Raw genomic sequence first — 57,671 nt, forward strand, 5'->3', positions numbered from 1 at the left:
TGTAGGAGGGCTAGAGTAAATACGGCGTACAGTCGCTTTTAATTGACCGAATGTGCACTGAGCAGCTTCTGCATCGTCACATACGAAAGTTAAGCCGCCAACGCGCTCGCCATATAAAGAGAAGATTTTAGAGAACGAGTTGCTCACGATGAAGTTTAGACCTGCTTGGTCTAAAGCACGGATTGCATACGCATCTTCTTCCATACCGTCACCAAAACCTTGGTAAGCAATGTCTAGGAATGGAATAAGGTTACGGTCTTTTAATACTGCAATTACTTGGTCCCACTGCGCTGGGTTTAAGTCAGCACCAGTTGGGTTGTGGCAGCATGGGTGCAACAACACAATGCTTTGCTCAGGCAAAGTTTTAAGTGTAGAAAGCATACCGTCAAAATCTACACCACGAGTTTCGTTGTCGAAATATGGGTAGAAATGAGTTTTGATACCAGCGCCATTGAAAATCGCAACGTGGTTATCCCAAGTTGGTTGGCTTACCCAAACGTCTGAATTTGGGAAATAAGTTTTTAAGAAATCCGCACCAACTTTCAATGCACCTGAGCCACCAAGCGTTTGGATGGTCACAGCGCGGCCAGCTTTAACTGCTGGGCTGTTTGCACCAAATAAAAGTGCTTGAATTGCTTCGCGGTAAGGTTTGAAGCCTTCCATTGGCAAATAAAGTTTGGTTTTACCGTTTTTAGGCTCAATACGCTTTTGCGCCTCGATAATAGTCTCTAACTGAGGAACAATACTGTCTTCGTTATAATAAAGACCAATACTCAAGTTTACTTTTTCAGAACGAGTGTCAGCATTGAACTGTTCCATTAAAGATAAAATTGGGTCGCCTGCGTATGGGGGGATATGTTGAAACATTAAAAAAGTCCTTTCATTCAACAATATGCATAGTGTTCGGTTTTTTCTGTTTCGAAAAATACGTCACAACTATGTCGATGCTCAATAATGTACCAATAAAGCTACCGTGAAGCACCTGATAATTTCACTAATATCGATATTTTCTGGCTGAAAATGATAAAAAGATTTAAAAGAAATTACGGTAAATAGATACTAATTTCTAACTCATGATTTCATTCAAGCAGATTGTCTACAATCTTGCTGTAATACATTGGTTGTAGACTAAAGTTTGAAACAAAAGTTTATTGACTAAAAAGCAAGCCATAAATAGTCATACAACTATAGGCAAACTAAGTATAAATAATTGTTTTATAAATATTAAATAGTAAGTGGTGTCATGCTTTAAACATAAGGTGAAATGTCAGGCCTAACGATAAAAATTGACCTGATGCGTTCTGTAAAGTGTCAACAATCACCTTGATTTTTTTCATTCATACCGCTATAAAACTCATAATTGATTAAAAATTGTCGACAATATGCAAGATTTGACCTTCGCACCAGAGCCATTACAGAGTCAGGGAAGAACACTGACCGAGAATGTATTTAAACAAATACAGACGGCGATTGTTTTGGGTCAAATTCCGGCAGGTAGCAAAATTTCTGAGCCTGAACTGGCGCGCACGTATGGTATTAGTCGTGGGCCTTTGCGTGAAGCAATTCATCGCCTTGAAGGGCAGCGTTTAGTTGAGCGTACTGCACATGTGGGTGCGCGCGTGGTTTCGCTATCCTTGCAACAGTTTAAAGAGCTTTACCAAATTCGTGCGTCTTTAGAAGGTTTAGCCTGCAAACTTGCTGCACAGCATATTGATAAAAAGCAAATCTTGGCACTGCGTGATGTTTTGCGTATGCATGCCGAAGATGAAAACTTTAAAGCAGGTAAAGGATATTACTTGCAAGAAGGGCAGGACGATTTTCACTACTGCATTATCAAAAGTAGTGGTAATAAAACCCTAGAAAAAATGCTATGTGATGAGCTTTATCACCTCATCCGCATGTACCGAATTCAATTTTCAAACACACCCGATCGACCGAGCAAAGCTTGGGACGAACATATCCGTATTTTAGATGCAATTGCAGAAGGTGATGGTGAACTTGCCGAGCTGCTGATGCATCGACATATCAATGCTTCTTACAAAATTATTGAGCAAACACTGCTACAAGCACAAGGAGAACATAACAATGGCTAAACAATCCGCAGGTCAGCTATTTCGCGATGCAGTAGCCCAAGAAAAGCCATTACAAGTGGTTGGAACCATCAACGCCAATCATGCACTTTTGGCAAAACGTGCAGGTTATAAAGCGATTTACTTATCAGGTGGTGGTGTAGCCGCTGGTTCTTTAGGCTTACCTGATTTGGGAATTAGTAACCTTGATGATGTGTTGACAGACGTACGCCGTATTACCGATGTATGTGATCTTCCATTATTGGTCGATGCGGACACAGGTTTTGGTGCTTCTGCATTTAACATTGCACGTACGACTAAAGCACTGATTAAGTTTGGTGCTGCGGCAATGCACATTGAAGACCAAGTGGGCGCAAAACGTTGTGGTCACCGTCCGAACAAAGCCATTGTGACTCAAGAAGAAATGGTTGACCGTATTAAAGCAGCGGTTGATGCGCGTGGTGATGACAGCTTCGTGATTATGGCTCGTACCGACGCATTGGCAGTAGATGGCTTACAAGCTGCAATTGACCGTGCTGGTGCTTACATTGAAGCGGGTGCAGACATGTTATTCCCTGAAGCAATTACCGAGCTTGATATGTACAAGCAATTTGCTCAGAAGACTGGCGCACCAATTTTGGCAAACATTACCGAGTTTGGTTCCACACCACTGTTTACCACTGAAGAGTTAGCATCTGCCGATGTAAGCCTTGCGCTTTATCCGCTTTCTGCTTTCCGTGCCATGAATAAAGCAGCCGAAACTGTGTATGAAACCTTGCGTAAAGAAGGCACACAAAAGAACGTGGTTGATATTATGCAAACGCGTAAAGAGTTATATGAACGCATTAATTACTATGCATTTGAAGACTACTTAGACAACGCATTTGCTAAAAAGAAATAAGAAGTAAAACACGGTACATATGCCGTGTTCCCCAAATAATTTAAATAGATAGGAAAGGAAAATCTTATGAGCTCAAATGAAACAACAACAGGCTTCAAACCAAAAAAATCAGTTGCACTTAGTGGACAAGTTGCAGGCAACACAGCACTGTGTACCGTAGGACGTAGCGGTAACGACTTGCACTATCGTGGCTATGACATTCTTGACCTTGCAGCGGGTAGCCAGTTTGAAGAAGTTGCGCACTTGCTCGTACATGGCAAATTACCAAACAAAGCTGAACTCAAAGCCTATAAAGCAAAATTAAAAGCACTTCGTGGCTTACCAGCAGCACTGAAAACTGCACTTGAACAATTACCACCGTCTGCGCACCCAATGGATGTCATGCGTACAGGTGTATCAGTTCTTGGGTGCTTAACGCCAGAACACGAAGACCACAATGAAGCGGGTGCAAAAGACATTGCTGATAAATTAATGGCAAGCCTAGGCTCAATGCTGCTCTATTGGTATCACTTCAGCAACAACGGTCGTCGTATTGAAGTTGAAACTGATGACGACTCAATTGCAGCGCATTTCTTACATTTGCTTCATGGCGAAAAACCATCTGAAGAATGGATTCAAGCAATGCATACATCTCTTATTTTGTATGCTGAGCACGAGTTCAACGCATCTACATTTACGTCACGTGTGGTTGCAGGTACAGGCTCTGACATGTACTCGGCAATTACAGGTGGTATTGGTGCACTTCGCGGACCTAAACATGGTGGTGCAAACGAAGTTGCATTCGTGATTCAACAACGTTACGACAACGCAGACGAAGCAGAAGCTGACATTCGCAAACGTGTTGAAAATAAAGAAGTTGTGATTGGTTTTGGTCACCCTGTATATACAGTTTCTGACCCACGTAACGAAGTGATCAAGAAAGTGGCGCACGACTTGGCACAAGCGCAAGAGAACACCAAAATGTACCTTATCGCTGAGCGTTTAGAAGCAGTGATGAAAGAAGTGAAAAACATGTTCCCGAACCTCGACTGGTTCAGTGCAGTGAGCTATCACTTAATGGGTGTTCCAACTGCAATGTTCACACCATTGTTCGTGATTGCACGTACAGCAGGTTGGTCAGCGCACGTGATTGAACAACGCCAAGACGGCAAAATCATTCGTCCAAGCGCGAACTACACAGGCCCTGAAAACCTCGAATTTAAACCATTGGCGGAGCGTGGTTAATGAACACAAAATACCGTAAACCGCTGGCAGGTACCCAGCTTGAATATTACGACGTGCGTCAAGCCGTTGAAGATATTCAGCCAGGCGCATACGAAAAACTGCCTTACACGTCTAAAGTACTCGCAGAGCAATTGGTACGCCGTGCCGATGCCGAGAACTTAACTGCTTATTTAACGCAGTTGATTGAAGGCCGTCAGGACTTGGATTTTCCTTGGTACCCTGCGCGCGTGGTGTGTCATGACATCTTAGGTCAAACAGCATTGGTTGACCTTGCAGGCTTGCGTGATGCGATTGCTGACAAAGGCGGTGACCCATCTAAAGTCAACCCAGTTGTGCCGACTCAGCTTATTGTCGACCACTCTTTAGCAGTGGAATACGGTGGTGCTGACCCAGACGCTTTTGAAAAAAACCGTGCTGTTGAAGACCGTCGTAATGAAGACCGTTTCCACTTTATTGAGTGGACTAAAACAGCATTTAAAAATGTCGATGTGATCCCTGCGGGGAACGGCATTATGCACCAGATTAACCTAGAGAAAATGTCTCCGGTCATTCAGGCGCGTGATGGCGTAGCATTCCCTGACACATGCGTAGGCACAGACTCACACACACCACATACAGACGCTTTGGGTGTAATTTCTGTGGGCGTGGGTGGTTTAGAAGCTGAAAACGTAATGTTGGGCCGTGCATCTTGGATGCGTCTGCCAGACATTATTGGTGTTGAGTTTGTAGGTCAGCGTCAGGCAGGCATTACTGCAACAGATATTGTGCTTGCTCTAACTGAGTTCTTGCGTAAAGAGCGTGTAGTCGGTGCATATCTTGAGTTCTTTGGTGAAGGTGCTGACAGTATGTCTGTGGGCGACCGTGCAACCATTTCGAACATGACACCAGAATATGGCGCTACGGCTGCCATGTTCTACATCGACCAAAACACAATCGACTACTTACGCCTTACAGGCCGTGAAGATGCTCAAGTGGCATTGGTTGAACAGTACGCAAAAGAAATCGGCCTTTGGGCATCTGATATGACCAAAGCAGAGTACCCACGTGTACTTCGTTTTGACCTATCAAAAGTAACACGTAACATTGCTGGTCCATCAAACCCACATGCACGTGTTTCAACTGCGGACCTAAAAGAAAAAGGTATTGCAGGTGTTGTTGAAAACCGTTCTGATGGTTTAATGCCTGATGGCGCAATTATTATTGCTGCAATTACTTCATGTACTAACACTTCTAACCCACGTAACACTGTGGCGGCAGGTTTGTTGGCACGTAAGGCAAATGAGCTTGGTTTAGTTCGTAAACCTTGGGTGAAATCATCATTTGCACCGGGTTCAAAAGCGGCTGCACTTTACCTTGAAGAAGCAGGTGTTCTAAAAGACTTAGAAAAACTTGGTTTTGGTATTGTGGCTTACGCTTGTACGACGTGTAATGGTATGTCGGGTGCGTTAGATCCAGTTATCCAACAAGAAATTATTGACCGTGACTTGTACGCAACAGCAGTACTTTCTGGTAACCGTAACTTCGATGGTCGTATCCATCCTTATGCAAAACAAGCATTCCTAGCATCTCCACCGCTTGTTGTGGCGTATGCAATTGCGGGTACGATTCGTTTTGATATTGAAAAAGATGCGTTAGGTCATGACAAAGAAGGTAACCCGATTTACCTCAAAGACATTTGGCCATCTGATGCTGAAATTGATGCCTTAGTAAAACAAGCCGTGAAGCCTGAACAGTTCCGTAAAGTCTACATTCCAATGTTTGACTTAGGCGTAACCGAAGAAGCTGAAAGCCCACTTTACGACTGGCGTCCGCAGAGTACTTACATCCGCCGTCCGCCATATTGGGAAGGGGCGTTGGCTGCACCACGTACTTTGGCGAACATGCGTCCGCTTGCGATTTTGGGTGACAACATCACCACTGACCACTTGTCGCCTTCAAATGCAATTTTGATGGACTCGGCTGCGGGTGAATACCTTCACAAAATGGGCGTACCAGAAGAAGACTTCAACTCATACGCAACCCACCGGGGTGACCATTTGACTGCACAACGTGCAACCTTTGCTAACCCGAAACTCTATAACGAAATGGTGGTTCGCTCAGACGGTACCATTAAGCAAGGTTCAAAAGCGCGTGTAGAGCCAGAAGGCGAAGTGATGCGTATGTGGGAAGCAATTGAAACCTATATGAACCGTAAACAGCCGTTAATCATTATTGCGGGTGCTGACTACGGTCAGGGCTCGAGCCGTGATTGGGCTGCAAAAGGTGTACGCCTTGCAGGTGTTGAAGCGATTGTGGCAGAAGGTTTTGAACGTATTCACCGTACTAACTTGGTGGGTATGGGGGTGTTACCACTTGAGTTTAAACCGGGTGTAAACCGCAAGACTTTAAAACTAGATGGTACAGAGCTTTATAGCGTGATTGGTAATATCGCACCGCGTTCGACTTTAACTTTAGTGATTGAACGTGCTACTGCGGATGGTAAAGAAGAGATTCTTGAAGTGCCTGTGACTTGTCGTTTAGATACAGAAGAAGAAGTTTCTGTATATGAAGCGGGCGGTGTATTACAGCGTTTTGCGCAAGACTTTTTAGAAGGTCAAGTGGCTTGATACTTTAGTTAAACATTTTTAATTTTGTTCAAAAAAAGCCCTGTCTTAATGATGGGGTTTTTTATATTATATAAGGGTTATATAGCGATATTAATATATGAGGAAATAATGTGAGAAGAAAATCAAAAGAAACTGAAGATCTAAAAAAAATGTTTTTTGATATAATCAATACATCTTTATTCAAAATAATTTTAATCTCTTCTTTACTGCTAGCAATACTTTTATTTGTTTTTATTAATAAACTTAATGTAAAATTTGAATTCAATGTTAATTTTAAATATATTTCAATTTTATTATTCGGTTATTTGGTGTTTGTCGCATCTATTATTACTTTTTTTGAAAATTATTTTATAAAAATTATGAAAGAGCCACTTTTAGCATTTCATTCTTTAAATAGTGATTTAAATAAATTGCTTAAATTGAGTGTAAATAAGAAAGCTACTGTTAAAGAAATTGCAATTTCATTGACTTACTTATTTTACGTAAAGAAAAAGAATTACTTAACTAAAATTATTCTTATATTGTGTGGATTAACTTTAGGATTACTCAATATTTATTATTCAGAATGGCATTTATTAAAACTTTCTATAATTTGTATAGTTGCTTGGGGGTTAATTGTTCTTAAAGAAGATATTGTTGAATTTAGAATTAGAAAAGGTTGGTTTGGTACTAATAAGTATGAGGCGAAAGCTTTAATAGATTTTCTAATCAACAATTCTGATGATATTGATTTTACTGATGGAAATGGAAAACTAAAGCGTACCTTATTTCCAGATACTACTACTTCTCCAGAAGCTGTGAAGCCAGTTGAGGATGGGGTAACAGTATGACAGGAAAAGTCGATTTATATTCTAAATTCATAAGTCAGGGGCTTGATGTACTATTTGCAAAATATCCTACTCGAACTGGTTTAGGTCTTATTTTAGGATGTGTTCTATATTTTATTATTAATCTTTTTAGACCATTTTTAGAAAAAATTGAGATAGTTGATTTTAATGCGGCTCCTTGGTGGGGGTGGTTATCTATTGGTTTAATAATAATGCATATTCCTACTATAATTTCGGTATTTCATCTCAACTCAATAGGTAATGATACAGTTGATCAAGCATTAGAGTTAATAGAAAAAGGTGATTTTTCAAAGGCAGAGCGTCGGCAACACTTTAGAAACTTAATTGAAAAGGTGTCTAGTAATATAGCTTTGTCGCAAAATACTAATCGAGAAGTGCAGAAGATAGAAAAAGAGCTACAGCAAAATTCAGAGAATCAAGAATAGTATTAAATTAAGAATAAGTACTATTTTTTGAAAATATAAATTTCTCTTGAAATTAATGGTTTATTAATTAATAACATAAAAAAAGCCCGACATCCTGTCGGGCTTTTTCGTATTTGGTTGCTAGATATGACTCCTGTCGTATCTCACGATCCTGATGCATGAACCTATTATTGTTGTTTTATGTTCCGGAACATCCTGTTCCTGTATGAGTTCATATTAGAAAAAAAGCAGAGCGTCGCCAATCCGCTAAATCCCTAAATCTGTGTAAGATAAATCGTACAAATAACATTTTTTGCATTTATGCCATCATCATCGGGCGAAATGGACAATTGACATTCACTCTAACTGGGTTATATTCCTGTTTAATATATATACGATTATAGGAATGTAATCATGGTAACAGCAGGCGAAAAACCCGGAACAGGCTTCTATTTCTGTGCTCAGTGCGGACATAGAGTGTTTTTAGAAATTAATACAGACCCTTTACCACCTTGCACCAAATGCTACTGCACGCAATTTAAACGTTAAGAATGAAATAATATTTGCGTTCGCATTTAACAAAAAGCCCTGTCACCCGATGGGGCTTTTTGTTAATTTAAAAATAAGACTTACATAACAAGACCCGTGATGGGCATGTAAAAGGAAACCGTTATGGAAACAATATTGGGTTTATGTATTGGCGTGGGCTTAAGTGCTGCCTGCGGTTTTCGCGTGTTTGTACCGCTACTGGTCATGAGCATTGCGACCATGATGGGATGGTTTGAGCCATCGAAAGGTTTTGAGTGGTTAGCTCTGCCATCGGTATGTTTGGCTTTAGGTGTGGCAACTGTGTGTGAAATTGCAGCCTACTATATTCCATGGGTCGATAATGCCTTAGACACAATTGCGACCCCTGCGGCGATGATCGCGGGCACGCTCACCACCATGGCAGTCAGTAGTGGAGAAATGTCTCAGTTTGCGAGTTGGGCAGCAGCGATTATTGTGGGTGGTGGTACGGCTGGTGTGGTGCAAATGAGTACCGTTGCCGCACGTGGTGTTTCAACTGCAACTACGGGTGGCTTAGGGAACTTTGTAGTCGCAACAGGTGAGTGGATTGGCGCAATCTTACTTTCGGTTTCGGCCATGTTAGTGCCTGCACTTGTGGCAATAGTGGTGCTAATTGCGGTTATTTGGGTGGTGCGTTGGATACGTCAGAAAAAGCAGGAGCAAGTGCATAGCCCGCTATAGATGTGCGTAAATATCATTTTTAAATAGTTATAAAAAAAGCCCGACATCCTGTCGAGCTTTTTCGTATTTGGGTACTAGATATGACTTCTGTCGTATCTCACTCTCCTGGTGCTTGAACCTATTATTGTTGTTTTATGTTCCGGAACATCCTGTTCCTGTATGAGTTCATAATAGGAAAAAAGAGGGGTGTCGCCAATCCGCAATATCCTTAAAAGCTTGTAGGATAAAACGTACATAGAGAAATGATTTAACTTTTCAAAGTGAATATGAATAGTAGCCACCTTGTTGCTTTAAGAAAAAATCAAATGCGTATTAGAAAATCTTCAAGACTATTAGTTATTAATGAAAATCATCAAATCTTATTGTTTCAATTCACTCATACAAATGATGCCTTAGCTGGACAATCCCATTGGGCGACTGTAGGCGGAGGACTTGAAGAAGGGGAAACCTTTGAGCAAGCAGCTTGCCGAGAGCTTTATGAAGAATTAGGTGTAGTCAGGCAAAATGTAGGCACTCATGTTGCAACACGCAATTTTGAAATGATGCTTCCGAGTGCAGAGGTTGTGATTTCTGATGAAAGGCTCTTTATTGTTTTTATTAAAAATGAAGAAGTGAATACAGCCAACTGGACTGAACACGAAAAGCATGTGATTAATAAAAGTCATTGGTGGACGTTTAATGAGCTAAGGCAAACTGACGAGATTGTCTATCCAAACAACATTCCTCATATTCTTATAGAGAACCTGCCAGAAATTTTTAAACCCTAAATATTCAGATATAAAAAAAGCCCGACATCCTGTTGGGCTTTTTCGTATTTGGGTACTAGATATGACTCCTGTCGTATCTCACTCTCCTGGTGCTTGAACCTATTATTGTTGTTTTATGTTCCGGAACATCCTGTTCCTGTATGAGTTCATATTAGGGAAAAAGTAGGGTGTCGCCAATCCGCAAAAACCCTAAAAGTTTGTAGGATAAAACGTACAAGAGCGTCGTTTATATATCTTATTTTGAATTCGGTTTAGGCCTCTGCGCCACAACAGACTTTAATTTTTTGCGCTGATTTAAAGTAAAACACCATTGCGACACAGAGATAAAGAGCTAAGCCCACGCTTAGCCCAGACTACTTTTGTCACAACGCTGCATGACGCTGAAAAAAGTAGGGGCAAAGTCCCGTGGGAGAACAGGACTTTGCAAACTGATATATTCAAGGCGCTGCATGAGCTTAGGCGAGTAAACTTGCTCAAGTCGTTGATAAATACAGTCACAACTCGACTCGCTATGCCCACCTGACAGGCAAATTTTTTCAAACTCCTGATGAGTCTCTGGGTCGCAAACCGAAACGCCGTAGCTGCCAACTATGAAACTTAAAGCCAAAAGTGGTTTATAAATTTTCATATTATTCTCATGATTATTTATGCGTATAACTAAAATAAAATATAATGACTTTGAGATTTAAAATAATTTTTTAAATAATAATTAATCCTCCTAAAAGCACAGGAAAATAAAATAATTAAAATTTTAAAATAAAAATAGTTTATAAATTTAAAAAAATAAGGCGTAAAAACCCAAATTTTAAATCTATAAAATAGTTAAATAAGAGAGAAAATGAGGTTGAAAAATGACATGGTCAACTCCTTAAAAAATGGAGTCCTACCACCAAATTACCGTCAATTAATTAGGGTGGTAGAACGGAAAGGGGTTGACAGACTGGGATCCATGGAACCAGCACGCACGGGGCGTCCCCCAACCGTCCTACCGCAAAGAAGGGGGACGCAAGGGTCCAGCGAATTATAGCAGAACTACAATCCGTGGTGGATCAACGGTCTGTCAAAACCGGCTGGCAATGTAGGCCAGCAACGAGATAATAATCGGTGATTTTAAATACGTCAATTTAATATTTAAAATATTTTTGATTTAATAATAAAACTAAATATTATTTTAAAATAACAATATTATTATTAACTTTTTATTTATATTCGATGAGAAAAAATAATAAATATAGAAATATTTTGCCAGTTCTAAAAAGGAACTTGGTTGTTAAGATCTATTTTTGTCGTTTTTATAGAGATAAGAATGGAACGAGTTGTCATCACAGGTATGGGAATTAATTCCTGTATTGGAAATACATTAGAGAAAGTAACCGAGTCCTTAAAAGCGGGTCGCTCGGGCATTCACTATAACGATGTCTATGAAAAACTAAACTTTCGGAGTCACGTGAGCGCCACTGCCGAAATGGATTTTGAAAATATTGATCCAGAGTTAAAAAAACACATGGGCGTTTGCGCGATGTATGCCTACAACTCGGCACTCGATGCACTGCAACATGCCAAGCTTGATGTAAATGACATTGCCAACAACTCAAAATATGGCGTGATTGGGGGAACAGGCGGCACCTCAACAGCGTCTATCATCGACATGTTACATACCTTAAAAGAAAAAGGCGCAAGCGAAGTATCGCCCGATTTAGCCCCACGCTACTTGACCAGTACCGTTAGCTCTAACTTGTCACGTGCTTTTAACTTAAAAGGCGTATCTCAATCCATCGCGAGTGCCTGCGCGACTTCGGCCGACGCCATTGGCTATGCGTTTCACCTTATTGCCGCTGGCAAACAAGACCTCATGCTCGCTGGCGGCGGCGAAGAAGAACATTGGTCGCAAACAGCAATATTCGACGCAATGGGCGCCTTATGCTCTAAATATAACGATGCTCCTGAAACCGCTTCACGCCCATATTCAGTCGATAACGATGGCTTTGTAATCGCTGGCGGCGGTGGCATGGTGGTTTTAGAGTCTTTAAGCCACGCCCAAAAACGCGGAGCAAAAATTTTGGCAGAAGTGGTTGGCTACGCTGCCAATAGTGACGGTGCTGATATGGTAGCCCCAAGTGGCGAAGGCGCGACTCGCTGCATCAAACTGGCACTCGCAGAAGCCAAGCAAAACGGCTCAGACACCATCGACTATATCAACACGCATGGCACTTCAACGCCAGCCGGAGACATTCCCGAACTATTGGCCATAGAGCGAGCTTTTGGTGGCGAAAAAGTCCCGCCACTGAGTTCCACCAAGTCTATGACTGGACATAGTTTAGGGGCAGCAGGCGTACACGAAGCCATTTATTCTATTTTAATGCTGCAAAATAACTTTATCGCCCCGAGTATTAATATTACCGAACTGCGCGAAGAAGCTAAAAAGTTCGATATTGTCCAAACGAGCCGAGAAACCGAACTCAAAACAGTCATGAGTAATAGCTTTGGTTTTGGTGGCGTAAATACCTGCCTCGTTTTTAGAAAATGGGAAGACTAATTTAAACTCGAAAATATGTGAGCCTGATAAAAACAATAAAATAGGTCTTGCATACATTTTCATAAGTAGTGAGAATTTATAGTTAAATTAGTTTATATTTACTGTCTTTAAATTAAAAATTAATAGAAAGATGAAAAAAATTTTAGTTTTAGTCATGGTTATCTTAAGTTCTCAAGTTTCTTGTGCACAAAAAAGTGAGAACAAAACCGAAATGAGTATTAAAAAGTCTAATTCTATTGTGATTCAACAATTAGAACAGTTCAAAACACAGGATCATTTTGCTGGAGATGGACAGCTATATACGGGTGTTCAAGAGCCTGCATTAGCTACAAGTTTAAATCACAAAGTTAGTGATACTGCGCAAGCTTTTATTGTGCTCTATCAACAAAAGAATGAGCCAACCAAGACAGAACTTTTACGTGTTCTTTCTAATGGAATCAGTCAGATCGATTCTAATATGCTTGATACAGAAGATCGAGAACAAGTGGCAACAACATTTGAAAGTTTTCTCGATATTGTAGGCTTAGAAAGTTCAGAAGGTATTTTAAATAAATGGGTATACGGTGAAGAAATTGGTAATTTATTAGAGCAGGATAAACATTAAGTTTTAATACTTCATTCTATAATTTTTAAGCATTTCTTTAGTATCCGAATCACCTACATGGGCAGTTTGTTGGAACCATTTCTTTGCCAGTTGTAGGTTTTTCGGAGTGCTTTCACTATTTAAATACATGAGAGCTAATTTTACTTTTCATATACCTGCTTAATAAGAAAACAACGTAAAACTGTATATTGAGACTGGTTACATTTTGAAAATGAGTATAAGTAGACAGATTAGTCTTTATTTAATTAAAATAGGGCTTAAATATAAGTTTGATTGATAATAAAAATGCAGATGAGTGTGTCGAGTATATTGGAACGTTTAGGCCTTGTTTCACAAAATCGTGCTGTTCATATCCAGTTCTCAAATCAGTCTTTAAATCAGCAAGTCTTCTTACAACGTATTGAAGGCGAACATACGCTTAATCAGGGCAGCGTAGCTGAGTTACTGTGCCTTTCGACCAACGCGCATATTGCATTAAAACAATTTATTGGCTGTCAGGTTGCCATCGATCAGGTCACTGACATGGGGCAGTTTTTTAGAACTACGGGCATTATTACTGAAGCGAGCCAGGGGCAAAGCGACGGTTCACTCACCATTTATAATCTCACCTTAAAAGATCCAACTGCACTCTGGCATAAACGCCGTAATAGCCGCGTATTTATGAATAAAAGCGTGCGGGATATTAGCGAAATTCTGTTTAAAGAATGGCAAGGGAAAAGTCCATTATTTGCCTCAAGCTTAACGCTCGACACGGCAGGTTTAACGAAAGACTACGATGTGCGTCCATTCGTGATGCAGTCAAACGAAAGCGATTATGACTTTTTAACCCGTTTGTGGCGTAGCGAAGGCATTAACTGGCTGGTCGATGAATCACAGCTTTTTGTTGCCGACCCGAATGCTTCTATTCAGCCACAAGTCTTGCGCTTAATTGATGATAACCAACACTATCAATCTCTTGAACGCCGTAACTTACGCTACCAACGCAGCAGTGCCACAGAACAATTCGATACCGTTACCCAAGTCAAAGCTGAGCGCCGCTTACAGCCGACGTCTGTTCATGTGCAACGCTGGCAAGCCGATGCCTTGCAACAAGAAGAAGGCAGTGGCAGCGTACAAGGCACGCAGAAACACAGCGAACATTATGACAATGCGAGCCTTAACCTTGAAGATGCATGGCACGTTAGCCCTGCGTGGATGCAGGACTTAAAAGGTGAAGACCAAGCTACCGCTTCAGGCAATAGCCAGATTGAACAGTTCAATCAGAACATTAATGCCTACCATCACCTGACCTCTAAACAGTTTACCGTTTCAGGTAACGTCCGCGATGCGCAGGTGGGTTACTGGTTTGAACTGAATGATCACCCTGAACTCGACCAGCATGACAGTGCCGATAAAGAATTTTTGATCTTAAGCAAGCACTACTACAACCAAAATAATTTACCTAAAGAATTACAACAGCAAATCGAACGCCTATTACCACAAAACAAACTTAAGGCAGCCGAACTAGACACACAAAACCCTGAGCAGCGCCACTTTGCTGAACTCAATGTCATTCGACGTAACATTAAAGCTGTCCCAGAATATAATCCGCTAGAGCACCGTCCAGAAGCTTACCCGCAGCGCGCTAAAGTCGTAGGGTTAGAAGGCGAAAGCATTCATGTCGACCAATGGGGACGCATTAAAGTCCGCTTCCTGTTTACCCGAGCTGACGACCATAGCCATGACGGTGGAGCAGGCAGTAACGACAATGACACCGACTCAGCTTGGGTCGATGTGCTGACCCCGTGGGCAGGCGCAGGTTATGGCGCGCGATTCTTACCACGTGTCGGCGAGATCGTGGTGATCGACTTCTTTGACGGCAACATTGACCGCCCGTTTGTGGTGGGACGTATTCACGAAGCTGAACGCCACCCAACCCAGTTTGACCAGAAAGGCCAATTACCTGACACTAAAAAACTCAGTGGCATCCGCTCCGAAGAAGTCGACGGTAAAGGCTTTAACCAACTCCGCTTTGATGACACCACAGGTCAAATCAGTGCTCAGCTACAAAGCAGCCATGCAGTTAGCCAACTCAACCTCGGTAACTTAAGCCATCCAAAAGACAAGGCGGAAAGTGAAGGCCGAGGTGAAGGCTTTGAACTCAGAACTGACCAATGGGGCGCGGTTCGAGCAAGCAGTGGTTTACTCATTAGCACCCATAAACAAGACCAAGCTCAAGGCGTACACCTAGACGCCGCTGAGGCCAAGCAACAAATCGAAGGTGGGCTTAGCAATGCCAAGGCACTCAGTGAAGTGGCTAAAAATCAGCAAACTGACCCGTTAGAACATTTAGAAAACCTAAAATCTTTCATTGAAAAACTTGAGCAGCAAGACAACGCAAAAGCCAAAACTTTTAAAGAGGCGATCATGCTACTGGCAAGCCCAAATAGCATTGCGATTGCGAGTAATGAAGACATTCACTTAAGTGCAGATGGGCAGCTCAACCAAACTGCGGGCGACAGCATTAACCTATCGACTCAAAAGAATTTAATCGCGCATGCCCAAAATAAAATCAGCCTTTTTGCCGCGCAAGAAGGGGCGAGACTCTATGCAGGCAAAGGTAAAGTTGAAATACAGGCACAAGGCGATGGAGCCGATTTAATTGCCCGTAAAGCTGTTCAGGTGATTTCGACTGAAGACAAAATCGAAGCGACCGCATCCAAGGAAATTGTGCTCACCGCAGGCGGCTCTCAGGTCAGAATTACTGGTTCGGGTATTTTTATGACTACAGGTGGCAAGTTTGAGGTGAAGGCTGGGCAGCATAAGTTTATGGGGGGCGGGAGTGTAAATAGTTCATTACCGTATTTACCTGAACAAGGAAAACAAAAATATGGTGTATGGTTTGATGTAATGGATAAACAAGGAAATAAACTGAAACCAGGCACGGGATATATTATTTTTGATGAAAATGATAAAGAAATTGAGCGCGGTAAGTTAGATAGAACAGGCTTGGTTAAGTTGGAAACTGAAGAGCCGAATAAGCAATATAAAATACATGTGGAAATTTAAACATGAATGATGCTGCTATAGCTTTAGAAAGCTTTGCAAAACAAACCTGCGGTCGAGCATGTGTCATGCCTCCTATACAGCCTGTTGTATTAGATGTATATAAGCAAAGTTTTACTGCATTTGTTGGTGGGGCTGCTGATAAATATCAATTTCTGGGACGTCCTTTAGATATAGATTTTCCAGATGATATTGGAGCTGGCCCTACGGGCATCATGAAATCATGTATGAGAAAATTTAAAGAAGCATCTAGCTCACAAATAACTAAAGCTAAATTTGAATATTATGGTTATGAAGAGGCTTATAGTACTGATAGTGTGGTTAAGCGATATAGAGGAAAACTTTTATTAAATTTACTTACAGATATCAAAAATATTTTAAAAGAAGAACCAAATACACAGATCAATTTAGTGGGCCATAGTTTAGGAGGATGGAATGTTGCAGGATTATCAGAAGAATTATCTAAAGCGAAAATCTGCACAGTTCATACTCTGATAACAATAGATCCTGTAGGGATTAGACTTAGCAAAAGTGGCGTTGGAAATGATCGTGCTCGTATTTATTATTTAGAGCCAGACCCAGTTGCGAAAAAATGGATTAATATCTTTTCTCAACCTTTAAAGAACTATAGGGATGATTATATAGCAATCTTAGGTGGCCGATGGAACGATGATGATACGGCAAAAGCTAATTTTAATAGTGTTTCTACCTATCATCATGGAGAAGCATCTGAAATGTTTTTTGAAAAAAAGTTTTTGGAAAATAAAATGTCAGCTTCAGATCTTTTAGTTTCTGAGTTAAAAAAGGTTATAAAATGAGAAAAAAATTATTTTTATTGAGTTCCTTGTTTTTAATAGGTTGTAGTGAGAGTTTTTCAAACTTCACAATAGATAATGTAGTTAAAAGTAATGAAAAGTTAAATTTTTCTATTAATTTTAAGAACAATGAAGTTCTGGATAAAGTAAAAGAATCATCATCAAAAAAAATAGTTTGCAAAAATACTGCTAATAACAACCAAATGTTGGATGCTTATATAGATAAGATTGAAAATAAAAAAATTGATGTATCTGTAGAATTCTGCGCAAATAATGATAATAGAAGCTGTGAACCTGTAGATCTCAGTTCAGTTAAAAAAATCAATTTAGAATGCCAAGCCATTTTCTCTGCAATGATTGGTAATGTCTCTAAATCAGAAAAATTTCCAATTGTATGGGAAGAAAAATAAGTTGTTTAAAAATCTGAAACTTAAATTAGTAACTTTGGGTGTGCCATTGTTGGTTATGACAGGGTGTGGTCACGAATATACAATTGAACCTGATAATCTTCCAGTAGCCTATGTAGGAAAGGCATATAATCAGCAATTGAAAATCATAGGTGGTAAAGTCTCGGAACAACATTTTGAATTAACTCCTAATATTCCAGAAAATCAGGGAATTCAAATTACTCCAGTAGATGATATAGATGGATACAATCATATAAAAATAGAGGGTATTCCTAAATATAAAGGAAGATACAAAATTTTAATTAATACATATTTTTATGGACGAGGCGATGACAAACTAACTAAGACCTATGAATTTATAGTTAAAGAGTAAAAGGTATTTTTAATAAGAAGTGGATATGAAAAAGAATTTATTAATTACCGTACTAATTTTACTTTTTATCATACAGTCTTTATTAAATTATTACTTCTGGAGTCGTACAAAGACACCCGAAATTCATGTTTTAGAAAAACCTTTAAAGATATATTCGTTTGAAGGTAAATATTCGAAAAATAGTACTTTACCAGAATATTATATTTTGCCAGAAGGTACAGTTTTATATGATGATAGTGACTCTTTGAACAGAAGGGTTATGGTTTACTTTAATTTGCAAGGGGTGGATTTTAATTTCGAAGAACAAGATCCTGATATTTTAAAACAACCTAGTGAAGTTAGTGCTATAAGATCAACGGACTTGCCTGATTTACTAAAAGAAATTCCTCTGACTAAAAAAGATATTTATTTAATTATTAAACATGATGAAGGTATCAATGATTCTGTACGCTCTATTTTCTTTAAAAAATACAAAATTGATCCTTCAGAGTATGGGAAATAATTAAATAATTCTGATACTTATACACATCAATTTTAAAATTTAAGAAAAGCGTAATTGATTACGCTTTTTCTGCCATAAGAAATGGTTTAAGCAGCTTGAATTGCTTCTCCACAAAGAGAAACAGTTTCTTGTTTATGTTGGTGTAGGTACCAGAACTGCTCAGCAATCGTTTCTGGATGTACTGTGTAAGTCTTATCTTTTGCTTCAGGGCTTCCATCTACAAAACCATTTACAATGACTTGGCTCACGTAAACATTTGAGTCAGCAAGACTATGAGCAAGTAAGTTGGTGGTTTTATATTGAGCGGCAGCGGTAGTTGCTAAGGATGAATATTCTTTGGCAACCAAATCTATGCCCACTGCATCGAAAGCAAAAATCCCGTTTGTCGATAAAATACTGCCATGATTCTTTTCTAAATCACGTAAGCAAGCTTGTACTGTAGCAATATAGCTCGAAACGCGAATATGAAAGCTTTTGGTAAGCTCTAGCGGAGGAGTTTTTAATATATTGCCTTCGATATCATGGAACGCATTCCAATGAATATTTTTAATCTCTCCTAATTGATCTTTAATACGTTTGATAAGACTTGGTATGTTTTCAAGAACTGCTAAATCAGAGCTAAAAGCATAAGCTTCAATACCTTGTGCTTTAAGTTCTAAAATGGCCTGTTCGAGTTTTTCAGCATTACGTGCCACTAAACCGATTTTATAGCCTTCTTTACCAAACTTGTGTGCTACGGCTTTGGAAATACCTGTTCCATAACCAAAAATTATAATATTGTTGTTCATTATAAAGTTCCAAAGAAACCAATTATTTGGTTAGAAATAGTTTATAATATGTTTTTATAATGTATTCAAGCGAAAAAATTAAATCTAAAAATAATGCAGAAAGAACAAGACAAAAATATGAAAAACAGTCATCAATCAGTTTGGTTTGAATAGCCCAGATGGCGTAGCTTTTATTAAATATTTTTAATTTGACTTCTCAATCTTCCTATCATAAATTAATTGGAATGATCGTTCCTGTTAAGTGTATTTTATGCGAACCAAAGAATTTGAAACCGATGAAATTGCTGATGCTGCTATGCAAGTTTTTTGGCGTCGCGGTTATGCTGCAACGTCAGTTCAAGACTTGGTTGATGGTACGGGACTATCTAGAAGTAGCCTTTACAGTACCTTTCAAAGTAAGCAGGGGCTTTATCAAAAGGCATTACAACGCTATGAAATTTTAACCACACTTAAAAATGTAGAGTTGTTGACCGGTTCTGGTTCACCAAAAGCACTGATTCGGCAATTACTTGTAAATATTGTTGAAGATGAACTGAATGATTCAGAGCACAAGGGCTGCCTCGTCGCAAATGCCTGTTTGGAACTGGCTGGACATGATGAAGATGTCTCCAAATTCGTTATAAGTAATTTACAGAAAATACAGCATGCTTTAGAGAATTTGTTTATTAAAGCTCAACAAGCTGGTGAAATTGCTTCTACCCAAAACCCACGTGCATTAGCGAGTTTTTTTGTAAATACTATTCAAGGTTTACGTGTTCTAGGGAAAGGCAGTCCGCTTGAACAAAGAAAGCAATCTTTAATGGATGTGGTCGAGATTGCTTTAAACGTTTTATAAAACTCATTTAAACCTTAACTATTGTTGAGTTGGAATAGTTAAGGTTTTTATTTGACTTAAATTGGAATGATCATTCCAAAATAATGATTTTTAGTTTACATGGAGAACAAATGTCTTCCCATCCTAACCTTATAAAACAAGCATATAGCTATGCAGAGCAAGTCCGCTGCGAATTTAAGAGTAAACCTTTATGAATATTAAGTGTGATGAAACAACTCATCAGTTAACTGATGAATTCTCTGCTTTACCGATTTGGAAACTGTTGGCTTTTACAGTTGCAGGCTTTCTGACCATCATGACAGAAACCATGCCAGCAGGGCTGTTGCCCCAAATTAGTCAAGGGTTACATATTTCAGAAGCTTACGCAGGGCAACTAATAGCAGTGTATGCATTAGGTTCGGTTTTAGCGGCAATACCTCTGATTAGTCTTACCCGTAGTTGGAACCGGAGACCCTTATTACTCAGTGCTATGGCGGGTTTACTTTTATTTAATGCGATTACTGCCTTATCAAACGATTATATTTTGACTTTGATTGCTCGTTTTATTGCAGGTATGGCAGCGGGTGTTATATGGGGGCTTTTAGCGGGTTATGTAAGACGCATGGTTTCACCCTCCTACCAAGGACGAGCTTTAGCAATTGCTGGGGTTGGGCAGCCAATTGCTTTGGCGATTGGTGTTCCTTTGGGTGCATGGTTGGGAACCTTGTTTGAATGGCGTGGCGTATTTTGGATCATGTCTTTATTGGCATTGATTTTATTAATCTGGATTCGTTTTAGTATTCCTAATTTTGCGGGGCAGTCAGCACAAAAAAGATTGCCTATTTTAAAAGTTCTTTTCATACCAGGCATTAGAGCTATTTTATTAGTTGTCTTTCTTTGGATATTGGCGCATAGCATTCTCTATACCTATATTTCACCTTTTTTGGCCTCGACAGGGCAGACATACAAAGTTGAGACCGTCCTTTTTATCTTTGGTATTTCTTCTATAGTGGGCATTTTACTTACGGGCATGTTTATCGACCGTTCATTAAGAAAAATAACGCTTTTGAGCTTATTTATCTTTGCAATCGCAACAGCGGTGTTGGGCGTTTATAGTTCTTCAAGTTTTGTCATGCTCACGGGTGTAATGTTATGGGGAATCACTTTTGGTGGGGCTCCTACATTATTACAAACAGCCTTGGCAAATACTGCGGGTCACGAAGCAGATGTGGCCCAATCTATGTTGGTCACTGTATTTAACCTTGCGATCGCATTCGGTGGAATGATTGGCGGAGGACTGCTTGAAAGTTTTGGGGCAGCTTCTTTTCCGTGGTTCATGCTGGTTTTTGCCTTTATCGCGTTATGTACCGTTTACCATGCCCGTAAAGATGGTTTTACTTCTTCATAAAAGATTTTGCCCTTCATGACTAAAGAAATGAAGGGTAATTTGCTTTTTATAGTCTGGTACCCTATTGATCAAAACAGTTGATACTTTGGTAAAATAAACCGAAAAATATAAATAAAGTGGAATTTAAATATAATTAATTATTGGTAAATGGGAATATATTCTCTTAAATATACTTGATGTCGTAAAAATTCCCAAAAATAGTGAAAATTAGCTTTTCTTAGAAAAACAATCCCGCAGGGTGCTGGCTAAACTATATCTCAAGGGTGTGATAGGGATCGAAAAGAGTAGCATGCACCAAAACGTATAACGTTAGTGTGTACTCACCCAAAAGGTCTCGATTCGGCTTAGGACGCTATAGATCAAAAGTTTATAGGCACAAGGTTATGACTTACAAAGTTATGATTGTTGAAGTAAACCATAGATGTTTTCCCTTGACACCCTAAAAAATTCTCTATAATAAAAATGATACTTTACAAGAATATAATTCATGAATAAGCCTTATCTCTCTGCGCTACCTCCTGACAGTCAAATCTCATCTCAATTGAACAATGCCTACTTCCACGACTCTTGGAGTATTGTGCTTGGTCAACCCGACCTGAATGTATTTGAGCAGCTTATTAAAATGTTTCAGCATACTCCGCATTGGATAGAGTGGAGCATGAATATGCGTAATAAAATTACTTCAAAGATCGGGCTTAAAGATTTAGGAAGTTTTAAGAAAATCGATTCGAATAAAAAAGAAAATGAGTATGTCGCAGGTGACCGAATTGGAATTTTTACCTTGCGACAACGTACTGAAAATGAGTTAGTGATTGGCGACGATGACAAGCATTTGAATGTAACTTTATCTGTTTATAAGAATGAAAAGACCCAAGTATTGACCATAACCACTGTGGTACATCTTAAAAATTGGCTTGGTCGGCTTTATATGGTGCCCGTGATTCCTGCACATCGAAAAATAGTGCCAGCAACTTTACAAATATTGGGTTAAAGCATTATTTTTATTTACGATATCCCTGTCGGAAATCATTTATATAATATTCTTATCATTATAATTGCGAGCTGAATAACATGGAGAATAAAAACCAGTGTCGCCAATGCGCCGTATGTGGGAAAAATTTCCCGTTAAAAGACCTAGTCTCTGGCGAAGTCATTCGAAGTGTGATTAGTGAAGAAATTATTCAAGATCATCCGGACTGGTCTTTTTCAAGCTTTATTTGTCGAGCCGATCTGGCAGATTATCGAATTAAATACGTTCAATCACTGCTACGTTCTGAAAAGGGCGAACTCTCTAATTTAGAAAATGAAGTGATTGGTAGTATGCAACGCCAAGAGTTAATTAGTCGAAATACCGAATCTGATTTTGATCAAAAATGGACGTTTGGAGAAAGATTAGCAGATAAGATTGCAACATTCGGTGGTAGTTGGGCTTTTCTTATTTGTTTTGCTATTTTTTTAACGGCTTGGATTATTTTAAATACGGTTGTGATGGTGACACGTCCAGTCGACCCGTATCCCTTTATTTTACTGAACTTGGTATTGTCATGTTTGGCTGCAATTCAGGCGCCTATTATTATGATGAGCCAGAACCGTCAAGAAGCCAAAGATCGACTGCGCTCTCAGCATGACTATCAAATTAATTTAAAAGCTGAACTTGAGATTCGCCATTTGCATGAAAAAATGGACCATCTTTTATCGCATCAGTGGGAAAGGCTTACACATATTCAAGAAATTCAGCTCGATCTTTTAGCTGAAATGAATAAAAAACGATAAAGATTTTCCGAGTTTCACGTGGAACATGATGAGAGCTTATAGATTGTTTTGCGGTAGGTCAGAAATTTCTTTATGATTTGCCGCCATGCTCCATTGCTGTTTCGACGACCATGCCTTTAAACGACAACTTTGTTTACGCTCCGCCACAAGATCCACTTTCAATTTTATTTGAAGATGACGACTTGATTGTGGTTGATAAACCTGCGGGTTTGTTGTCGGTCATGGGACGTTTACCTGAGCATCATGACAGTGCTTATTTAAGGGTGCTGGAAAAGTTCCCTTTAGCTAAGGTGACGCATCGTTTAGATATGGCGACATCGGGCTTACTTATGTTTGCTAAGCATCGTGATGCAGAAGTTGCGGTAAGTAAAATGTTTCAGGCTAGAACAGTCAAAAAACATTATATTGCTTTGGTGCAAGGCCAAGTCGCACAAGAGGGTAGTGTTGAAGTTCCGCTCATTACTGACTGGGAAAATCGCCCGAGACAAATTGTACATTTTGAATTAGGCAAACATGCTAAAACCTTGTTTCAGCCTCTCACCTATGATGAAAACACTGATCAAACTCGCGTGTTGCTTGAACCAGTCACAGGCCGTTCGCACCAGCTACGTGTGCACATGATGCATATTGGACATCCAATTATGGGCGACAAGCTGTATCATCCTGAACCAAAACGTTTTCATTTAAGCCGTATGGCTTTACATGCGGCCTATCTGGCTTTTCAGCATCCATTGAAAGGCACAGATGTAGTGATTGAATCGCAAGTACCGTTTTAAAAATTAAAATTTGATGCAATTCGCAACTGAATACATATCCAAACTGCAATAAAAGTCGGGTATTCTAAGTCCGAATAATATTAATACCGCGACAACAACAAGGATCACATTATGACTCGTGACTACGAACAATTTCCAGATGACGATAACGGCAATGTACTTTGGCAAATGGCTGAAGATGGGGATGATTTAACCGAGTTGCATGAAATTGAATTTTCAATTGCTTTTCATGACCAGAAAAATGCAGAGCAATGTGCACTTTATTTACTTTACCAAGAACAAAAAGTTTCACTTTTCCAAGATGACTCTGTTGAGCCAAATGAATGGGTAATTACCATCTTTGTTAACATGGAACCTGAGTATTCAGACATTGTTGACTTAGAGCAATGGTTTGCCAGCATCGCTGAAAAATTTCAGGGTGAATATGACGGATGGGGCTGTATGGCCTATGTCTTCGAAGAAGAAACTGAAGAAGATGACCTGTTACAGTAAGGTCTAAAAAAGAGTAGGAGATAATCATGGGCCTATCTCAAAAACAAATTGCGGTAAGGTTTTTAGAGCTTGCCGCAGCAGGCGAAGTTGATGAAGCCTATAGCAATTACCCAGCACCCAACTTCAAGCATCACAATCCTTATTATGCAGGCGATGCGATTTCTTTGAAGGAAGGAATGCGTGAAAGTGCGGCTGAAAATCCTAATAAAGTTTTTGATGTTCAGCATGTGATTGAAGATGGTACTTTAGTCGCTGTACATTCGAAACTTGAAATGCAAATGAACGGCAAAGCCACCATTGTGGCTGTGGTTCATATTTGCCGTTTTGAAAATGGAAAAATTGCTGAGCTTTGGGATATCGGGCAAATGCAGCCCGAACCGCTTGTGAATGAAAATGGCATGTTCTAATAAAAAGCCCGAACACTTTCGGGCTTTTTTATTTTAGAGATGAATTAAAACTTCCACTGAGCCGAAATTGAGGCATTTAATGGTTCACCCGGTTGAATCCATAAATCGCTATAGCTCGAGACATAGTAAGTTTTATCAAACAGGTTGTTTACATTCAGCTGATAGCGTAAGCGGTCAGATGGCGCATAGTAAGCATTTAAGTTCACGAGGGTATAGCTTGGTAAATTAAAGCCATTATCAAGGTTATGTCCACTACGCTCGCCCACATAGGTAAGATTGGCGCCTACACCTGCTTTTCTTGCACCTTCTTGTAGAAACTCATAATTGGTGCTTATTGCACCTTGGTGTTTTGGCACATTGCTCAGACGAGCACCTTTTGCCAAGTCTTGGTCTTTTTCAATTTGAGCATCGGTATAACTATAGTTGGCATTGATGAACCAACGGTCATTGATCTGGCTATTTAAGTCAAACTCAATTCCTTTACTGCTCACTTCGCCTGCTGCGGTTTGAAAGTTGCTGTCGATTGGGTCTGTTGTGAGTACATTTCGCTTTTTCATTTTAAACAAAGCGAGACTCAGCACACTTTGGTCATTCATTTTATATTTAGTACCAATCTCATAGCTTTCACCTTTTTCAGGAGCAAAAGTCTGACCATTTCGGTTCATACCACTATTCATGGCGAATGAGCGACCATAGTTGCTATAAAACGCCCATTGGTCAGAGGCTTTAAAATTTACTCCGAAACGTGGACTATTTTGATGAAGTGTCTGGTTGCTTTCAGTCTGAGTCAGGTGATTTTTAAAGTCTTGTTCGACCTGATCAAAACGGTTGCCGAATAACACGCTCCACTGGTCATTAAAGAATATCTGGTCTTGTACATTAAGCGCAAAGTAACGCTGCTGTTCTTTGGTGTTGGTAAATGGGGCTAGGTTTGGTAAATATTTGCCGTATTCAGGCTGGTAAATATCAATTATGTTTGGTGAACTTGTGCTGTGATTACGACGAAGCTGGTTTTGCTGATAGTCAAGTTGACCAAGTTCGGTTGAAAGTAAAATTTCATGGCGAGCCCACGACGTATCAACCTTGCCAAGTAACTCTGTCTGAGCCAGAACATCTTCACTCGTATAATCACGATAGCGGCGTTGACGCTCTAAAGTACGTCCATCGGCTTGCATACGCCGTGGTTCGGTTGCAAAGCCGACCATTTTGGCGTCTTTATAACTAACCGCACTATTTAGCTTCCAGTCAGGGTTAAATTCGTGACTCAGACGTAATTGGTAAAAGTAATCTTTTATTTTCAAATCACCATCGTCAGGTTCACCTGTAAAGGTTTTCGGGTCCATCACAAACTGATGATTGACTGTGCTTACACCACGGTCAAAGGTTCCTTTGTGCTCTGTAAATTCACTATCAAAATCGAGTTGCGTTTGGTCTGAAATTTTCCATGTAAGCTGTGGTGAAAAGAACCAGCGTTCACTACTGACATGATCACGAAAGCTTTGATTATCTTCATGAGCCACTGCTACACGATAGGCCAGTTCATCGTTAATAGGCGCGGTATGCTCTAGACTAATTCGATATTGTTCTTGGGTATTGGCACGCAGGTTAAGTTCACTTTCGCTTTCCCATTGTGGTTTTTTACTGTTGAGGTTAAGCAACCCCCCTGTTTCGCCGCGGCCATATAGCGCAGCCATCGGCCCTTTTAAAAACTCTAAAGATTCAATGTTTACTACATCTTTTGGAGCACTGATCCCTCGGTTGACACTCAAGCCGTTACGGATCATAGAGGCACCTAAGTTGGGGTCGGTACTAAAACCACGGAAAGAGTAGTTATCCCAAAAACCGCCACCAAAACTGTTTTGATGAAAAACCCCACTCACCAAGCTTAATGCGTCATCAATCCGCTGTACGTCTTGTTGTTCCATCATTTGTTTAGAAACATAAGCACGATTAAAAGGGACATCTAAAACATCGTGAGAAAATTTAGTCGCCGAGCTATTTTGGCTCACATCTTCTTGGGTGCTTTCAGCCTGAACGCGTATGGTCTCAAGTACCGTTGACGTTTCTTCTGCCCAAGTAAATGTTGATATAAATGATAGACCTAACGAAGACAACAATCCTAATTTGTGTTGCATAAATAATCAGCCATGAAAGACAAAAGAATCATAATGTAATAGTATAACGTTACATTATTTTATTGATTACCGCCATGTCTATAGAAAAAAATATTGAACGTTTACAGTCGATTGATGCATTGCGTGGTTTAGTCATCATGATTATGTTGCTCGACCATGTAAGAGAAACTTTCTATTTACATAAACAGGTTACCGACCCAATGGACGTAACAGTAACAGAACCAGCATTATTTGGCAGTCGGTTATTGGCACATATTTGCGCTCCGGTTTTTGTACTTTTAACGGGTATCTCTGCTTTTTTATTTCAATCAAAAAAACAAGACTTACGACAAACGCGCGCTTTTCTATTAAAACGTGGCTTATTTTTGATTGTGCTAGAGCTTACCTTTGTGAATTTTGCATGGACAGCCACTTTTCCACCCGAAGTCATTTATTTACAGGTAATTTGGGCGATCGGTATTAGCATGGTGGTGCTAGCTTGCTGTGTAAGTTTGCCTTTGCCAGTCCTTGCTGGGGTAGCGTTAATCATTATTTTTGGGCATAACTTGCTAGATTCTGTGCACTTCTCACAAGGTTTTCTACAAAATATATGGTTCGTTTTACATGAACGTGGCTGGCTTGAGTTTGCTGGTATTAAGCTTCGTACAAGCTATCCGGTTTTACCTTGGATAGGGGTAATTTTATTAGGCTACGTTTTAGGCCAGTTGTTTAGTTCTAAATATACAGCAAAGCAAAGAAGCCGCGCTTTAGTCAGTCTTGGTTTAGCAAGTATCGGGTTGTTTATTTTACTGCGTTTTATCAACGTCTATGGTGACCAGCCTTGGCAGCATTTTGAGTCATTACAACTGAGCCTCATGAGCTTTTTTAACCTCACCAAGTATCCGCCGTCTTTATTGTTTATTTTGCTGAATATTGGAATTGGCTTACTTGTGTTGGTTGCTTTTGAACGGATGCAGCAATATTCATTTCTAAAACCATTGGTCGTGTTTGGCTCGGTGCCGATGTTCTTTTATTTACTGCACTTATATGTGCTGAAACTGATTTATGTGTTTGCGTTAAGTGTATGGGGAGCTAACTATGGAAGTTATTTGTCGGTCAACCATGTATGGATGCTGTGGCTAATCACGATTGTACTGTCTTTTGCACTCTATCCAGCAGTTAAATGGTTCTCGAAATTCAAACATCAAAATAAACATATTTCGATTTTAAAATATTTCTAATGTTCAAAACATGAGTAAAGCGAGTTTAAGAATACTCGCTTTACTTGCTTACATCTAAATACAGAGTTTCTTTCACTTCTTCCATAACCACATAACTGTGTGAGGATGCCGAAGCGGGGAGTTTCTTTAAAAGATCTCCCAATAAGCGGCGATATGCGCTCATTTCTTTTAAACGGGCTTTTACAAGGTAGTCAAATTCACCTGAAATAAGGTGACATTCAAGCACTTCAGGAATCTCAACCAAGTCTCTGGCGACTTGGTCAAATACATCGCCTGATTTGGCAGATAACTTAATTTCTAAAAAGACGAGAAGGTTACGGTCTACGTAAGCTGGGTTTAGACGGGCGTAATAACCCATGATAATGCCATCGCGCTCAAGGCGTTTTACACGCTCTGAACAGGGGGTGGTAGAGAGGTTGACTCTCGATGCCAATTCACTAATCGCAATTCGTCCTTCACGCTGCAAAATGTCCAGAATCATGCGATCTATACGATCTAAGGGGCGCATAGATATTTCCTCTTTTTTTTAAATTCTCGCGAGAAAAACATAAATTTACCTAGATTATACCCTGAAAAACAGTGAAATAAACTATTGAAGCAGAAATATACTAGTGAAATAAACTGGTGTGCGTGAGGGAATGGAAATGCGCGTAATTGTTTTAGGTAGCGGCGTTATTGGAGTGGCAAGTGCCTATTATCTAGCTCAACAAGGAGCTGAGGTTACTGTTCTCGATCGTCAGTCAGGTCCTGCTGAAGAGACAAGTTTTGGTAACGCAGGGCAAATTTCGCCTGGGTATTCGACCCCTTGGGCAGCACCAGGAATTCCTTTTAAAGCTGTGAAGTGGATGTTCCAACACCATGCACCGCTTGCCATTAATTTAGATGGCAGCATGTGGCAATTACAGTGGATGGCACAAATGCTGAAAAACTGTAATCCACAAAGTTATGCTGTAAACAAAGAACGTATGATGCGTGTGGCTGAATACAGCCGTGACTGCTTACGTGAACTTAGAAAAGACACAGGTATTCATTACGAAAACCGTGCTAAAGGCACGTTGCAGTTATTCCGTAAAGAAGCACAAATGGAAGCGGTTCAACGCGACATTAGTGTGCTACAAGAGTGCGGCGTAAGCTACGAATTATTAAATGGCAATGAGCTTGGTCGTGTAGAACCTGCTTTGGCAAATGCACAAGATAAATTGGTGGGTGGTTTACATTTACCAAATGACGAAACAGGTGACTGTTATTTATTTACCAATGCTTTAGCACAAATTGCTAAAGAGTTGGGTGTTAACTTCCAGTTCAACCAGAACGTAGAAAAATTGATTGTTGAAGGCGATCAAATTAAGGGCGTTCAGGTCAATGGTAAGGTCTTAACCGCAGATCGTTATGTTTTAGCGTTTGGTAGCTATTCACGTGATTTCTTGAAACCACTTGATCTACAGTTACCTGTATATCCTGTGAAAGGGTACTCGTTGACGATTCCTATTGTTGACCCAGCTTTTGCTCCGCAATCTACAGTGCTTGATGAAACCTACAAAATTGCGATTACTCGTTTTGACCAACGTATTCGCGTAGGTGGGATGGCAGAGTTAAGCGGCTTTAACTTAGGTCTAAACGAAGATCGCCGTGCAACCTTGCAAATGGTGACTCAGGACTTGTTCCCGGGTGGTGATATGGCGCAGGCGTCTTTCTGGACTGGTTTACGTCCAATGACTCCAGACAGTACTCCAATTATTGGTGCGACTCGCTTTAAAAATCTGTTCTTGAATACAGGTCACGGGACTTTAGGTTGGACCATGGCGTGTGGTTCAGGAAAATTAATCAGTGACATCGTATTGAATCATAAGACTGATATCAGTACCGATGGTCTTTCAATTCAGCGTTATTCACACGCGCACGCGGCATAACGGACGTTAGGAAATTCATCATGCCTCGTCCTATTACCGCAGTGATCCACCGTCAAGCCTTACAAAATAACTTGGCGGTGGTACGCAAGGCTATGCCAAACAGTAAGGTCTTTGCCGTTGTAAAAGCCAATGCTTATGGACATGGAATTGAACGTGTTTATGAAGCATTTAAAGCGGCAGATGGTTTTGCCTTACTTGATCTTGATGAAGCAAAACGAATTCGTGCTCTAGGTTGGACAGGTCCAATTTTATTGCTTGAAGGGATTTTTTCTCCTCAAGACTTATTTGATTGTGTGCAGTATCAACTTAGTTTCACCATTCATAGTGAAGTGCAAATTGAGTGGGTAGAAAAGCATCCTTATGCAGCCCAATTTGATGTTTTCTTAAAAATGAACAGTGGTATGAACCGTCTTGGTTTTAAACCCCAAAACTATGTTCAGGCTTGGGAACGTTTAAATAACTTGGCAAATGTGTCTAAGATTACGCACATGACGCATTTTTCAGATGCAGATGCCGATCGTTTTGGGCAGCAGGGTATTGATTATCAAATTACTGCCTTTGAAGAAATTGTTAAGGATTTAACGGGTGAAAGATCGGTAAGTAATAGTGCGGCAATTCTGCGCTATCAAGACCAGCTCAAATCAGATTATGCACGTAGCGGCATTATGCTTTATGGCAGCTCGCCAGACTACCCGACCCATAGTATTGCGGATTGGGGCTTACAACCGACCATGAGCTTACGCAGTGAAATTATTTCTGTTCAGCATTTGGAGCCGAATGAAAGCGTAGGTTATGGCTCAAACTTTGTCGCAGAGCAGCCCATGACGATTGGGGTTGTTGCTTGTGGCTATGCCGATGGTTATCAACGTATTTCACCAACAGGTACGCCTGTGTTAGTGGACTCTATTCGCACTCGTACAGTTGGCCGTGTCAGCATGGACATGTTGGCAGTCGATTTAACGGGCATTGAGAGTGCCAAAGTCGGCAGTGAAGTCGTACTTTGGGGTCAATCAAGTACAGGTGTCGTCTTACCTATTGATGATGTCGCAGTTACATCCGGTACGGTGGGTTATGAACTGATGTGTGCTGTCACCGCCCGTGTTCAATTTATTAATCAGGTATAAGGAAATTCGAATGTCTAATTCAGATATACAAAAAATTAACACCAACGAAGTCATGAGCGCCGTGACTGTTTTTAACAAAGTAGTTTATTTGTCAGGTCAGGTACCTAAAAATACCGAGCAAGACGTGGCAGGCCAAACTCGTGAAATTCTTGCAACGATTGATGAACTTTTGGCATTAGCCAATACCGACAAATCTCGTTTGCTCTCTGCACAGCTTTATTTAAAAAATCTTTCTGACTTTTCAACTGTAAATGCAATTTGGGTTGATTGGTTAAAAGGGTGTGTTGCTCCATCGCGTGCCACAATTCAGGCCGATTTGGTTAATCCAGACTGGCTCATTGAAATTGCCGTGACGGCAGCACAAAAGTAATTCGTTTTTACACCAAAAATGATGATGTATCTAACAGAAGGAAGATAGATACGGTTTAACCAGTCATTTTTTGGTGAACAGATTCAGTAACCTATGGCACACGGTTCGATTTTCGCCATAGGTTGCTGATCTTAACAAAGGAATTCAAAAAGGAATTTTAATATGACAACGGCTCGTCATTCAGATACGGAAAATTCTCCTGATCATCTGCAACGAAAACTGTCTAACCGTCATTTACAACTGATTGCTATTGGCGGTGCAATTGGAACTGGCCTATTTATGGGCTCAGGCAAAACTATCTCCCTCGCAGGCCCTTCAATTCTCTTTATTTATATGATTATTGGAGGCATGTTCTTTTTCTTGATGCGTGCAATGGGTGAGTTACTCCTTGCAAATCTGCATTACAAATCTTTTGTTGATATGGCTCATGACTTAATTGGTCCTTGGGCTGGTTACTATTTGGGCTGGACCTATTGGTTAGGTTGGGTGCTGGTCGGTATTGCGGACCTTTCAGCAGTCATTAACTATTTGAGTTTCTGGTTGCCCGATGGCGCAAGCTTTTCACCAACACAGCAGGCCATGATTAGTGCAGGCTGTGTATTGTTTGTGATGGGACTGAATTTACTGACAGTGCGTCTGTTTGGTGAAATTGAATTCTGGTTTGCACTCATTAAGATTCTGGCAATTATTGGCCTGATCGGAGTGGGTGGCTACATGATTTTCAGTCATTTCCAAGCTCCACAGGGCGCTATTGCAAGTATGAGTAACGTTTGGTCACATGGTGGTTTATTCCCGAAAGGTACAGAAGGCTTCTTGGCAGGATTCCAGATTGCTGTATTTGCTTTTGTCGGGGTTGAACTGGTAGGTACAACAGCTGCTGAAACCAAAGATCCAGAAAAGAACTTACCGAAAGCAATTAATGCAATTCCAGTACGTATTATTTTGTTCTATGTGTTGGCACTGTTTATTGTGATGTCAGTAACTCCTTGGGATCATATTCGTGCAGATAAAAGCCCGTTTGTTGAGTTATTCTTAAATGCGGGTATTCCAGTTTCTGCCATCATCATGAACTTGGTGGTGCTGTCTTCGGTCATGTCATCCATGAACAGTGGTGTGTTTTCAACCAGTCGTATGTTGTTTGGTTTATCAAAAGACGGTCAGGCGCCGAGTGCATTTGGCCGTTTATCAAAACGTGCAGTCCCTTCAAATGGTTTGATTTTCTCTTGTACTTTCATTATGGGCGGGGCAGTACTTCAGTACTTTGTGCCAAACACCATGGAAGCATTTACGTTAGCAAGTTCACTTTGTGTGATTCTATTCATTAGTGTTTGGAGTCTCATTATGGTGTGTTATTTACGCTATCGTAAATTACGTCCTGAATTACATGAAAAATCTACATTTAAAATGCCGGGTGGCATTTGGATGAGCTATGTGGTTTTGGCATTTATGCTTTTCACTTTAGTGATTTTGGCGCTAGAGCCAGATACTTTGAAAGCTTTATATGTCAGCCCGGTATGGTTAGTCATTTTAGGAGTTACTTATCATGTGCTCTATAAACCACGTATGAAAAAACTAGGACGTGAACTCGTTAACGATCATTAAGTTTTATTAAAAAGCCAATCAATCATGATTGGCTTTTTTTATTTTCATCAGCTTTTTTATCGGAATAATGTTGTTTATTTTTGAATCAATAGTGCAATTTGTGGGGTGCTAGAAAAGCACATCTAGCATTATCACATGCTACACTCCGGTTAATCTGGTGAATCGAGATTGGATAATTAAAATTGCCGTGAAGGCATTACATAAATAATGTGACTTAAAAAATTAGGACAAAAGATTGATCAATTAAGGAAAAAATATACTTGAACATCTTGTCCTGAGGTATAGACTCAGCAACCCACGATATACGGTTCGTTTTCTCCCTATAGGTTGCTGATTTAAATTAAGCAAAATATAAAAAGGACTTCTAATATGACAATGGTTCATCATTCAGATGAGGCAGGCTCCCCTGATCATTTACAACGGAAATTAAGTAATCGTCACTTGCAATTGATTGCAATTGGCGGCGCAATTGGTACCGGTCTATTTATGGGCTCGGGCAAAACCATCTCCCTCGCAGGCCCTTCAATTCTCGTTATTTATATGTTAATTGGCGGCATGTTCTTCTTCCTCATGCGTGCATTAGGTGAATTACTACTTGCCAATTTACATTACAAGTCATTTGTCGATATGGCGTATGACTTAATTGGCCCGTGGGCTGGTTACTACATCGGCTGGACCTATTGGTTAGGCTGGGTACTGGTTGGTATTGCCGATCTTTCTGCGGTTATTAACTATTTAACTTTCTGGCTACCCGAAGGCGCCAGTTTCTCGCCCATGCAACAAGCGATGATTAGTGCAGGCTGTGTGCTCTTTGTCTTAAGCCTTAACCTTCTTACGGTAAAATTATTTGGTGAAGTTGAGTTCTGGTTTGCGCTGATTAAGATTTTAGCCATTATTGGCTTGATCGGTGTCGGTGGTTACATGATTTTAACTCACTTCCAAGCACCTCATGGTGACGTTGTAAGCATCAGCAATGTATGGTCACATGGCGGCATATTTCCAAAAGGTGTAAGTGGCTTTTTAGCAGGTTTCCAGATTGCTGTATTTGCCTTTATTGGTGTTGAGCTGATTGGTACAACCGCTGCTGAAACCAAAGATCCAGAAAAGAACCTACCAAAAGCGATTAATGCCATTCCAGTGCGTATTATCCTGTTCTATGTTTTGGCACTTTTTGTGGTGATGTCAGTGACTCCATGGGATCATATCCGTGCCGATAAAAGCCCGTTTGTTGAGTTGTTCTTAAATGCAGGTATTCCAATTTCTGCAATTATTATGAACTTGGTTGTACTGTCTTCGGTGATGTCTTCAATGAACAGTGGCGTGTTTTCAACAAGCCGTATGCTATTTGGTTTATCAAAAGACGGACAGGCGCCGAGTGTATTAGGGCGTTTATCAAAACGTGCAGTCCCTTCAAATGGCTTAATCTTCTCATGTATTTTCATTATGGGCGGGGCAGTGCTTCAGTACTTTGTTCCAAACACTATGGAAGCATTTACTTTAGCAAGTTCACTCTGTGTAATCCTATTTATCAGCGTGTGGATTCTGATCATGGCGTGCTATTTACGTTATCGTAAAGTTCGTCCTGAGCTTCATGCAGCATCAACATTTAAAATGCCGGGTGGCGTGCTTATGGCTTATGTCGTTATAGCATTCTTCTTGTTTACTTTAGTGATTTTGGCACTCGAGCCAGATACCTTAAAAGCACTCTATGTCAGCCCAGTATGGTTGGTGGTTTTAGGCGTGACTTACTATGCATTTTATAAGCCGCGTATGAAAAAACTAGGCCGAGAAATCTTTTAATTATCCTTTCTCGATTTACCAAAAAAGCCAATCATGATTGATTGGCTTTTTTATTGAGGTGTTTAATCAATTAGTAAATGTTGATATTTATCGGCTTGTTTACGTAAATAGTCCCAGACCAGTTTAATGCGAGGTTCATGTTGTAAATCAACAAAGGTGAGCATCCAGAAGGTATGGGTAAAGCGAACTTGTTGGTCTAACACTTCTTCGAGTTCAGGTTTATCGTCTGCCAAAAACTTGGGTAAAATCGCAAGTCCCGCGCCCGCACTCACCGCAATTTGCTGAGCCAAAATACTGCTGCTTCGGAAGTTGGCGTTAAGTTTTAAAGGCAATCTTTCTAAACAGTACAGCTCGGGGCTATACACCAGATCATCAATATAGTTCACAAAGCGATGCTGGGTTAAATCTTCTAAACCTCGAATAGGTGGGTTTTGAGCCAGATAGTTTTGGCTGCCATAAATTTTTAAGCAATAGTCCGATAAGCGCGTAATGATGTATGGACCAGAGGTCGGACGTTCAATTGACACTACAATGTCTGCTTCACGGTGCGAGAGCTTAATCATTTTAGGCACTGGAATCAGATCGATGGTCAGCAAGGGATACTGGATAGAGAACTCAGCCAGTAAGCGTGCTAAAAATGCAGTTCCAAAGCCCTCAGGTGTGCCAATTCGCACACGACCTTGCAAAGGTTGATGTGGCTTTTCAATTTGTAAAAAAGCTTGTTCCATTTGTTCAACTCGAGGAACAAGTGCCATGCCTTCGAGTGTCAGCTCATAGCCGGTTGCTTCACGCTTAAATAAGGTCGTGCCCAAAGCAAGTTCTAGCGCCTGAATTCGTCTAGCCACCGTACTGTGTTCGACACCAATAATACGTGCGGCATTAGTTAAAGTTTTAGTCCGAGCTAAAACCAGAAAAAACTGTAGATGATCCCAATCCACTTTCATTTTTGTTATTGTCCCTGTGCATATTTGCACAACAATCGTGCATGAATTTGCGTTGGTGGTCAAAGATTTCTTTGTTAGTCTCAAATGAAAGTTGAATAAAGAAAATACGTAGAAAAGTATTTTCTAATAACTGAACACAATAAAAATATGACCTACGGAGAGGTTATGAACACAATCCAGAAAATCGAATTGGACACCGCTAAATTACTTATTAACGGACAGTTTATCGAATCTAAAACCCAAGAATGGCAAGACATTATTAACCCTGCAACTCAGGAAGTGATTGGCCGCGTGCCTTTTGCAACGGTTGAAGAAGTCGACGCTGCTATTCAAGCTGCACAAGATGCTTTTACTTCTTGGCGCCAAACCCCAATTCAGGCACGTATGCGCATCATGCTCAAGCTACAAGACTTGATTCGTGCCAACATGAAAGAAATTGCACAAGTATTGACGGCTGAACAAGGTAAAACCTTGGCAGATGCTGAAGGCGATATTCAACGTGGTCTAGAAGTGGTTGAACATGCCTGTTCAGTTGGTACTTTACAAATGGGCGAGTACGTCGAAGGTGTAGCACGTGGTGTAGATACATATACCTTGCAACAACCTTTGGGTGTTTGTGCGGGTATTACGCCGTTTAATTTTCCTGCCATGATTCCACTTTGGATGTTCCCAATGGCAATTGTGTGCGGCAATACCTTCGTTTTAAAACCATCAGAACAAGATCCGTTATCAACCATGATGCTGGTTGAACTTGCGATTCAAGCAGGTATTCCAGCAGGTGTCTTAAACGTTGTGCATGGCGGCAAAGAAGTGGTTGACCGTTTGTGTACCCATAAAGATATTAAAGCGATTTCATTTGTAGGTTCAACTGCGGTTGGAACACATGTTTATAACCTTGCAGGGCAACATGGTAAACGTGTGCAAGCCATGATGGGCGCAAAAAATCATGTGGTTGTTATGCCAGATGCCAATAAAGAACAAACGCTAAATGCCTTAGTGGGCGCGGCGTTTGGTGCTGCTGGGCAACGTTGTATGGCATTGTCGGTTGCAGTGATGGTTGGCGACAGTAAACAGTGGATTCAAGAGTTAGTTGAAAAAGCGAAAACTCTAAAAGTAAATGCAGGTCATGAACCAAATACTGACATTGGCCCAGTCATTTCAAAACGTGCCAAAGCGCGTGTAATTGACTTGATTAATAGCGGTGTTGAGCAAGGGGCAGAACTTCTACTCGATGGTCGCAATGTTCAAGTACAAGGTTATGAGTCGGGCAACTTTGTAGGTGCAACGATTTTTAGTGGCGTAAATACCGACATGCGTATCTATAAAGAAGAAATCTTTGGTCCGGTACTTTCAATTATTTGTGTCGATACACTCGATGAAGCGATTGCATTGATCAATGCTAATCCATTTGGTAACGGTGTAGGTCTATTTACCCAAAGCGGTGCGATTGCACGTACTTTCCAAAACCTTATTGATATTGGTCAAGTCGGTATCAACATTCCAATTCCTGTACCTGTGCCTTTCTTCAGTTTTACCGGTTCAAGAGGTTCGAAACTCGGCGATTTGGGACCATACGGCAAACAGGCTGTGCAGTTCTATACCCAAACCAAAACCATTACCAGCCGTTGGTTTGAAGATAGCCATGAAGTTGGCGGTGTAAATACAACCATTAGTTTACGTTAAGGGGATCACGGATGAATATCGCCTTTATCGGTCTAGGCAATATGGGCGGCAGAATGGCCCAAAATCTATTAAAAGCCGGACTCAAAGTTTATGGTTACGACCTCAGTGAAGTTGCTATTCAGCACTTCGCCGAGGCAGGTGGCATAGTCTGCGACAGCCCCCAGAATGCAGCTAAACAAGCTGATGTAGTCATTACCATGTTGCCTGCCGCAAAGCATGTTAAAGACGTTTACTTGGGTGAAAATGGTGTTTTGGAGGTGCTAAAAGCAGGTAGCTTATGCATTGATAGCAGTACCATTGACCCGCAAACCATCAAAGATATTTCGGCTGTTGCGCATAGCAAAAATATTAAAATTTGTGATGCACCAGTTTCTGGTGGAACCATTGGTGCTCAAGCAGGAACCTTAACCTTTATGGTGGGTGCCGATGAACAAACCTTTAACGAAGTAAAACCTGTGCTCAGCCATATGGGCAAAAATATTGTTCATTGTGGTGATGTGGGTGCAGGACAAATTGCCAAAATTTGCAATAACCTGATTTTAGGCATTTCAATGGCTGCGGTGGCCGAAGGCATGGCACTCGGTGTGAAGCTAGGCATCGACCCACAAGCATTGGCAGGGGTAATTAACACCTCAAGTGGTCGTTGTTGGAGTTCGGATGTATGTAACCCATGGCCACACATTAATGAAAATGCGCCCGCATCTCGAGGTTACCAAGACGGCTTTGCAACTCAGCTAATGCTAAAAGATTTAGGACTCGCTGTAGAAGCCGCAGGCCAAGTTAAACAACCTGTTGTATTAGGTGGCATGGTGCAACAGCTCTATCAGCAAATGTGCATGCGTGGTAATGCCAATCTCGATTTTTCGAGCATTATTCAGCAATACCTACCACAAGAGGCATAACGGTAAAGCCAAAGGATGGCTTTAAACCAATAAATCAAACCCTGTCGTGAATAACAACAAATCCGGACTGAGGGAAAAGATATGATGGATTATCAAAATGCTGTACAGGCTTTCGATTTGGAAAGCACTGCTAAACAGATGTTGTCAGGTTCACTCGATGCACTGAACGCTTGTTATGAATGCTGTGATCGACATGCAGATGGTGACAAAATCGCGCTGTACTGGCAAGGAAAAGACGGACGAAAAGAGCAATATACCTTCCGTGAACTAAAAGAATGGTCGAGTCAGTTTGCTAACTTTTTAAAAGCACAAGGTGTGAAAACTGGTGACCGTATTTCAGGCTTATTGCCAAGAACACCTGAACTGATTGTGACTATTTTGGCAGCTTGGCGAATTGGTGCCGTCTATCAACCGCTGTTCACAGCATTTGGCCCAAAAGCGATTGAGCACCGTATTCAGCTTGCACAAAGTAAGCTGGTGGTGACCGATATGGGCAACCGTAGCAAGCTCGATGAAATTGAAAAATGCCCTGCAATTGTGACGGTGGCTGATGCTCAAGGTACTCCGCTCAAAGCAGGGGATTTTAACTTTTGGAATGAAGTGAAGCAGCAGTCTGATCAATGTGATCTGGTGATGCGTAGCATCCAAGATCCTTTCTTGCTCATGTTTACCTCGGGCACGACAGGGCCAGCGAAACCATTGGAAGTGCCATTAAAAGCACTGATTGCTTTTGGTCGATATATGCAAGATGCCATTGGTTTAACCGAAGAAGACTCGTTTTGGAATATTGCCGACCCGGGGTGGGCGTATGGTTTGTACTATGCGATTACTGGGCCATTATTCTTGGGCCACGCTACTTTGTTTTATGAAGGTGGGTTCAGCACAGATAGCTTATGCCAAATTGTCAAAGATTATAAAGTTAACAACTTGGCAGGTGCACCAACGGCTTACCGCATGATGATGGCGGCTGATCCAGCACAAATGGCGCCGTTAAAAGGGCAGTTCCGTGTGGTGAGCAGTGCAGGTGAACCGCTGAATCCAGAAGTAATTCGCTGGTTTAAACAAGTGCTTGATGCTCCGATTTATGACCATTACGGACAAACCGAAGTCGGCATGGTGGTGTGTAATCACCATGGTTTAAAACATGAAATTCATGCTGGTTCAGCAGGTTTCCCAAGTCCAGGCTACCGTGTTGCGATTGTCAATGAACAAGGTGAAGAACTTCCGCCAGACACACCAGGAATTTTAGCAGTCGACATTAGCCAGTCTCCAATGATGTGGTTCGGCGGCTATAAAGAAAGCCGAAAATCACCATTTGTTGGTCATTACTATTTAACGGGTGATACTGCCGAGTTGCATGCCGATGGCAGCATGAGCTTTGTAGGGCGCAGTGATGATGTAATCACTACATCGGGTTATAGGATTGGACCTTTTGATGTAGAAAGTGCCTTACTTGAACATGATGCAGTGGTTGAGGCCGCAGTGATTGGTGTGCCTGACCCAGACCGTACCGAAGTTGTGAAAGCATTCGTAATTTTAGCTACGGGTGTTCAGCCTACAGAGGCACTTGCTGAAGAACTCAGCCAGTTTGTTAAAAGACGACTTTCTGCTCATGCTTACCCACGATTAGTTGAATTTGTGAGTGAATTACCTAAAACTCCAAGTGGCAAAATTCAGCGCTTTTTATTGCGTAATCAAGAAATTGCTAAACAACAAGCTAAAGCAGGGTAAAGGAAATAATAATGCAATTTACCGAAGAACAATTACTTATCCGTGACATGGCGAAAAGTTTCGCCCAAGAACAAATCAAGCCTTATGCCAGCGATTGGGATCGAGACGGGACATTCCCGAAAGACACCTTAGCTCAAATGGGGCAACTTGGCTTTATGGGAATGCTTGTTTCAGAACAATGGGGCGGTTCAGACACGGGTAACTTAGCCTATGTACTGGCACTCGAAGAAGTAGCCGCAGCAGATGGCGCAACCTCGACCATCATGAGTGTACATAACTCGGTTGGCTGTGTGCCTATTTTAAAATTTGGTACTGACGAGCAAAAAGAGCGCTTTTTAAAACCTTTAGCACAAGGTGAAATGATTGGCGCTTTCGCTTTAACTGAACCACATACTGGCTCAGATGCGGGAGCCATTAAAACCCGAGCGGTGAAAGATGGCGACGATTACATTTTAAATGGTGCTAAGCAGTTTATTACCTCGGGTAATAATGCCGGTGTCATTATTGTGTTTGCCGTGACCGATCCGAGCGCGGGCAAAAAAGGTATTAGTGCCTTTTTAGTCCCACGCGAAACACCGGGCTATGAAGTGATTCGTGTTGAAGAAAAACTCGGTCTGCATGCGTCAGATACCTGCCAGATTGCCCTGACAGATGTGCGCATCCATAAAAGCCTGATGCTGGGTAAAGAAGGTGAGGGTCTGAAAATTGCTCTTGCCAATTTAGAAGGTGGGCGTATTGGTATTGCTGCACAAGCAGTCGGTCTAGCACGTGCGGCACTCGAAGAAGCAACTCGTTATGCCAAAGAGCGTATTACTTTTGGAAAACCAATTTTTGAGCATCAAACCATCGCATTTCGCCTTGCCAGTATGGCAACCGAAATTGAAGCAGCGAGACAACTCGTTCACTACGCTGCGCGTTTAAAAGAAGCAGGCCAACCGTGTCTCAACGAAGCCTCAATGGCTAAGTTATTTGCTTCAGAAATGACTGAGCGTGTGTGCTCAAGTGCCCTACAAGTGTTTGGTGGCTATGGCTATCTCAGAGACTTCCCAATTGAGCGTATTTATCGTGATGCGCGTATTTGTCAAATTTACGAAGGCACAAGTGATATCCAACGTTTAGTCATCGCACGTAGTCTATAAAACCGAAACAAGGAATAAATAATGCAGTGGCAAAGTATTTTATTAGAAAAGCGTAATGGGGTTGGACTGATTACCTTAAATCGCCCTCAAGCGCTCAATGCTTTAAACAGTGAATTAATTAGTGAAATTAATCAGGCATTAGATCAACTCGAAAAAGACCGCGAAATTGGTTGCATCGTATTGGCAGGTTCAGAAAAAGCTTTTGCCGCAGGGGCCGACATTAAAGAAATGGCCGATTTGGCTTTCCCCGATATTTATTTAGATGACTTTTTTCATCTTGCAGACCGTATTGCACAGCGCCGTAAACCTTTAATTGCTGCGGTGAGTGGCTATGCCTTGGGTGGTGGCTGTGAGTTGGCGCTTATGTGTGACTTTATTTATTGTGCTGACAACGCCAAGTTTGGTTTACCCGAAGTCACTCTAGGGGTAATTCCGGGCATTGGTGGGACACAGCGTTTAACCCATGCCATTGGTAAAGCTAAAGCAATGGAAATGTGCCTTACCGCTCGTCAAATGGGCGCAGTAGAGGCAGAACAAAGCGGTTTGGTTGCACGTGTTTTTAGTAAAGAAGAATTACTTGAACAAACCTTGCAAGCCGCTGAAAAAATCGCAACGCGGTCTTTAACTGCAAACATGATGCTCAAAGAAACCATTAACCGAGCTTTTGAGGTGAACCTCACCGAAGGTTTACGTTTTGAACGCCGCATGTTCCACTCCATTTTTGCAACTGCGGACCAAAAAGAAGGCATGCAGGCCTTTGTTGAAAAACGGCAGGCAAATTTTAAAAATCAGTAAGAGATCAATAAAATGAATACAGAAAATCACTTAATGATTGAGCGACAAGGTAAGCTCGGCGTGATTACCTTAGACCGTGTGACTCATCTTAATGCATTGTCGCTAGATATGATTGAAGGGATTGGTGCCCAATTGGAACTGTGGCGAAATGATGCTGCTGTTCAGGCGATCTTAATCAAATCAAATAGCCCAAAAGCCTTCTGTGCAGGGGGCGATATCCGCTATCTCTACGACAGTTATAAAAATGGCACAGCCGATTACAAAGGCTACTTTAGTGCCGAATATAAAATGCTCAATACACTGCGCGAATATGAAAAGCCAATCATCGTTGTGCTTGATGGCTATGTATTAGGCGGTGGTTTTGGCTTGGCTCAGGCGTGTCACATTGTGGTAAGCAGTGAAAAGTCCAGATTTGCCATGCCTGAAACAGCGATTGGTTTTTTCCCGGACGTTGGCGCAACTCATTTCCTGTCTCGCCTTGATGATATTGGCGTTTATATGGCAATTACGGGTGAGCAGATTAGTAGTAGCGATGCGCTCTATCTCGACTTAATTGACTACCATGTACCAAGCGATCAGTTACAAGCTTTACAAGACGCTCTCGTTGAAGCGCCAAGTTTAAGCAAAGAGGGAATTGAACGCATCATTACCCGATTTATTACTCGGCCTGTCGAAAGTGAGCTTAAACAACTTGCCGAAGGCATCCGTAAACACTTCGGATATCAGCATTTAGATGAGATTGAGCAAAGCCTTGAAAATGAACAGGATGAAAGCTTAAAGGCTTGGGCGAGTAAGATGCTTAGTATTTTGCAGCAGCGTTCATTTATTGCCAAACAAACCAGCTTGAAACTGCAATATTTAGGGCGCGGCCTTTCACTACAGCAGTGTATGCAGCTTGAGCGTGATTTACAGGATATCTGGTTTGAGCATGGTGACTTTATTGAGGGCGTTCGTGCACTGATTGTCGATAAAGATAAACAACCACGTTGGCAAGAACGTAATCCGGAGTTAGAGCAAATTTTAGAAAAACTAAGCTAACCCATTTTAAAAACACACAAAAAGCTTAAGGAGATCAAGCGAGACCTGAACATGCTTATGGTCAGGACAGATCATAAGCATAAAAAGACAAAACAAGAAAATCTAAAAAGGACATTACGATGCAAACAATACATGGAAACGGTTCACATCCTAAAAAGTCGTCACATCGATTAGCAGGCATCTCTAGCATGGTTGGCACCACGATTGAGTGGTATGACTTTTTTGTTTATGGCGCAGCAGCAGCCCTCATTTTTAACAAGCTATTTTTCCCAAATCTGGACCCACTTACAGGTGTGCTTGCAGCATTTGCAACTTATGCTGTTGGGTTTATTGGGCGGCCTTTAGGTGGCTTGGTCTTTGGTCATTTCGGTGACAAGATTGGTCGTAAGTCAATGTTGTTGTTAACGCTGATGCTCATGGGAATTCCAACCGTACTGATTGGCCTCTTACCAACTTATGAATCAATTGGATATTGGGCTGCAATTGGCTTGGTGATCTTACGATTTATTCAAGGTATGGCCATGGGTGGTGAATGGGGCGGCGCTGTACTTATGGCCGTTGAACATGCACCCGAAGGAGGCAAAGGATTTTGGGGAAGTCTGCCTCAAGCCAGCACGGGTGGTGGCTTAATGCTTGCCTCAATCGCACTTGGACTGGTGTCGTTATTGCCTGAACAAGCACTATTTAGCTGGGGTTGGCGTTTACCATTTCTTGCCAGCATCATTTTACTCGCAGTGGGTTGGTATATTCGGGTAAAAGTACCTGAGTCACCAGACTTTGAAAAAGTAAAACAGCAGTCCGAAGAAGTCAAAGTTCCTGCCTTACAAGTCTTTAAAAACCATCCAAAGCAACTCATCACCATTATTTTGGCGCGTGCTGCCGAGAACGCATGGTTTTATATTGCCTCAACCTTTACATTGGCTTATACCACTGCGCAACTTGGAATCCCACGCCAAGACATTTTGTTTGCTACCATTTGTGGGGCAGTCGTTATTTTATTTATGACGCCGTTATGTGGACATTTGTCAGATAAGGTCGGTCAACGCAATATGTTTATGTTTGGTCTATGCGTATTGGCACTTTATTGCTATCCATTCTTTAGCATGCTCAACACAAAAGATCCGGTATTAGTCTGGACTGCAATTGTTCTGGCAATTGGTGTTGTGTTCCCGATTATGTATGCGCCGCAAGCTCAGCTTTTTGCACGTCAATTCCCTGCGGAAATTCGCTATAGTGGAATCTCGATTTCAGTACAGTTGGCTGGTGTGTTAGGTGGTGGTTTAGCACCGATGATTGCCACTAAACTGCTCAGTATTGGGCAGGGGAATCCATATTTAATTATGCTTTATATTGGAAGTATGGCTGTCGTTGCCATTATCTCAACATCATTTATGCCGCGTGATTGGAACACTAAAACAGATGAAGATTATCATAAAAAAGTAAACTTAAATTTAAAAACCAAGATTGATTAATACACATTATTTTTTCTTGGCAGGATGTGTTTCTTAGTTATAAAAAAGTATGGGGACTCATGTCAAAGCGACATGAGCCACCTTTTAAACAATTAGACATCAATCAAACATGCAAACATCGAATACCCATCAATAGTCATTGGTGGCCCTGCACGGTGAGCACGAAAACCCGCAGCACGTAATAAACGTTCTACACCCAGAGGAGAGGTCGTAATAAGTTGTTTTGCACCCTGTTCTCTTGCAAAGTTAATTGCTTCTCGCAGTATTGCAATAGACACTGGCGATGACACGGCTTGGCTCGCTGTTGTCGGTGGGTTCGAGAAATCTACGGCTGAGAATCTTGAGAGTTCCCAAATGTCTGGTGAGCTAGGAATAGGCATTCCATTGAGTAGTTGAGGAAATATTTCACCCAGTAAATAAGGTTGAGTCGTGGGTAGTAATCTGGCACAGCCAATAATATTGGATTCTCTATCTTGAGCAACTACGTAAGCTGTATCAACTTTATCAAATTGATCTAGTTCTTCGTTATGTGGACAGTTCAAATCCCATCCCAAATGTTCAACAAATACCCTGTAGCGATAACTTTTAAATTTGGTATATAAGCCTTCTGAAAAATTGTTTTGAAATCCAGCAATAATATTCATTAGAAGTGCTTCCACTTATTTTTGATGTGACTTTACTGAACAGCTGGAAAAGCGGTAACTGTAAGAATTTACAGGTTGCTAAGAGAAATTTAGACTTAGTTTAGGCTTTGTTAATGTTGTATTGATTTGGGTATAAATGAACTGTTCCCAGAACAAAGTATCGATTTTCCGTTTGATCAGTGTTTCAGTAACGTCAAATCCAATATCTGTACCAGATATATCAACAATCATAATATTGCTTCTAGGTAGGCCAATTCGTTTTAAGGTCGCAAAACCATTTTGTTCAATGAATTCCCAGTCCCATCCTGTACTTAACGCAGGAGTCTTTAATGTGGCCCATTCAGTAAAGCCACGATAAACAATTTGAGATTCTTCAATTTGGGTAGATTCAATAATAGATACTACGTGTTGCAAAGGATAGGTCATGAGTTGGTCTTCATTCATGCGAATAAAACCATCTGTTGAGATTGAAACATGTGGTGGGATGCTGGCCATGCTAACTGTTCAAGCAACCTAAATTAGAAATCTATTGATAAATAACATAAATTATTGCCAATCAAATACTGTCATGTTTAACAGGTTAAGTGTAAGCAGATACCATCTAGCGTTAAGTTGTTCTTATTAGATGCTTATTCAAGTATTAAGATTTTCTTATATAAAAACTGAAAATTTTGTAGTTTTAATATAAAAAAAGCTTTTTAAAAAAGCTGAGTAGACTTGGTTTCTTGTAAATTTGTAGATAGCATCTATTCTCATTATTAAAATAATAGTTGGGAGTAAACGTCGCTTTAAGGTAATTGTTTGATTTGTTTTATTATTATGGGTGTTTTAGTTTTAATATATAATGAATGGTAAAATTATATCACTTTGATTATTGGTGGTAGATATTATTTAATTAAAATAACAAGAACATAATTTCAAGAGTAAATAATAAGCTTCTTTAATCATCTAAAAATACTTATTTTTTGGAATAAAATGCATCGTGTAAAAATTAATTTTTCAAGCATAATCTGCACATGAAATATAACAACCTTAAAAGCTTTCAGAAATTTAGTTTATCTGAATAATTTGCAATCATATCACGCTTAAAAGAGTTGTTAATTAGATAATGAATCCAAAATCTGAAATTGAGAAATCAGTTAAAGAAGAATAGGTGTTGAAAATATTTTTAGATTTTGCAGAGCTTTATTGAAATAAAGGTAAAAGATTAGACCTCTACTTCAATTTGATGACTTGGATTCAAAAATGCAACTGGAAAAAATGATTTGTGAATGGAGCCTAATGAAAGTAAATGGAAAGTTGGCAAGAGGATTTATTATCAGCATTTTTAATTGTACAAGATGAAGATGAGCTGTTTGAGGCTGTTAAAGCTACAGTTTCAAAGCTTGGATTTGATTACTGTGCTTATGGTATGCAGTCGCCATTATCTATTGCTGAACCCAAAACGATTATGCTGAACAATTACCCTCAAGCATGGCAGAAGCGTTATGTTGAACAGCGCTATGTGAAGGTAGATCCAACTGTAAGGCATTGTATGACATCACTTCAACCTCTGGTTTGGTCGAGCCAATCGGCAAACACACAAGCAGAAAAAGATTTCTGGGAGGAGGCACGCTCCTATGGTTTAAATGTGGGTTGGGCTCAGTCAAGCCGTGATTTTATTGGTACACGGGGCATGTTGACTCTAGCAAGATCCAGCGATCAGTTATCAGAAAAAGAGCAAAAAGCACAATATACAAATATGTACTGGTTGACTCAAACAGTACATTCCAGCATTGCTAAAATTGTAAATGATGTAGAGTTTTCGCAGTTTAATCTTTATTTAACGAGCCGAGAAAAAGAAGCACTGCGTTGGACAGCTGAGGGTAAAACGTCAGCAGAAATTGCACAGATTCTTGGGGTAACTGAAAGAACAGTAAATTTTCATCTATGCAACTCAATGCAAAAGCTCAATGTAAATAATAAAATTTCAGCAGCTATTCGGGCAATAATGTTAGGTCTTTTGTAAGAGTGAATGTGTAAATAAAACGTAGTACTAAATTTAAATAAATCACTGTCAGATTTTATTTGAAGATGAATTAATGCGAGATTAAAAATTAATATTTAAATTTTTTATTTAAATATGGCGCTAAAATTTTATTTAATTATTAAAAATAGAAATAATTGATTTTTAATTTTATTTAAATGGAAAATTACTTTTTTGAAAATATTTTTATTTTAGTTTATTGGAAATATTAAATTTTCTAATTTTAAATACCTGTTTCGAGGCTGTGTATGATTTTAATTGATTAAAATTTAATTATCACTGTTGCTTTAAAAGCTTTATATTGCAGATAAAGATAAATATTTTTTATTTAAATAAGTGTTTTCTTTTAAAAAGAGAACCTCCCTTAAATTGTATTTCCATTATAAAATCTACAATTTATAAGGCTACACAGTAAGACTTGAGCTTTATTGAATAAGCTAAAATATTTGCTAAATATAGTTCAAATTAACATCAAAAACTGAATATGACTTCAAATTAATTTCCAGAATTTAAAATAGAAATAAATAAAAAATGATTATAAAAAAGAACTTATGTCTTAATTTGCAATAAATGCAGCCTAACCTGTCAACCCTTACAGGTGTAATAACTAATACTCGCACATAAAATATAATGTGAATTTATATTTTAAACAAAAAGTATATTCATTTTTATTAAAAGACCCCGCTAGAAATGTAAGTTTCAGAATGAGCAGGTTTTAAGGGTTAATTATAATTAATCGGAGTAAGTTATGGCTGTAATGTGTACGGATAATATCATTGCAACTTTGGAATCCCACGCAAATTTACAGGGAGGTAAAACTGCTTTCGAGTATTTAGGACGCCAATCTGGTGGTATTCAATCTCTAACGTATGCAGAGCTGGACAAGCGAGTTCAACATCAAGCTCAGGTATTGATGAATCTTGTAGACAGTGGCGATCGTGCAGTGTTGCTGTTCGAACCTGGACTAGACTTTATCGTATCGTTCTTTGCTTGTCTTAAAGCTAAAATTATCGCAGTACCTGTTAGCTTGCCGTTTAATCGTAATGGTTTTTCTAATATTTTGAATATTATGAATGACTGTGAACCCAAAATAGTCCTCACAACAAAAAAGATTCTTGAGCTATCAGGTTTAATCACATTAAAAGCTCAAAATGAAAGTTTAATCCTGCATGCCGTCGATGCTGAGTTACAGCGCGACTTAGTGGAAAAAGATTTCCCACTCATAACTGAAAAAGATATCTGCTTCTTGCAATACACTTCAGGATCAACAGGTTGGCCTAAAGGGGTAATTGTTACCCATAAAAATATTATGGCAAACGAAGCCATGATTGCCGAAGCCTTTTGTACACAACCTGATGATATTGGCCTGACATGGCTACCTGTCTATCACGACATGGGATTAATTGGCTCAGTTTTGCAGTCTGTATATGTGGGCTTGACCTGCTATGTTATGTCGCCTCTGGACTTCATTCGTAAACCTCTTAAATGGCTACAATTCATTAGTGAAAAAGGGGTCACGATTAGTGGTGGACCAAACTTTGCCTATGAATTGTGCTTACATCGTATCTCTGATGAGGATGCGGCATCGCTTGATCTGAGTCGTGTACGTGTGTTGTTTAATGGCGCTGAGCCAATCAAGGCCAATGTCATGCAGCGCTTCATGGAGAAGTTCAATACTCAATCGAAATTGAGACTTGATACTTTCTTGCCGTGTTATGGCTTGGCTGAAGTAACGCTCTTAGTGAGTGGTGTAACTGGTCCTCTCAATGCGATTTCAATCGATCGTGACAAGTTAAATGCCAATTTAGTGAAAAGCAGTAAAGATCAGACCGCTGTGCAAGTAGTGAGCTGTGGCAAGATTTCTGCGCACATTGATTGTCGCATCGTCAATCCGCAGACTCATAAAGAAGTAGCAGCTCATGAAGTCGGTGAAATCTGGTTAGCAGGTGAGAGTGTTACAGCAGGCTACTGGCAAAAGCCAGAGGTCAATCAGGAAACCTTTGAAGCAACTATCATTGATGAGGCCGGTCAGCCGAGTCAAGTGAATTACTTAAGAACAGGGGATATGGGCTTTGTCAAAGACGGAGACCTGTATGTGACTGGTCGCCTTAAGGATGTGATCATCATCCGCGGCAAGAACTACTATCCGCAAGATATCGAGTGCTCGGTTGAAATGGCACATCCTGCTGTTCGTAAAGGTTGTGTTGCAGCAGTGAATTTCGCTGATTCTGATGGAGTCACGGTTGTACTCGAAATCAAGAAGAAGTCATTAGATAAGACTCTTAATTTTGAAACCATCAGAACTCAGGTCAAAGAACAAGTGGCGGCTGATATTGGTTTGCCCGTAGAAGGTGTTTATTTATTACACCAAGGCCGAATAAATAAAACTACGAGCGGCAAAATTAGAAGAAGAAAAATTAAAGAACAGATTGAGCGCGGTCAGCTGGTCTGTTTAACCCATCCAAACCGTAGAACGGTGATTGCACGAAATTATGTCAAAAACGGCTTAGAAGTCATCCGTGATCGTGAGCAGCGGGGGCAGTTGATTCGTTATAGCTCCAATCTACTCAACTCAATGATCAAGGAACGTGAAGTACGCACACTGATTTTTAATCGTCTGAAAAGTGCTTTGTTTTAACCCTTACCCTTTAGTCATTTGAGTGAAAATCCATGTCACTTACGTCCAATTTGCGGCAGTTTCAAACTGCTGCTCGTCTGGAGCAAATTTTAGGCTCCGTACATGATACCAATAATGATTTTTCTTGGTCTGCTGCCATCGAGCGTGATGAAAAGGAGCAATACCCGCAGCGCGCTGTTGATTTTCTAAATGCCGTAGGTATGAACCGTTTTTATGTACCTTCAGAGCTTGGAGGTCGCATGGAAATTGGGGAAGAGCTTTTATATCTGCATCGCGTGCTGGCACGACGTGACCTAACCATCAATTCGACTTATAGCACCAATGCGTGGTCTGTAATTGTGTGGATTGGTGGAAATCCTAATCAATGCCAAAACATCGCTAGTCGGATATTAAGTGGTGCTGCACCAGCGCTGGCTTATAGCGAAAAAGCGCATGGTGCCGATCTTTTATCTAGTGAAGTAACTGCACAATCTACCGAGAGTAAATATGTCTTAAATGGTGAAAAATGGTCGATCAATCGCGCTACATTGGGTGACTCCTTAAGCTTAATTGCTAAAACATCGAATGATCGTGGACCGCGCAGTCTAAGCGCATTTTGGCTCGATAAGCGTCACATGGCTTCTAAAGGTACATATAGCCTGAGCCGCTTGCCAACGGTAGGTATGCGTGGGTTGGATATCAGTGGTATCGGCTTTAACAATGCTGAAATTCACAAAGATGCCTTGATTGGTGAAGAAGGTCAGGGGTTAGAGCTTGGACTCAAGACGCTACAAGTGACGCGTGCATATTGCAGCAGCTTCTCTTTGGGTGCAGGCGACACAATGCTACGTATCGCGACTGAATTTGCGATTGAGCGCGAGTTGTATAACAAAAAAGTAATTAACATTCCGTTGGTACGTGAGCAACTCGCTACAGCCTATGCCTACCTATTAGCGGCTGAGGTGCTATCACTCGTTGGTGCACGTGGCTTACACGTCTGTATCAATCAGTTCAGCACATGGTCACCAATCATTAAGGTTCTGGTACCTGAGTATGTAGAGTCTCTTGCCAAGATTACCTCTTCGGTGTTGGGATCACGTTTCTTCTTAAGAAATGCCTATGCCGATGGAATGTATCAGAAAGCCTTCCGTGATCATTTGATTGTTAGTGTCTTTGACGGTAGCAGCACCGTCTGTCTAGACAGCCTAAGTTTTCAGCTCAAATCTGCCAATAAGGGTCGTAGCAAAAAAGCCGACCACCTCAATCAAGCCGAAGCTAAAGCACGCTATCGCCAGTTATATGACTTGCAGGTAGAGACGGATGCTATTGATTTTCGTGAGCTTGAAATTTTCAACCGAGACGGTGACTTGGTGATGGAGTCACTAGGGACAGTCATCGAGATGTTTGATGATGCTCATGTCACAGCAGGATTGTCTGCTGAGACACTATCTACCCTACGTAAACGTGCAGATCAGCTTCTCGTCGAGCAGCGTAAGTTGGATCAAAAAATTCAAGATTATTTCTCAAATTCAGAAACAAGCAAAGAGTTTGAAACATTACGTTTTAGTCTCGCCCGTGACTATGCCGAACTATTTGCCCGCATTGCAGTACTGGGTTTTTGGGTATTTAACCGTCATGGCTTAAGACCTGCTTTACAAAATGGTGCATGGCTGATCATTTTCCTAAATACGGCTGAAGGTCAGTCATCCCCTCCTATGACATCACTGCGTGAAAGCACATTGGCAGATCTGCTGGACCGAATTTCAACCAACCATATGTTATCTGTTATCGATTTTGCATTGGCACCGCGTGATGCCAAACCAGTTAAAGAGGAGATTACCCCATGAACAAGGATAAAGCTTACTGGAGCGCGATCATTCGTAAGCTCGTAGCTAAAGAAATGCGTGTAGAGCCTGAGACGATTGATCCAGAGCAAAAATTTACGAGTTATGGTCTTGATTCGATCGTTGCTTTGTCTGTGTCTGGGGACTTAGAAGATCTAACAAAACTGGAACTTGAGCCGACATTACTATGGGATTACCCAACAATTAATGAGTTGGCTGAATATCTTGTTTCTGAGTTGCAACAGGGAGTTGCTTCATGAACAACATTGCACACTTAGAACCAAAAGTTCTGTCGCGTCACGCGATTTCTGCAGAACAGCTTGGTATTTGGTATATCCAACGCCTTGAGCCAACTTGCAGTGCCTACAATATGGTGGTGGCCTTTGATGTAAAGGTAAACCAATCATTAGGCAACAAGCCGATGGAGATTTTAGAAGCAGTGATGCATGACTATCCGTTACTACGTGTAAGCATGCCTGCTAATGATCAGGGGATTGAGCAACTCATTTGGGATCGCGTATATCCTAATATTATTTTCTCTGATGCTCGTCATGTTGAAGCTTCTGATTTGACGCAATTGGTTGAACAAGATACCAAGCAACCATTTGACCTGACTCATCCACCATTGTGGCGTATTCATTGTTATGAGCGTGGTCAAAATCACTATGTGATTGCAGTTGTGATTCACCATGCCTTAATGGATTTCTGGTCGATTGGTTTGTTACTTCGTGATATCTGCAAGCGTTTTGGACTGATTACAGAGTCAAATGTAGTGAACGGAATCGAGTTCGCTCAGTATGCAGATAAGCAAAAGAGCAATGTGATTGATGATGCCGATGAAAGCTTACTCTTTTGGAAAAATGCGTTAAAGCATGCTCCACATGTGCATAGTATTCCGCTTGATTATCCACGTCCAGCTGTGCAGCAACATAAAGGCAGTTCGGTAATTTTTCGCGTGCCTGAGTCAGTATCGTCTGGTCTGGTGAACTTGGCGAAAGACTATGAAATTACGTTGTTCGGTCTTGTATTATCTGGTTTCTATATTCTGCTGAACAAACTATCGAATGAAAATAATCTAGTCATTGCCACAGCAGTAGCCGGTAGACTTGAACGTTCTTTACGCAATGCGTTAGGACAGTTTGTCAACACAATTGCTCTGCATATAGACATAGATGCTGATCAGACCTTACGCCAATTTACACAGCAAGTACAGGAACAATTAAAACAGAGCCTCAAGCATCAAAAAATTGCTTTTTCTAAAGTGGTTGAAGCTGTCTCACCAAAGCGTGATGGCAGTATTAACCCATTGGCTCAGGTGGGAATGTTCTGGGAACGTCTAGGTGGTCTGGATGAGTTTAAAGAATTACTTTTACCAATCCAGAATTCAGCTACTTTAGCTGGTCAAGACCTGACGCTAGGAAGCTTTCCGGTTCGCCAGCAAGAAGGTCAATTAGATATTATGCTGGAAATGGGCGGTGAATATCAGGGCGAACTGGTTGGTGTACTAAAATACAACTCCGAAATATTTTCTGCGGAGTCTGCCGAGAACATGGTGCAACTACTGCAAGTTGTACTATCAGAAATGGTGGCTCATCCTGAACGTAAGCTCGTTGAGTTAAATATCACACCTGATTATGCGAATAGCATCCAGCTAGGTTACCTACGTGGTCAGGTTACTGACTATTCTAGACATGATCTGCTGGAAATGATTCTGAAGCAGATTGATGCACGTGGTGATAACCACGCTATGACTTCTAGAGATCATGCTGTCACTTATCGTGAGTTAGGTCAGCATATCGCTGGGATCGCTGAATATTTACGTGCACAGGGTATTGCCAATGGCGATCGCGTCGGTCTGATGTTAGACCGCACTGTACTATTGCCTGCGGCAGTTATCGGCATCTGGGCGGCAGGAGCAGCCTATGTACCTTTAGATCCTAGTTTCCCAAAAGAACGTCTACATACTATCGTAGAAGATGCTGCCCCTAAAGTGATCTTGACTCAAACTGAGTTGATGGATGCTCTTAACGTTTCTGTACCACTTTTAGATATCAATCAAGCTGGTGTTGTGCCACTTGAGCAAGTGCGTGAGCGACTTGCCTTTGGTGATACTGCTTATGTGATGTATACCTCAGGTTCGACAGGCAAGCCTAAAGGTGTGCGTATTGGGCATCCTTCAATGGCTAATTTCTTGCTGTCTGTGAATGATAGGCTACAAGCAACTCCCGATATGCAGTTATTGGCGATCACGACTTATGCCTTTGATATTTCGGTTGTTGAGCTACTGATTCCGTTGATGTACGGCGGTGTAGTGCATGTCTGCCCACGTGAGGTATCGCTAGATGGTAACTTGCTGGTGGACTATATGCAGGCGAAGTCGATCAATATTATGCAGGCAACACCAGCCTCTTGGAAAATGCTTTTAGATAGCGACTGGAACGGTATTCCGGGTATGGCTGCAATTAGCGGAGGCGAGGCACTCGATCCTATACTTGCAGAAAAACTTTTGGGCAAAGTGAGTTGTCTCTGGAATATCTATGGCCCGACCGAAACTACGGTATGGTCAAGTGCAGCCCACATCACCGATGCAAAATTGATTGATTTAGGTCAGCCAATGGCGAACACCCAGCTCTATGTTCTTGACGAACAACAGCGGTTGGTCCCACGCGGTGTTATGGGAGAGCTCTGGATTGGAGGAGATGGCCTAGCAATTGATTACTGGCAACGACCTGATTTAACAGATGCACAATTCAGAACCTTACCATCTCTACCAAATGCTGGTCGACTCTATCGTACCGGAGATAAAGTCTGTTTGCGTATGGATGGACGTTTGACCCATCACGGACGTCTGGACTTCCAAGTCAAGATCCGTGGATTCCGTATTGAACTGGGTGAAATTGAGAATGTTCTCAAACAGATCGACGGTATTACAGATGCAGTAGTGTTGGTTAAGACCACAGCCGACAACGATCAGAAACTGGTGGCCTATGTGACAGGGTCTGAGATTGATATGGCCGGTTTGAAAAAGACCCTGCAAATCCATCTCCCAGCTTATATGGTGCCAAGTACGTTTATCCGGTTGGATGAATTTCCAATGACGGGTAGTAACAAAATAGATCGTAAGGCGTTCCCTGAGCCAGTGTTTGAACATAACAATGATTATGTTGCACCACGCGATTCGATCGAAATCGAGCTATGTACGACTTTTGAGCAGATCTTGTCAGTCAAGCGAGTGGGTATACATGATGATTTCTTTGAGTTAGGCGGACATTCGTTACTGGCAGTAAAGCTTGTCAATCATCTCAAGAAAGTATTTGGTACTGAATTATCAGTTGCCTTGCTGGCTCAGTATTCTACCGTAGAGAGTTTGGGTGAGATCATTCGTGAAAATAAAGAAGTCAAACCTTCTATCGTAATCGAACTGCGCCGTGGAACCTATGAGCAACCACTGTGGCTGTTCCATCCGATCGGTGGCAGTACCTTCTGTTATATGGAACTCTCGCGTCATCTCAATCCAAACCGTACCTTGCGTGCTATTCAGTCTCCTGGGTTGATTGAAGCAGATGCTGCTGAAGTGGCGATTGAAGAAATGGCGACGCTCTATATTGGTGAAATGCAAAAGATGCAGCCTGAGGGGCCTTATTTCCTCGGTGGTTGGTGCTTTGGTGGTGCAATTGCATACGAGATTAGTCGTCAGTTGCGTCAAATGGGGCAGCAGGTAACGGGCATTGTCATGATCGATACGCGTGCTCCAATTCCAGAAAATGTGCCTGAAGATGCCGATGATGCCATGCTTTTGTCTTGGTTCGCTCGCGATTTGGCTGTGCCTTATGGCAAAAAGTTGACGATTCCGGCGCAATACTTACGTGAATTGAGTTCAGATCACATGTTCGAGCATGTGCTTAAAGAAGCTAAGGCGATCAATGTCATACCTCTAGATGCTAACCCATCAGATTTCAGACTTTATTTTGATACTTATTTGGCGAATGGCGTTGCCCTCCAGACCTATTTCCCCGATCCAGAAGATTTCCCAATCCTCTTGGTTAAGGCGAAAGATGAGTCTGAGGATTTTGGGGAAAGCCTCGGTTGGGATCACCTGATCAAAGACACGCTTACACAGGTGGATCTGCCTGGTGACCATTCATCGATTATGTTCGCCGAGAACGTCGTGGCTGTGGCCCAGACAATTGATCAAATGTATCCAGTTCCTGCATAAAAATTATAAGAAGGTAGAACCACTATGGTGACCATAGAACATGCTTTCCTCATACCGGGCGATATTAATAAGGTTTTTAAATATCTTGCAAACCCGGGTCATGATGCAAGCTGGCAATTGTCATGTAAACATTCTGAGCTACTAGACAATACTCCGCGTGTGGGTAGTAAGTATGAAATCGGTTTGAGCTTTGCTGGTCGTGAGTTGGCCTTTAAAGGTGAAATTACACATCTGGTACCGAACGAATTGTATGCCTTTCAAGTGCTAGAAGGGCCCTTCATTTATAAGGGTACTTACCACTTCAAACCACATCCTGAAGGCACATGGATTGAGTGGCTCTTTGAGGCAGAACCAGGCGGTTTTTTTGGTGTATTTCCCGATGCACTGCTAAAAAAGATGGTTCTTGCCCAGTTCAAGAAAGATCTTATTAATCTCCAAGCACTGGCTCAGAAGGGTGGAACCTATGAGGCAGTGAGTCTGCAAACGCAAGAGATCGAACAACCATTGCAAGAAGTTGAAAAGCTATCGCAGGAGATCAAACAACCATCACAGGAGATTGAACCACTATCGCAAGAGATCGAACCACCATCACAAGAGATCGAAAAACCAGTTCAAAAGAGCCATCCAATGATGGAGCAATATGCGCGATGGATTCTTAGACATCGCCGTATTGTACTGACTGTAGTCATGCTCTTGACGATTGCGCTGGCATATCTTGCATCTGGCGTAAAAATTATTATTGATCCGGGTGCACTTGCACCGAATGGGCATCCTTATATCACCTCGACCAAGCTGATCGAAAAAAAATTCGGTTCCAAATATATGGTCGTGATCGGTATTACACCGAAGCAAGGTGATATTTATCAGCCGCAAGTTTTGGAAAAAGTTAAACGTATTACCGAAGAAGTTGACAATGCGCCAGGTGTGGTTCGTTCCACTATGATGAGTCTGGCTGCGCGTCAAGCGAAAGGGATTATGGCTAACTCGGAAGGGTTTGAAGCCAAGAAGCTGTTGCCGACCAGTTCTGTCACTCAAGATGATATTGATCACTTGAAAAAACTGTTGGCAATGAACCCAACCTATATGAATTCGGTGGTATCTAAAGATCACAGAACTGCTGCGATTTTGCTTGAGCTTGAGGAAAGTCCAGAAGGCTTTCAGAAAATGATGGCTCCAATCAACAAAATTGTAGAGAGCGAACAATCTAAAGATATGACCCTCAGTGTTGGTGGTAATCCTGTCTATTTAGATAAAGCTGAAGATTACTCTAAGCGTATCAATATCTTGTTCCCGATTGCCGTATTGGTCATTGGTTTATTGCACTTTGAAGCATTTCGTAGCAAGCAAGGTTTGATCCTGCCATTAGTGACAGCTCTACTGTCTGTGGCATGGGGTATGGGCATGATGGGCCTATTCAAACAGCCGATGGATATTTTTAACTCTCCTACACCTATTCTGATTTTAGCCATTGCAGCAGGGCACGCCGTGCAGTTGCTCAAACGCTACTATGAAGACTTTGATCGTCTGATTGCTCAAGGTATGGAGCCTAAAGCTGCCAATAGTGAAGCTGTGGTTCAGTCTTTGGTTCGTGTTGGTCCGGTTATGATATTGGCTGGTGGAATTGCAGCAGCAGGTTTCTTCTCTCTGTTGAC

General features: G+C 41.0%; 50 protein-coding genes and 1 pseudogene (2 of these 51 cut by a window edge). 42 read left to right on the top strand and 9 right to left on the bottom strand.

The genetic code is table 11. The features are described 5' to 3' along the window. Positions 1 to 867, bottom strand: partial view of an amino acid aminotransferase gene (locus tag ABLB96_RS03095; RefSeq protein ID WP_004706039.1) — the 5' portion only. 348 nt of this gene lie to the left of the window's left edge; only the first 867 of its 1,215 coding nucleotides appear in the window; it begins with the start codon at positions 865 to 867; its stop codon lies beyond the left edge, outside the window. A 515-nt stretch (positions 868 to 1,382) separates the two neighbouring features. Between ABLB96_RS03095 and ABLB96_RS03100 the strand changes: the two genes are divergently transcribed. The 9 genes from ABLB96_RS03100 to ABLB96_RS03140 all read left to right on the top strand — a co-directional run bounded on the left by ABLB96_RS03100 (position 1,383) and on the right by ABLB96_RS03140 (position 10,067). Continuing rightward, complete coding sequence (locus ABLB96_RS03100; RefSeq protein WP_001153627.1) at positions 1,383 to 2,093, top strand: GntR family transcriptional regulator; 711 nt, start codon at positions 1,383 to 1,385, stop codon at positions 2,091 to 2,093. Beyond that, positions 2,086 to 2,970, top strand: coding sequence for a methylisocitrate lyase (prpB, locus tag ABLB96_RS03105; RefSeq protein ID WP_004706036.1), 885 nt, complete (start codon positions 2,086 to 2,088; stop codon positions 2,968 to 2,970). Before ABLB96_RS03100 ends, prpB begins: the two co-directional genes overlap by 8 nt. A 66-nt stretch (positions 2,971 to 3,036) precedes the next feature. Further along, positions 3,037 to 4,194 carry a 2-methylcitrate synthase gene (gene prpC, locus ABLB96_RS03110; RefSeq protein WP_002120737.1) on the top strand — a complete coding sequence of 386 codons (1,158 nt, stop codon included), beginning with the start codon at positions 3,037 to 3,039 and terminating at the stop codon, positions 4,192 to 4,194. Beyond that, a complete protein-coding gene (gene acnD, locus ABLB96_RS03115; protein WP_348897228.1) occupies positions 4,194 to 6,800 on the top strand; it encodes a Fe/S-dependent 2-methylisocitrate dehydratase AcnD in 2,607 nt (868 codons plus the stop codon). The genes prpC and acnD overlap by 1 nt, the downstream gene beginning before the upstream one ends. Before the next feature lie 110 nt (positions 6,801 to 6,910). Beyond that, entirely contained in the window at positions 6,911 to 7,630 is a 720-nt protein-coding gene (locus ABLB96_RS03120; protein ID WP_348897227.1) for a hypothetical protein, read from the top strand. Continuing rightward, positions 7,627 to 8,073: a hypothetical protein gene (locus tag ABLB96_RS03125; protein ID WP_348897225.1), complete on the top strand. Its 447-nt coding sequence runs from the start codon at positions 7,627 to 7,629 to the stop codon at positions 8,071 to 8,073. Before ABLB96_RS03120 ends, ABLB96_RS03125 begins: the two co-directional genes overlap by 4 nt. Positions 8,074 to 8,466: 393 nt before the next feature. After that, complete coding sequence (locus ABLB96_RS03130; protein ID WP_001983336.1) at positions 8,467 to 8,601, top strand: zinc ribbon-containing protein; 135 nt, start codon at positions 8,467 to 8,469, stop codon at positions 8,599 to 8,601. 123 nt (positions 8,602 to 8,724) lie between these two features. Continuing rightward, on the top strand, positions 8,725 to 9,300 hold the full coding sequence (locus tag ABLB96_RS03135) for a DUF4126 domain-containing protein (RefSeq protein ID WP_348897223.1): 576 nt from the start codon (positions 8,725 to 8,727) through the stop codon (positions 9,298 to 9,300). Positions 9,301 to 9,566: 266 nt separating this feature from the next. Further along, on the top strand, positions 9,567 to 10,067 hold the full coding sequence (locus ABLB96_RS03140; RefSeq protein WP_348897221.1) for an NUDIX domain-containing protein: 501 nt from the start codon (positions 9,567 to 9,569) through the stop codon (positions 10,065 to 10,067). Between the two features lie 343 nt (positions 10,068 to 10,410). On the opposite strand, the gene ABLB96_RS03145 is transcribed toward ABLB96_RS03140, so the two are convergent. Beyond that, positions 10,411 to 10,695 (bottom strand): hypothetical protein, encoded by a 285-nt coding sequence (locus ABLB96_RS03145; protein WP_348897219.1) that lies wholly within the window; start codon positions 10,693 to 10,695, stop codon positions 10,411 to 10,413. 678 nt (positions 10,696 to 11,373) lie between these two features. Between ABLB96_RS03145 and ABLB96_RS03150 the strand changes: the two genes are divergently transcribed. Together ABLB96_RS03150 and ABLB96_RS03155 are read left to right on the top strand one after the other, a co-directional pair. Next, on the top strand, positions 11,374 to 12,603 hold the full coding sequence (locus ABLB96_RS03150) for a beta-ketoacyl synthase N-terminal-like domain-containing protein (protein WP_348896916.1): 1,230 nt from the start codon (positions 11,374 to 11,376) through the stop codon (positions 12,601 to 12,603). Positions 12,604 to 12,733: 130 nt separating this feature from the next. Beyond that, a complete protein-coding gene (locus tag ABLB96_RS03155; RefSeq protein ID WP_348896915.1) occupies positions 12,734 to 13,207 on the top strand; it encodes a DUF4844 domain-containing protein in 474 nt (157 codons plus the stop codon). 3 nt (positions 13,208 to 13,210) lie between these two features. Here ABLB96_RS03155 and ABLB96_RS03160 read toward each other — a convergent pair. After that, a pseudogene (locus ABLB96_RS03160) lies at positions 13,211 to 13,345 on the bottom strand (sel1 repeat family protein); the annotation flags it as partial. Positions 13,346 to 13,492: 147 nt separating this feature from the next. On the opposite strand from ABLB96_RS03160, the gene ABLB96_RS03165 reads away from it, so the two are divergent. The 5 genes from ABLB96_RS03165 to ABLB96_RS03185 are packed head-to-tail and all read left to right on the top strand — an operon-like array spanning position 13,493 to position 18,349. Then, on the top strand, positions 13,493 to 16,255 hold the full coding sequence (locus ABLB96_RS03165; RefSeq protein WP_348896914.1) for a type VI secretion system Vgr family protein: 2,763 nt from the start codon (positions 13,493 to 13,495) through the stop codon (positions 16,253 to 16,255). 2 nt (positions 16,256 to 16,257) lie between these two features. Next, positions 16,258 to 17,070, top strand: a complete 813-nt coding sequence (locus tag ABLB96_RS03170) for a hypothetical protein (protein ID WP_000995943.1) — start codon at positions 16,258 to 16,260, stop codon at positions 17,068 to 17,070. After that, positions 17,067 to 17,477, top strand: coding sequence for a hypothetical protein (locus tag ABLB96_RS03175; RefSeq protein ID WP_348896913.1), 411 nt, complete (start codon positions 17,067 to 17,069; stop codon positions 17,475 to 17,477). The genes ABLB96_RS03170 and ABLB96_RS03175 overlap by 4 nt, the downstream gene beginning before the upstream one ends. A gap of 55 nt (positions 17,478 to 17,532) precedes the next feature. Further along, on the top strand, positions 17,533 to 17,847 hold the full coding sequence (locus ABLB96_RS03180; protein WP_348896921.1) for a hypothetical protein: 315 nt from the start codon (positions 17,533 to 17,535) through the stop codon (positions 17,845 to 17,847). Positions 17,848 to 17,872: 25 nt separating this feature from the next. Next, the gene (locus ABLB96_RS03185; RefSeq protein ID WP_348896912.1) at positions 17,873 to 18,349 is read left to right on the top strand and encodes a hypothetical protein; all 477 of its coding nucleotides are present in this window, start codon (positions 17,873 to 17,875) and stop codon (positions 18,347 to 18,349) included. Between the two features lie 86 nt (positions 18,350 to 18,435). On the opposite strand, the gene ABLB96_RS03190 is transcribed toward ABLB96_RS03185, so the two are convergent. After that, entirely contained in the window at positions 18,436 to 19,137 is a 702-nt protein-coding gene (locus tag ABLB96_RS03190; RefSeq protein WP_348896911.1) for an SDR family NAD(P)-dependent oxidoreductase, read from the bottom strand. A 250-nt stretch (positions 19,138 to 19,387) separates the two neighbouring features. Here ABLB96_RS03190 and ABLB96_RS03195 point away from each other — a divergent pair, with 250 nt between their 5' ends. The 7 genes from ABLB96_RS03195 to ABLB96_RS03225 all read left to right on the top strand — a co-directional run bounded on the left by ABLB96_RS03195 (position 19,388) and on the right by ABLB96_RS03225 (position 24,807). Continuing rightward, positions 19,388 to 19,972 (top strand): TetR/AcrR family transcriptional regulator, encoded by a 585-nt coding sequence (locus ABLB96_RS03195; RefSeq protein WP_348896910.1) that lies wholly within the window; start codon positions 19,388 to 19,390, stop codon positions 19,970 to 19,972. Positions 19,973 to 20,162: 190 nt separating this feature from the next. After that, the gene (locus tag ABLB96_RS03200) at positions 20,163 to 21,359 is read left to right on the top strand and encodes an MFS transporter (RefSeq protein ID WP_348896909.1); all 1,197 of its coding nucleotides are present in this window, start codon (positions 20,163 to 20,165) and stop codon (positions 21,357 to 21,359) included. A 487-nt stretch (positions 21,360 to 21,846) separates the two neighbouring features. After that, positions 21,847 to 22,350 (top strand): DUF2867 domain-containing protein, encoded by a 504-nt coding sequence (locus ABLB96_RS03205; protein ID WP_348896907.1) that lies wholly within the window; start codon positions 21,847 to 21,849, stop codon positions 22,348 to 22,350. Between the two features lie 80 nt (positions 22,351 to 22,430). Continuing rightward, a complete protein-coding gene (locus tag ABLB96_RS03210) occupies positions 22,431 to 23,132 on the top strand; it encodes a DUF1003 domain-containing protein (RefSeq protein ID WP_348896906.1) in 702 nt (233 codons plus the stop codon). Positions 23,133 to 23,242: 110 nt separating this feature from the next. Further along, entirely contained in the window at positions 23,243 to 23,908 is a 666-nt protein-coding gene (locus tag ABLB96_RS03215) for an RluA family pseudouridine synthase (RefSeq protein WP_006582347.1), read from the top strand. Positions 23,909 to 24,019: 111 nt separating this feature from the next. Then, positions 24,020 to 24,400, top strand: coding sequence for a ribonuclease E inhibitor RraB (locus tag ABLB96_RS03220; RefSeq protein ID WP_348896905.1), 381 nt, complete (start codon positions 24,020 to 24,022; stop codon positions 24,398 to 24,400). A gap of 26 nt (positions 24,401 to 24,426) precedes the next feature. Next, positions 24,427 to 24,807 (top strand): nuclear transport factor 2 family protein, encoded by a 381-nt coding sequence (locus ABLB96_RS03225; RefSeq protein ID WP_348896904.1) that lies wholly within the window; start codon positions 24,427 to 24,429, stop codon positions 24,805 to 24,807. Positions 24,808 to 24,851: 44 nt separating this feature from the next. Here the strand turns inward: ABLB96_RS03225 and ABLB96_RS03230 are convergent, their stop codons facing one another. Further along, positions 24,852 to 26,942 carry a TonB-dependent siderophore receptor gene (locus ABLB96_RS03230; protein ID WP_348896903.1) on the bottom strand — a complete coding sequence of 697 codons (2,091 nt, stop codon included), beginning with the start codon at positions 26,940 to 26,942 and terminating at the stop codon, positions 24,852 to 24,854. Positions 26,943 to 27,016: 74 nt separating this feature from the next. Here ABLB96_RS03230 and ABLB96_RS03235 point away from each other — a divergent pair, with 74 nt between their 5' ends. After that, the gene (locus ABLB96_RS03235) at positions 27,017 to 28,162 is read left to right on the top strand and encodes a heparan-alpha-glucosaminide N-acetyltransferase domain-containing protein (RefSeq protein WP_348896902.1); all 1,146 of its coding nucleotides are present in this window, start codon (positions 27,017 to 27,019) and stop codon (positions 28,160 to 28,162) included. Positions 28,163 to 28,202: 40 nt separating this feature from the next. Here the strand turns inward: ABLB96_RS03235 and ABLB96_RS03240 are convergent, their stop codons facing one another. Then, positions 28,203 to 28,670, bottom strand: coding sequence for an Lrp/AsnC ligand binding domain-containing protein (locus tag ABLB96_RS03240; protein ID WP_001247568.1), 468 nt, complete (start codon positions 28,668 to 28,670; stop codon positions 28,203 to 28,205). A 136-nt stretch (positions 28,671 to 28,806) separates the two neighbouring features. Between ABLB96_RS03240 and ABLB96_RS03245 the strand changes: the two genes are divergently transcribed. From ABLB96_RS03245 to ABLB96_RS03265, 5 genes are all read left to right on the top strand, one after another. Next, the gene (locus tag ABLB96_RS03245; protein WP_077169717.1) at positions 28,807 to 30,072 is read left to right on the top strand and encodes a D-amino acid dehydrogenase; all 1,266 of its coding nucleotides are present in this window, start codon (positions 28,807 to 28,809) and stop codon (positions 30,070 to 30,072) included. 20 nt (positions 30,073 to 30,092) lie between these two features. Then, positions 30,093 to 31,196 (top strand): alanine racemase, encoded by a 1,104-nt coding sequence (gene alr, locus ABLB96_RS03250; RefSeq protein WP_348896901.1) that lies wholly within the window; start codon positions 30,093 to 30,095, stop codon positions 31,194 to 31,196. 10 nt (positions 31,197 to 31,206) lie between these two features. After that, positions 31,207 to 31,566, top strand: a complete 360-nt coding sequence (locus ABLB96_RS03255; protein WP_000071347.1) for a RidA family protein — start codon at positions 31,207 to 31,209, stop codon at positions 31,564 to 31,566. 162 nt (positions 31,567 to 31,728) lie between these two features. Then, positions 31,729 to 33,168 carry an amino acid permease gene (locus ABLB96_RS03260; RefSeq protein WP_348896900.1) on the top strand — a complete coding sequence of 480 codons (1,440 nt, stop codon included), beginning with the start codon at positions 31,729 to 31,731 and terminating at the stop codon, positions 33,166 to 33,168. A gap of 375 nt (positions 33,169 to 33,543) precedes the next feature. Continuing rightward, positions 33,544 to 34,968, top strand: coding sequence for an amino acid permease (locus ABLB96_RS03265; RefSeq protein WP_348896920.1), 1,425 nt, complete (start codon positions 33,544 to 33,546; stop codon positions 34,966 to 34,968). A 62-nt stretch (positions 34,969 to 35,030) separates the two neighbouring features. On the opposite strand, the gene ABLB96_RS03270 is transcribed toward ABLB96_RS03265, so the two are convergent. Continuing rightward, positions 35,031 to 35,912 carry a LysR family transcriptional regulator gene (locus ABLB96_RS03270; RefSeq protein WP_348896898.1) on the bottom strand — a complete coding sequence of 294 codons (882 nt, stop codon included), beginning with the start codon at positions 35,910 to 35,912 and terminating at the stop codon, positions 35,031 to 35,033. A 165-nt stretch (positions 35,913 to 36,077) separates the two neighbouring features. Between ABLB96_RS03270 and ABLB96_RS03275 the strand changes: the two genes are divergently transcribed. From ABLB96_RS03275 to ABLB96_RS03305, 7 genes are all read left to right on the top strand, one after another. After that, positions 36,078 to 37,595 carry a CoA-acylating methylmalonate-semialdehyde dehydrogenase gene (locus tag ABLB96_RS03275; protein ID WP_004883966.1) on the top strand — a complete coding sequence of 506 codons (1,518 nt, stop codon included), beginning with the start codon at positions 36,078 to 36,080 and terminating at the stop codon, positions 37,593 to 37,595. Positions 37,596 to 37,606: 11 nt separating this feature from the next. Next, a complete protein-coding gene (gene mmsB, locus ABLB96_RS03280) occupies positions 37,607 to 38,497 on the top strand; it encodes a 3-hydroxyisobutyrate dehydrogenase (protein WP_045124632.1) in 891 nt (296 codons plus the stop codon). An 81-nt stretch (positions 38,498 to 38,578) separates the two neighbouring features. Beyond that, positions 38,579 to 40,228, top strand: coding sequence for an AMP-binding protein (locus tag ABLB96_RS03285; protein WP_348896895.1), 1,650 nt, complete (start codon positions 38,579 to 38,581; stop codon positions 40,226 to 40,228). Positions 40,229 to 40,239: 11 nt separating this feature from the next. Further along, entirely contained in the window at positions 40,240 to 41,367 is a 1,128-nt protein-coding gene (locus ABLB96_RS03290) for an acyl-CoA dehydrogenase family protein (protein ID WP_311086713.1), read from the top strand. A 21-nt stretch (positions 41,368 to 41,388) separates the two neighbouring features. Next, a complete protein-coding gene (locus ABLB96_RS03295) occupies positions 41,389 to 42,162 on the top strand; it encodes an enoyl-CoA hydratase (protein ID WP_022574362.1) in 774 nt (257 codons plus the stop codon). 12 nt (positions 42,163 to 42,174) lie between these two features. Next, positions 42,175 to 43,200, top strand: coding sequence for an enoyl-CoA hydratase/isomerase family protein (locus ABLB96_RS03300; RefSeq protein ID WP_002050504.1), 1,026 nt, complete (start codon positions 42,175 to 42,177; stop codon positions 43,198 to 43,200). 119 nt (positions 43,201 to 43,319) lie between these two features. Further along, positions 43,320 to 44,672, top strand: coding sequence for an MFS transporter (locus tag ABLB96_RS03305; protein ID WP_348896892.1), 1,353 nt, complete (start codon positions 43,320 to 43,322; stop codon positions 44,670 to 44,672). A 92-nt stretch (positions 44,673 to 44,764) separates the two neighbouring features. Here ABLB96_RS03305 and abaI read toward each other — a convergent pair whose 3' ends face one another. Beyond that, a complete protein-coding gene (abaI, locus tag ABLB96_RS03310; protein WP_348896890.1) occupies positions 44,765 to 45,331 on the bottom strand; it encodes an acyl-homoserine-lactone synthase AbaI in 567 nt (188 codons plus the stop codon). A 63-nt stretch (positions 45,332 to 45,394) separates the two neighbouring features. Continuing rightward, positions 45,395 to 45,811: a DUF4902 domain-containing protein gene (locus ABLB96_RS03315; protein ID WP_348896889.1), complete on the bottom strand. Its 417-nt coding sequence runs from the start codon at positions 45,809 to 45,811 to the stop codon at positions 45,395 to 45,397. A 796-nt stretch (positions 45,812 to 46,607) separates the two neighbouring features. Between ABLB96_RS03315 and abaR the strand changes: the two genes are divergently transcribed. The 6 genes from abaR to ABLB96_RS03345 all read left to right on the top strand — a co-directional run. Then, positions 46,608 to 47,324, top strand: coding sequence for a LuxR family transcriptional regulator AbaR (gene abaR / locus ABLB96_RS03320; RefSeq protein ID WP_348896887.1), 717 nt, complete (start codon positions 46,608 to 46,610; stop codon positions 47,322 to 47,324). Positions 47,325 to 48,090: 766 nt separating this feature from the next. After that, the gene (locus ABLB96_RS03325) at positions 48,091 to 49,980 is read left to right on the top strand and encodes a fatty acyl-AMP ligase (RefSeq protein WP_348896885.1); all 1,890 of its coding nucleotides are present in this window, start codon (positions 48,091 to 48,093) and stop codon (positions 49,978 to 49,980) included. Between the two features lie 50 nt (positions 49,981 to 50,030). Then, positions 50,031 to 51,806 (top strand): acyl-CoA dehydrogenase, encoded by a 1,776-nt coding sequence (locus ABLB96_RS03330; protein WP_348896919.1) that lies wholly within the window; start codon positions 50,031 to 50,033, stop codon positions 51,804 to 51,806. Further along, positions 51,803 to 52,063 (top strand): acyl carrier protein, encoded by a 261-nt coding sequence (locus ABLB96_RS03335; RefSeq protein WP_348896884.1) that lies wholly within the window; start codon positions 51,803 to 51,805, stop codon positions 52,061 to 52,063. Before ABLB96_RS03330 ends, ABLB96_RS03335 begins: the two co-directional genes overlap by 4 nt. Then, entirely contained in the window at positions 52,060 to 56,019 is a 3,960-nt protein-coding gene (locus tag ABLB96_RS03340; RefSeq protein WP_348896882.1) for an amino acid adenylation domain-containing protein, read from the top strand. Before ABLB96_RS03335 ends, ABLB96_RS03340 begins: the two co-directional genes overlap by 4 nt. A gap of 24 nt (positions 56,020 to 56,043) precedes the next feature. Continuing rightward, on the top strand, positions 56,044 to 57,671 hold the beginning of the coding sequence (locus tag ABLB96_RS03345; RefSeq protein ID WP_348896880.1) for an outer membrane lipoprotein-sorting protein. It continues 2,119 nt past the right edge of the window; the window shows 1,628 of its 3,747 coding nt (coding positions 1-1,628); the start codon lies at positions 56,044 to 56,046; the stop codon falls past the right edge of the window.

Source organism: Acinetobacter sp. XH1741, from assembly GCF_041021895.1.
GTDB lineage: Bacteria > Pseudomonadota > Gammaproteobacteria > Pseudomonadales > Moraxellaceae > Acinetobacter.

Bases quoted from the DNA above. Each gene is read 5' to 3' on its own strand.
- ABLB96_RS03285 (WP_348896895.1), top strand. From the start codon at position 38,579: ATGATGGATTATCAAAATGCTGTACAGGCTTTCGATTTGGAAAGCACT.
- ABLB96_RS03150 (WP_348896916.1), top strand. From the start codon at position 11,374: ATGGAACGAGTTGTCATCACAGGTATGGGAATTAATTCCTGTATTGGA.
- ABLB96_RS03300 (WP_002050504.1), top strand. From the start codon at position 42,175: ATGAATACAGAAAATCACTTAATGATTGAGCGACAAGGTAAGCTCGGC.
- ABLB96_RS03245 (WP_077169717.1), top strand. From the start codon at position 28,807: ATGCGCGTAATTGTTTTAGGTAGCGGCGTTATTGGAGTGGCAAGTGCC.
- ABLB96_RS03340 (WP_348896882.1), top strand. From the start codon at position 52,060: ATGAACAACATTGCACACTTAGAACCAAAAGTTCTGTCGCGTCACGCG.
- ABLB96_RS03210 (WP_348896906.1), top strand. From the start codon at position 22,431: ATGGAGAATAAAAACCAGTGTCGCCAATGCGCCGTATGTGGGAAAAAT.
- ABLB96_RS03260 (WP_348896900.1), top strand. From the start codon at position 31,729: ATGACAACGGCTCGTCATTCAGATACGGAAAATTCTCCTGATCATCTG.
- prpB (WP_004706036.1), top strand. From the start codon at position 2,086: ATGGCTAAACAATCCGCAGGTCAGCTATTTCGCGATGCAGTAGCCCAA.
- ABLB96_RS03190 (WP_348896911.1), bottom strand. From the start codon at position 19,137: ATGAACAACAATATTATAATTTTTGGTTATGGAACAGGTATTTCCAAA.
- ABLB96_RS03270 (WP_348896898.1), bottom strand. From the start codon at position 35,912: ATGAAAGTGGATTGGGATCATCTACAGTTTTTTCTGGTTTTAGCTCGG.
- ABLB96_RS03170 (WP_000995943.1), top strand. From the start codon at position 16,258: ATGAATGATGCTGCTATAGCTTTAGAAAGCTTTGCAAAACAAACCTGC.
- ABLB96_RS03255 (WP_000071347.1), top strand. From the start codon at position 31,207: ATGTCTAATTCAGATATACAAAAAATTAACACCAACGAAGTCATGAGC.
- ABLB96_RS03100 (WP_001153627.1), top strand. From the start codon at position 1,383: ATGCAAGATTTGACCTTCGCACCAGAGCCATTACAGAGTCAGGGAAGA.
- ABLB96_RS03215 (WP_006582347.1), top strand. From the start codon at position 23,243: ATGCCTTTAAACGACAACTTTGTTTACGCTCCGCCACAAGATCCACTT.
- ABLB96_RS03130 (WP_001983336.1), top strand. From the start codon at position 8,467: ATGGTAACAGCAGGCGAAAAACCCGGAACAGGCTTCTATTTCTGTGCT.
- ABLB96_RS03185 (WP_348896912.1), top strand. From the start codon at position 17,873: ATGAAAAAGAATTTATTAATTACCGTACTAATTTTACTTTTTATCATA.
- ABLB96_RS03315 (WP_348896889.1), bottom strand. From the start codon at position 45,811: ATGGCCAGCATCCCACCACATGTTTCAATCTCAACAGATGGTTTTATT.
- ABLB96_RS03275 (WP_004883966.1), top strand. From the start codon at position 36,078: ATGAACACAATCCAGAAAATCGAATTGGACACCGCTAAATTACTTATT.
- ABLB96_RS03295 (WP_022574362.1), top strand. From the start codon at position 41,389: ATGCAGTGGCAAAGTATTTTATTAGAAAAGCGTAATGGGGTTGGACTG.
- ABLB96_RS03335 (WP_348896884.1), top strand. From the start codon at position 51,803: ATGAACAAGGATAAAGCTTACTGGAGCGCGATCATTCGTAAGCTCGTA.
- ABLB96_RS03155 (WP_348896915.1), top strand. From the start codon at position 12,734: ATGAAAAAAATTTTAGTTTTAGTCATGGTTATCTTAAGTTCTCAAGTT.
- ABLB96_RS03225 (WP_348896904.1), top strand. From the start codon at position 24,427: ATGGGCCTATCTCAAAAACAAATTGCGGTAAGGTTTTTAGAGCTTGCC.
- ABLB96_RS03235 (WP_348896902.1), top strand. From the start codon at position 27,017: ATGTCTATAGAAAAAAATATTGAACGTTTACAGTCGATTGATGCATTG.
- ABLB96_RS03195 (WP_348896910.1), top strand. From the start codon at position 19,388: ATGCGAACCAAAGAATTTGAAACCGATGAAATTGCTGATGCTGCTATG.
- prpC (WP_002120737.1), top strand. From the start codon at position 3,037: ATGAGCTCAAATGAAACAACAACAGGCTTCAAACCAAAAAAATCAGTT.
- ABLB96_RS03125 (WP_348897225.1), top strand. From the start codon at position 7,627: ATGACAGGAAAAGTCGATTTATATTCTAAATTCATAAGTCAGGGGCTT.
- ABLB96_RS03240 (WP_001247568.1), bottom strand. From the start codon at position 28,670: ATGCGCCCCTTAGATCGTATAGATCGCATGATTCTGGACATTTTGCAG.
- ABLB96_RS03290 (WP_311086713.1), top strand. From the start codon at position 40,240: ATGCAATTTACCGAAGAACAATTACTTATCCGTGACATGGCGAAAAGT.
- ABLB96_RS03230 (WP_348896903.1), bottom strand. From the start codon at position 26,942: ATGCAACACAAATTAGGATTGTTGTCTTCGTTAGGTCTATCATTTATA.
- mmsB (WP_045124632.1), top strand. From the start codon at position 37,607: ATGAATATCGCCTTTATCGGTCTAGGCAATATGGGCGGCAGAATGGCC.
- acnD (WP_348897228.1), top strand. From the start codon at position 4,194: ATGAACACAAAATACCGTAAACCGCTGGCAGGTACCCAGCTTGAATAT.
- ABLB96_RS03180 (WP_348896921.1), top strand. From the start codon at position 17,533: ATGACAGGGTGTGGTCACGAATATACAATTGAACCTGATAATCTTCCA.
- ABLB96_RS03265 (WP_348896920.1), top strand. From the start codon at position 33,544: ATGGTTCATCATTCAGATGAGGCAGGCTCCCCTGATCATTTACAACGG.
- ABLB96_RS03220 (WP_348896905.1), top strand. From the start codon at position 24,020: ATGACTCGTGACTACGAACAATTTCCAGATGACGATAACGGCAATGTA.
- ABLB96_RS03305 (WP_348896892.1), top strand. From the start codon at position 43,320: ATGCAAACAATACATGGAAACGGTTCACATCCTAAAAAGTCGTCACAT.
- ABLB96_RS03200 (WP_348896909.1), top strand. From the start codon at position 20,163: ATGAATATTAAGTGTGATGAAACAACTCATCAGTTAACTGATGAATTC.
- ABLB96_RS03145 (WP_348897219.1), bottom strand. From the start codon at position 10,695: ATGAAAATTTATAAACCACTTTTGGCTTTAAGTTTCATAGTTGGCAGC.
- ABLB96_RS03325 (WP_348896885.1), top strand. From the start codon at position 48,091: ATGGCTGTAATGTGTACGGATAATATCATTGCAACTTTGGAATCCCAC.
- ABLB96_RS03165 (WP_348896914.1), top strand. From the start codon at position 13,493: ATGCAGATGAGTGTGTCGAGTATATTGGAACGTTTAGGCCTTGTTTCA.
- ABLB96_RS03135 (WP_348897223.1), top strand. From the start codon at position 8,725: ATGGAAACAATATTGGGTTTATGTATTGGCGTGGGCTTAAGTGCTGCC.
- ABLB96_RS03205 (WP_348896907.1), top strand. From the start codon at position 21,847: ATGAATAAGCCTTATCTCTCTGCGCTACCTCCTGACAGTCAAATCTCA.
- ABLB96_RS03175 (WP_348896913.1), top strand. From the start codon at position 17,067: ATGAGAAAAAAATTATTTTTATTGAGTTCCTTGTTTTTAATAGGTTGT.
- ABLB96_RS03140 (WP_348897221.1), top strand. From the start codon at position 9,567: ATGAATAGTAGCCACCTTGTTGCTTTAAGAAAAAATCAAATGCGTATT.
- abaR (WP_348896887.1), top strand. From the start codon at position 46,608: ATGGAAAGTTGGCAAGAGGATTTATTATCAGCATTTTTAATTGTACAA.
- alr (WP_348896901.1), top strand. From the start codon at position 30,093: ATGCCTCGTCCTATTACCGCAGTGATCCACCGTCAAGCCTTACAAAAT.